General features: G+C 46.4%; 53 protein-coding genes and 1 pseudogene (2 of these 54 running past the window's edge). 14 read left to right on the forward strand and 40 right to left on the reverse strand.

The features are described from left to right. On the reverse strand, nucleotides 1-852 hold the 5' end (the start) of the coding sequence (locus BN1938_RS15860) for a hypothetical protein (protein ID WP_050641526.1). Its footprint begins 1,194 nt before the window's first position; only the first 852 of its 2,046 coding nucleotides appear in the window; its start codon is at nucleotides 850-852; its stop codon lies beyond the left edge, outside the window. After that, complete coding sequence (locus tag BN1938_RS15865) at nucleotides 849-2,909, reverse strand: efflux RND transporter permease subunit (RefSeq protein WP_197278222.1); 2,061 nt, start codon at nucleotides 2,907-2,909, stop codon at nucleotides 849-851. Before BN1938_RS15865 ends, BN1938_RS15860 begins: the two co-directional genes overlap by 4 nt. 235 nt (nucleotides 2,910-3,144) lie before the next feature. On the opposite strand from BN1938_RS15865, the gene pepT reads away from it, so the two are divergent. Further along, on the forward strand, nucleotides 3,145-4,365 hold the full coding sequence (gene pepT, locus BN1938_RS15870; protein WP_050641527.1) for a peptidase T: 1,221 nt from the start codon (nucleotides 3,145-3,147) through the stop codon (nucleotides 4,363-4,365). 68 nt (nucleotides 4,366-4,433) lie between these two features. Here pepT and BN1938_RS15875 read toward each other — a convergent pair whose 3' ends face one another. The 7 genes and pseudogenes from BN1938_RS15875 to nudC form a co-directional block, all read right to left on the reverse strand. Further along, nucleotides 4,434-5,288 (reverse strand): YitT family protein, encoded by an 855-nt coding sequence (locus BN1938_RS15875; protein WP_050641528.1) that lies wholly within the window; start codon nucleotides 5,286-5,288, stop codon nucleotides 4,434-4,436. Nucleotides 5,289-5,444: 156 nt separating this feature from the next. Next, entirely contained in the window at nucleotides 5,445-9,128 is a 3,684-nt protein-coding gene (locus tag BN1938_RS15880; RefSeq protein WP_050641529.1) for a multicopper oxidase domain-containing protein, read from the reverse strand. Nucleotides 9,129-9,139: 11 nt separating this feature from the next. Further along, entirely contained in the window at nucleotides 9,140-9,529 is a 390-nt protein-coding gene (locus BN1938_RS24260) for a DUF2935 domain-containing protein (RefSeq protein ID WP_369794804.1), read from the reverse strand. A gap of 15 nt (nucleotides 9,530-9,544) precedes the next feature. Further along, nucleotides 9,545-9,691: pseudogene (locus BN1938_RS24265) on the reverse strand (DUF2935 domain-containing protein); the annotation flags it as partial. Nucleotides 9,692-9,709: 18 nt separating this feature from the next. Next, nucleotides 9,710-10,045 carry a DUF2935 domain-containing protein gene (locus BN1938_RS24270; RefSeq protein WP_330581581.1) on the reverse strand — a complete coding sequence of 112 codons (336 nt, stop codon included), beginning with the start codon at nucleotides 10,043-10,045 and terminating at the stop codon, nucleotides 9,710-9,712. Nucleotides 10,046-10,224: 179 nt separating this feature from the next. Next, nucleotides 10,225-10,647, reverse strand: coding sequence for a bacteriohemerythrin (locus BN1938_RS15890; RefSeq protein WP_050641530.1), 423 nt, complete (start codon nucleotides 10,645-10,647; stop codon nucleotides 10,225-10,227). Nucleotides 10,648-10,659: 12 nt separating this feature from the next. After that, the gene (gene nudC / locus BN1938_RS15895; protein WP_050641531.1) at nucleotides 10,660-11,496 is read right to left on the reverse strand and encodes an NAD(+) diphosphatase; all 837 of its coding nucleotides are present in this window, start codon (nucleotides 11,494-11,496) and stop codon (nucleotides 10,660-10,662) included. 257 nt (nucleotides 11,497-11,753) lie between these two features. Between nudC and BN1938_RS23475 the strand changes: the two genes are divergently transcribed. The 5 genes from BN1938_RS23475 (at nucleotide 11,754) to BN1938_RS15910 (ending at nucleotide 14,911) form a co-directional block, all read left to right on the forward strand. Then, the gene (locus tag BN1938_RS23475) at nucleotides 11,754-11,903 is read left to right on the forward strand and encodes a hypothetical protein (RefSeq protein ID WP_330581582.1); all 150 of its coding nucleotides are present in this window, start codon (nucleotides 11,754-11,756) and stop codon (nucleotides 11,901-11,903) included. Nucleotides 11,904-12,051: 148 nt separating this feature from the next. Next, nucleotides 12,052-12,432, forward strand: a complete 381-nt coding sequence (locus BN1938_RS15900; RefSeq protein WP_050641532.1) for a hypothetical protein — start codon at nucleotides 12,052-12,054, stop codon at nucleotides 12,430-12,432. After that, nucleotides 12,429-12,587, forward strand: coding sequence for a hypothetical protein (locus tag BN1938_RS23480; RefSeq protein ID WP_156320709.1), 159 nt, complete (start codon nucleotides 12,429-12,431; stop codon nucleotides 12,585-12,587). Before BN1938_RS15900 ends, BN1938_RS23480 begins: the two co-directional genes overlap by 4 nt. A 12-nt stretch (nucleotides 12,588-12,599) precedes the next feature. Continuing rightward, nucleotides 12,600-14,003, forward strand: a complete 1,404-nt coding sequence (locus BN1938_RS15905) for an IS66 family transposase (RefSeq protein WP_050641533.1) — start codon at nucleotides 12,600-12,602, stop codon at nucleotides 14,001-14,003. Nucleotides 14,004-14,071: 68 nt separating this feature from the next. Continuing rightward, a complete protein-coding gene (locus BN1938_RS15910) occupies nucleotides 14,072-14,911 on the forward strand; it encodes an NAD(P)-dependent oxidoreductase (protein ID WP_082203034.1) in 840 nt (279 codons plus the stop codon). Here BN1938_RS15910 and BN1938_RS15915 read toward each other — a convergent pair. Then, complete coding sequence (locus tag BN1938_RS15915) at nucleotides 14,892-15,371, reverse strand: signal peptidase II (RefSeq protein WP_050641534.1); 480 nt, start codon at nucleotides 15,369-15,371, stop codon at nucleotides 14,892-14,894. The genes BN1938_RS15910 and BN1938_RS15915 overlap by 20 nt on opposite strands. 11 nt (nucleotides 15,372-15,382) lie before the next feature. Further along, entirely contained in the window at nucleotides 15,383-16,201 is an 819-nt protein-coding gene (locus BN1938_RS15920) for a zinc ribbon domain-containing protein (RefSeq protein WP_050642725.1), read from the reverse strand. A gap of 210 nt (nucleotides 16,202-16,411) precedes the next feature. Between BN1938_RS15920 and BN1938_RS15925 the strand changes: the two genes are divergently transcribed. Continuing rightward, on the forward strand, nucleotides 16,412-18,127 hold the full coding sequence (locus BN1938_RS15925; protein ID WP_050641535.1) for a S8 family peptidase: 1,716 nt from the start codon (nucleotides 16,412-16,414) through the stop codon (nucleotides 18,125-18,127). Nucleotides 18,128-18,183: 56 nt separating this feature from the next. Here the strand turns inward: BN1938_RS15925 and BN1938_RS15930 are convergent, their stop codons facing one another. The 8 genes from BN1938_RS15930 to BN1938_RS15965 form a co-directional block, all read right to left on the reverse strand. After that, a complete protein-coding gene (locus BN1938_RS15930) occupies nucleotides 18,184-19,455 on the reverse strand; it encodes a cation:proton antiporter (protein ID WP_050641536.1) in 1,272 nt (423 codons plus the stop codon). Nucleotides 19,456-19,865: 410 nt separating this feature from the next. After that, the gene (clpX, locus tag BN1938_RS15935) at nucleotides 19,866-21,329 is read right to left on the reverse strand and encodes an ATP-dependent Clp protease ATP-binding subunit ClpX (protein WP_050641537.1); all 1,464 of its coding nucleotides are present in this window, start codon (nucleotides 21,327-21,329) and stop codon (nucleotides 19,866-19,868) included. A 138-nt stretch (nucleotides 21,330-21,467) separates the two neighbouring features. Beyond that, nucleotides 21,468-23,423: an NAD-dependent DNA ligase LigA gene (gene ligA, locus BN1938_RS15940; protein WP_050641538.1), complete on the reverse strand. Its 1,956-nt coding sequence runs from the start codon at nucleotides 23,421-23,423 to the stop codon at nucleotides 21,468-21,470. A 61-nt stretch (nucleotides 23,424-23,484) separates the two neighbouring features. Next, entirely contained in the window at nucleotides 23,485-24,246 is a 762-nt protein-coding gene (locus BN1938_RS15945) for a pseudouridine synthase (protein WP_050641539.1), read from the reverse strand. Further along, nucleotides 24,236-25,399 (reverse strand): DHHW family protein, encoded by a 1,164-nt coding sequence (locus tag BN1938_RS15950; RefSeq protein WP_025655040.1) that lies wholly within the window; start codon nucleotides 25,397-25,399, stop codon nucleotides 24,236-24,238. The genes BN1938_RS15945 and BN1938_RS15950 overlap by 11 nt, the downstream gene beginning before the upstream one ends. 8 nt (nucleotides 25,400-25,407) lie before the next feature. Continuing rightward, nucleotides 25,408-26,820 carry an MBOAT family O-acyltransferase gene (locus BN1938_RS15955; protein WP_050641540.1) on the reverse strand — a complete coding sequence of 471 codons (1,413 nt, stop codon included), beginning with the start codon at nucleotides 26,818-26,820 and terminating at the stop codon, nucleotides 25,408-25,410. Nucleotides 26,821-26,844: 24 nt separating this feature from the next. Continuing rightward, nucleotides 26,845-27,375, reverse strand: a complete 531-nt coding sequence (locus BN1938_RS15960; protein WP_025655038.1) for a DUF4358 domain-containing protein — start codon at nucleotides 27,373-27,375, stop codon at nucleotides 26,845-26,847. Then, entirely contained in the window at nucleotides 27,372-28,130 is a 759-nt protein-coding gene (locus BN1938_RS15965; RefSeq protein ID WP_240285638.1) for a GDSL-type esterase/lipase family protein, read from the reverse strand. Before BN1938_RS15965 ends, BN1938_RS15960 begins: the two co-directional genes overlap by 4 nt. A gap of 211 nt (nucleotides 28,131-28,341) precedes the next feature. Between BN1938_RS15965 and BN1938_RS15970 the strand changes: the two genes are divergently transcribed. Further along, a complete protein-coding gene (locus BN1938_RS15970) occupies nucleotides 28,342-28,830 on the forward strand; it encodes a DUF5721 family protein (protein ID WP_025655036.1) in 489 nt (162 codons plus the stop codon). Nucleotides 28,831-29,342: 512 nt separating this feature from the next. Here the strand turns inward: BN1938_RS15970 and htpG are convergent. Then, entirely contained in the window at nucleotides 29,343-31,397 is a 2,055-nt protein-coding gene (htpG, locus tag BN1938_RS15975) for a molecular chaperone HtpG (RefSeq protein ID WP_050641541.1), read from the reverse strand. 678 nt (nucleotides 31,398-32,075) lie between these two features. On the opposite strand from htpG, the gene BN1938_RS15980 reads away from it, so the two are divergent. The 5 genes from BN1938_RS15980 to BN1938_RS16000 all read left to right on the forward strand — a co-directional run bounded on the left by BN1938_RS15980 (nucleotide 32,076) and on the right by BN1938_RS16000 (nucleotide 35,520). Next, the gene (locus tag BN1938_RS15980; protein WP_050641542.1) at nucleotides 32,076-32,672 is read left to right on the forward strand and encodes a TetR/AcrR family transcriptional regulator; all 597 of its coding nucleotides are present in this window, start codon (nucleotides 32,076-32,078) and stop codon (nucleotides 32,670-32,672) included. Next, nucleotides 32,659-33,519 (forward strand): ABC transporter ATP-binding protein, encoded by an 861-nt coding sequence (locus BN1938_RS15985; RefSeq protein WP_050641543.1) that lies wholly within the window; start codon nucleotides 32,659-32,661, stop codon nucleotides 33,517-33,519. The genes BN1938_RS15980 and BN1938_RS15985 overlap by 14 nt, the downstream gene beginning before the upstream one ends. Next, a complete protein-coding gene (locus tag BN1938_RS15990; RefSeq protein ID WP_025655032.1) occupies nucleotides 33,516-34,217 on the forward strand; it encodes a fluoroquinolone export ABC transporter permease subunit in 702 nt (233 codons plus the stop codon). The genes BN1938_RS15985 and BN1938_RS15990 overlap by 4 nt, the downstream gene beginning before the upstream one ends. After that, on the forward strand, nucleotides 34,214-34,924 hold the full coding sequence (locus tag BN1938_RS15995; RefSeq protein ID WP_050641544.1) for a hypothetical protein: 711 nt from the start codon (nucleotides 34,214-34,216) through the stop codon (nucleotides 34,922-34,924). The genes BN1938_RS15990 and BN1938_RS15995 overlap by 4 nt, the downstream gene beginning before the upstream one ends. A gap of 95 nt (nucleotides 34,925-35,019) precedes the next feature. After that, nucleotides 35,020-35,520: a GNAT family N-acetyltransferase gene (locus BN1938_RS16000; protein ID WP_025655030.1), complete on the forward strand. Its 501-nt coding sequence runs from the start codon at nucleotides 35,020-35,022 to the stop codon at nucleotides 35,518-35,520. A gap of 102 nt (nucleotides 35,521-35,622) precedes the next feature. Here the strand turns inward: BN1938_RS16000 and BN1938_RS16005 are convergent, their stop codons facing one another. The 9 genes from BN1938_RS16005 to aspS all read right to left on the reverse strand — a co-directional run bounded on the left by BN1938_RS16005 (nucleotide 35,623) and on the right by aspS (nucleotide 43,724). Then, on the reverse strand, nucleotides 35,623-35,814 hold the full coding sequence (locus BN1938_RS16005; RefSeq protein ID WP_025655029.1) for a hypothetical protein: 192 nt from the start codon (nucleotides 35,812-35,814) through the stop codon (nucleotides 35,623-35,625). Nucleotides 35,815-35,839: 25 nt separating this feature from the next. Then, on the reverse strand, nucleotides 35,840-36,190 hold the full coding sequence (locus BN1938_RS16010; RefSeq protein ID WP_050641545.1) for a thioredoxin family protein: 351 nt from the start codon (nucleotides 36,188-36,190) through the stop codon (nucleotides 35,840-35,842). A 61-nt stretch (nucleotides 36,191-36,251) separates the two neighbouring features. After that, nucleotides 36,252-37,250: a permease gene (locus tag BN1938_RS16015; protein ID WP_025655027.1), complete on the reverse strand. Its 999-nt coding sequence runs from the start codon at nucleotides 37,248-37,250 to the stop codon at nucleotides 36,252-36,254. A 98-nt stretch (nucleotides 37,251-37,348) separates the two neighbouring features. Beyond that, the gene (locus BN1938_RS16020; protein ID WP_025655026.1) at nucleotides 37,349-37,657 is read right to left on the reverse strand and encodes an ArsR/SmtB family transcription factor; all 309 of its coding nucleotides are present in this window, start codon (nucleotides 37,655-37,657) and stop codon (nucleotides 37,349-37,351) included. 273 nt (nucleotides 37,658-37,930) lie between these two features. Then, entirely contained in the window at nucleotides 37,931-39,364 is a 1,434-nt protein-coding gene (gatB, locus tag BN1938_RS16025) for an Asp-tRNA(Asn)/Glu-tRNA(Gln) amidotransferase subunit GatB (protein ID WP_050641546.1), read from the reverse strand. A gap of 3 nt (nucleotides 39,365-39,367) precedes the next feature. Continuing rightward, nucleotides 39,368-40,843 (reverse strand): Asp-tRNA(Asn)/Glu-tRNA(Gln) amidotransferase subunit GatA, encoded by a 1,476-nt coding sequence (gene gatA, locus BN1938_RS16030; protein ID WP_050641547.1) that lies wholly within the window; start codon nucleotides 40,841-40,843, stop codon nucleotides 39,368-39,370. Between the two features lie 13 nt (nucleotides 40,844-40,856). Next, nucleotides 40,857-41,150: an Asp-tRNA(Asn)/Glu-tRNA(Gln) amidotransferase subunit GatC gene (gene gatC / locus BN1938_RS16035; RefSeq protein WP_050641548.1), complete on the reverse strand. Its 294-nt coding sequence runs from the start codon at nucleotides 41,148-41,150 to the stop codon at nucleotides 40,857-40,859. A gap of 35 nt (nucleotides 41,151-41,185) precedes the next feature. Further along, on the reverse strand, nucleotides 41,186-42,340 hold the full coding sequence (locus tag BN1938_RS16040) for a hypothetical protein (protein WP_050641549.1): 1,155 nt from the start codon (nucleotides 42,338-42,340) through the stop codon (nucleotides 41,186-41,188). A gap of 52 nt (nucleotides 42,341-42,392) precedes the next feature. Then, nucleotides 42,393-43,724, reverse strand: a complete 1,332-nt coding sequence (gene aspS / locus BN1938_RS16045; RefSeq protein ID WP_050641550.1) for an aspartate--tRNA(Asn) ligase — start codon at nucleotides 43,722-43,724, stop codon at nucleotides 42,393-42,395. A 974-nt stretch (nucleotides 43,725-44,698) separates the two neighbouring features. Here aspS and BN1938_RS16055 point away from each other — a divergent pair. Beyond that, the gene (locus BN1938_RS16055) at nucleotides 44,699-45,844 is read left to right on the forward strand and encodes a DDE-type integrase/transposase/recombinase (RefSeq protein WP_050639763.1); all 1,146 of its coding nucleotides are present in this window, start codon (nucleotides 44,699-44,701) and stop codon (nucleotides 45,842-45,844) included. A gap of 123 nt (nucleotides 45,845-45,967) precedes the next feature. Here the strand turns inward: BN1938_RS16055 and BN1938_RS16060 are convergent, their stop codons facing one another. The 11 genes from BN1938_RS16060 to BN1938_RS16110 form a co-directional block, all read right to left on the reverse strand. Continuing rightward, complete coding sequence (locus tag BN1938_RS16060) at nucleotides 45,968-47,176, reverse strand: S41 family peptidase (protein ID WP_050641552.1); 1,209 nt, start codon at nucleotides 47,174-47,176, stop codon at nucleotides 45,968-45,970. A 35-nt stretch (nucleotides 47,177-47,211) separates the two neighbouring features. Further along, nucleotides 47,212-48,354 (reverse strand): murein hydrolase activator EnvC family protein, encoded by a 1,143-nt coding sequence (locus tag BN1938_RS16065; protein ID WP_050641553.1) that lies wholly within the window; start codon nucleotides 48,352-48,354, stop codon nucleotides 47,212-47,214. Nucleotides 48,355-48,362: 8 nt separating this feature from the next. Continuing rightward, nucleotides 48,363-49,316 carry a permease-like cell division protein FtsX gene (ftsX, locus tag BN1938_RS16070; protein WP_050641554.1) on the reverse strand — a complete coding sequence of 318 codons (954 nt, stop codon included), beginning with the start codon at nucleotides 49,314-49,316 and terminating at the stop codon, nucleotides 48,363-48,365. After that, nucleotides 49,306-49,992 (reverse strand): cell division ATP-binding protein FtsE, encoded by a 687-nt coding sequence (ftsE, locus tag BN1938_RS16075; RefSeq protein WP_050641555.1) that lies wholly within the window; start codon nucleotides 49,990-49,992, stop codon nucleotides 49,306-49,308. The genes ftsX and ftsE overlap by 11 nt, the downstream gene beginning before the upstream one ends. A gap of 26 nt (nucleotides 49,993-50,018) precedes the next feature. Beyond that, on the reverse strand, nucleotides 50,019-51,110 hold the full coding sequence (locus tag BN1938_RS16080) for a PucR family transcriptional regulator (protein ID WP_050641556.1): 1,092 nt from the start codon (nucleotides 51,108-51,110) through the stop codon (nucleotides 50,019-50,021). 204 nt (nucleotides 51,111-51,314) lie between these two features. Further along, nucleotides 51,315-52,184, reverse strand: coding sequence for a YitT family protein (locus BN1938_RS16085; protein ID WP_050641557.1), 870 nt, complete (start codon nucleotides 52,182-52,184; stop codon nucleotides 51,315-51,317). Nucleotides 52,185-52,186: 2 nt separating this feature from the next. Continuing rightward, nucleotides 52,187-52,858, reverse strand: a complete 672-nt coding sequence (locus BN1938_RS16090) for a WecB/TagA/CpsF family glycosyltransferase (protein WP_050641558.1) — start codon at nucleotides 52,856-52,858, stop codon at nucleotides 52,187-52,189. A gap of 60 nt (nucleotides 52,859-52,918) precedes the next feature. Further along, on the reverse strand, nucleotides 52,919-53,104 hold the full coding sequence (locus tag BN1938_RS16095; RefSeq protein ID WP_025655017.1) for an alpha/beta-type small acid-soluble spore protein: 186 nt from the start codon (nucleotides 53,102-53,104) through the stop codon (nucleotides 52,919-52,921). A gap of 120 nt (nucleotides 53,105-53,224) precedes the next feature. Beyond that, nucleotides 53,225-55,144 (reverse strand): glycoside hydrolase family 127 protein, encoded by a 1,920-nt coding sequence (locus tag BN1938_RS16100; RefSeq protein ID WP_050641559.1) that lies wholly within the window; start codon nucleotides 55,142-55,144, stop codon nucleotides 53,225-53,227. Then, complete coding sequence (locus BN1938_RS16105) at nucleotides 55,141-56,688, reverse strand: response regulator transcription factor (RefSeq protein ID WP_148487238.1); 1,548 nt, start codon at nucleotides 56,686-56,688, stop codon at nucleotides 55,141-55,143. Before BN1938_RS16105 ends, BN1938_RS16100 begins: the two co-directional genes overlap by 4 nt. An 80-nt stretch (nucleotides 56,689-56,768) precedes the next feature. Then, nucleotides 56,769-57,671, reverse strand: partial view of a sensor histidine kinase gene (locus BN1938_RS16110; protein ID WP_050641561.1) — the final stretch only. It continues 918 nt past the right edge of the window; 903 of the gene's 1,821 nt are visible here — the last part of the coding sequence; its start codon lies off the right edge, out of view — the gene reads right to left on this strand; it ends in the stop codon at nucleotides 56,769-56,771.

Below are 57,671 nucleotides of genomic sequence, written 5' to 3' on the forward strand. Positions count from 1 at the left end.
TTCCTTAACTCCTTCCGCCAATTCTCCCAGCCCGTCCGTCAGTTTATCAATCTCTTTCAGATCCAGCATGTCCGCTCCGGCTGAAAACGGCACCGCCGCTATGGAGATTCCTTTCATATAAAAATCAGTGGCGTCGGCATACACTTCCATCTTTCCGGCAGTCTCCGGCATCACGGTAAATGTCACCTGCTTGTCCGTTCCCGCATTTGCGATCGTTGCATTCTCTGCAGTAATAAGATCGCAGACGGAAGTATCAAGTGTTACGGTAACCTGTAACATATATTTTTCATAAAACAATGCCTCTGTCTTTGGATTTTCAGAGGTTAGGATGGTTATGCCCACCCTTCCATCCGCGCCCCCCATCTCAGAAGGCGGAGTCTCTTTTCCATCCAGCCTGTACGTAACCCGGACATTCCAGGGCAGTTCTTTGCTGACCAGATTGCCCTGATAATAGAATCTGCCGCTGTCAGCTTCCGTACTTACCCTGCTGCCTTTATATTCCAGTTCCCTTGTATCCGTCAGATTTTCTACCAGAGAGTACTCGCCATAATCAGCCACCGGCCCTGCCTCCTGAAGATCAAAAGCATTCACAACATAAATGTCACCTACTTTTCCGTCTGCCGCCAAAGATGCATATACAACTTCCTCTTTTGTCATATTCTGTTCTTGGGCGGCCTTCACCTCCTTTGCCCCTGTACACAGCACAAGTGTCAGCACAGCAAATGCAGCTACATATCTCCTGCCGTATGACAGAGATTTCCGTATATTCACAGAAGCTCCCGGCATACAGGCCGTGGCGTTGGTTCCGCAGTAAACTGCAAAATTGTGTATCTGTTCTTTCCATCTTTTCATCGCTTCACCTCCCTGTAAAATGCGGCATGATATGTTGTCGCTTCGATTGCCCTGTCAAATAAGAGCAGAAGCATCGGCAGTATCGCCGCAACCATCGCCAGTGAAAGAAACGTGCCTCTCCCGAGCAGCAGCCCTAACTCCGCAACAATCGGATTGGAGGACGTCAGCTTCAGACAGAAGCCGGCCGATGCAAGAATCAGCGCCGAGGTCATAATCGCGATCAGGTTCCGGTTCAGCACCTCTTTGACGGCTTCCATTTTCCCCATCGTCTTCCGTCTGCCCAGATAATTATTGGTAATAAAAATAGCATAATCTATCGTTGCTCCCAGCTGCACCGTATTGATGACGAGAAATCCGATATACACCAGCGAATTTCCCGCAAAATATGGGACGGACAGGTTGATCCATATCGCCGCTTCTATGATAAAAAGAAGGAGCAGGGGAAGGAGCAGGGACTTGAATGTCAGGAACAGTGTCAGTGCTATTGCAGCTACCGCCAGCCCGTTAACCAGCTTTGTATCGCTGGACACGATTTGTTTCATATCAAAAAGGTTTGCGCTCTGTCCGCAGGAATACGCCTCATCATAGTATGCCGCCGTGGTATCCCGCACTTTTTCCACCAGTGAAAATGCCTCTTCCCCTTCCTCACTTGTATCCGCATTTACAATGATCCGGGCGAAATGCTCAGAATAAAAATTCTCTGTAATTTCACGATCCAGATACCCGGACGGAATTGTATTTCCCACGCTGGAAACATAGGAAACCACACTGTTTACATGTTCCAGTTCCTCAATCTTATTACACAGCAGAAGCTCCCTGGCCGGATCCCCTTTAGGCACCAAAAGAACAATCGAAGCAGTCCTTCCGAACACTTCATTGATCTTTCGGCTGTCCTGCCCCAGCTTCATGGCTGCATTCGCCTCGCCCATTCCATAGATAAAGCTGGACTTAGACTGCGCCTTATAGCAGGGAATGACGAGCAGCAATACCAGGATCAGTGCCGGAACGCGGATCTTCAGCAGCAGCGTTCCTGCTCCTTTCAGTTCCGGAAGCAGTTTCCTGTGCTTCGTCCTGTCGATCAGCCTGCAGCATAACAGCGTCAGCGCGGGCAGAAATACCATGACCGACAGATAGCTGAGCACAATCCCCTTAACCAGGTTCAGCCCCAGGTCTGATCCAATCCGAAACCGCATAAACATCAAGGCCATAAACCCAAACAGCGTCGTGGCCGCACTGGCTGCAACGGAAGGAAAGGCCAGTTTCACGGCTCTCACCATCGCAAGTTCCGCATCCTCTGTATGCCTTCTCTGTTCCTCAAAATTATGCAGCAGAAAGATCGCATAATCCAGAGAGACAGCCATCTGCAGGATCGGGCTGATTGCTTGTGTAATATAGGATACCTCCCCCAGAAATACATTGCTGCCCATATTGACCAGCACCGAAATCCCGATGGCCGCAAGAAACAATACCGGTTCAATCCAGGAGGAAGAAGTAAGCAGAAGAATCACAATAATAATGGGAATCAGAATCAGCATGGCATTCATGGATTCCTTCACCGAAATCTCCTGAGAAAATGCATTCGACGCCGCATCTCCGTCCAACGCATTTTCTTCCCCGATCAGTTCGCGGACGGCAAGAGTGGCATCCATCTCTTTTCCCTTATGAATGGTCACGTTAAAAAGCGCATTCCCCTCTTTATAGTAGGCCTCCACCGTTTCCGGATCCGCCATCTCCAGCGGTTCTTTCAAGTTCACCACATCATCCAGCCACATGACAGAATCTACCCCGTCAATCGCTTCAAGCGCCGCCTTGTACTCCAGCGCCTGCACTGCAGTGACATTTTCCACCATAACCCTCTCATTGGGCACTGCCTCGTGAAACTCATCCTGCATAAGAGTAAGCGCCGTCGTTGACTGCGCATCCTCCGGCAGATAGTCGATCAATGCGTAGTTCACCTTCACCTGCGTCATAAGAACAGCACACAAACAAGCCAGTACAAGAAATATTCCTACCACCAGCTTCCTATGCCCTGTAATCATGCGGGCCATTCTTTCCATGCAGCCACCTCCCGCCAATCATCCCGTGCCTTGCACCAGAACGATTTAACAAAATCTCAGGGGTCCAAATTTGTAATATATCGGAACAGCTTTCACTCCACGCTCCTGTCCGACAAGATCTAATTTCATTCTACCTTCTTTGAATACCGCCGTCAATTCTTTATAGAATGCTTTTATATTCCCTAAGAAAAGTGTTATAATAACCCCCATAAAACAGAAAAGGAGATTTGTTAATATGAGAGCTTATGAAAGACTTTTGAAATATGTTGTGATCCGCACACCGAGCGATGAAAACAGCGAAACCGTGCCTTCAAGTGAATGCCAGTTCACTCTGGCGCGCCTGCTGGTGCAGGAGCTGAAAGACCTGGGGGTGTCTGATGCAAAGGTGGATGAACATGGTTATGTCTATGCGCATCTCCCCGCCTCACCGGGCTATGAAGATAAAACAAAGATCGGGTTTATCGCGCATATGGATACCGTTTCCGACTTCTGCGACCACGATATCATTCCCGTCGTTACTGAGAATTACGATGGAAAAGATTTTGTTCTGGGGACAAGCGGCAGAACGATTCGTACGGAAACGTTCCGCCATCTGCCGGACCTTAAGGGCCGTACTCTGATAACCAGTGACGGGACAACCATACTTGGTGCGGACGATAAAGCCGGAATCGCAGAAATTATGACGGTAGCCGAACTTTTGAATACAGAGAGGATTCCCCACGGTCCTCTCTCCATTGCCTTTACACCCGATGAAGAGATCGGAGCCGGCGCCTCCCACTTTAATGTAGAGGAATTCGGTGCGGATTATGCCTATACACTGGACGGAGATACAGAAGGCGAGATTCAGTTCGAAAATTTCAACGCATGTAAAGCCGATTTTATGATAGAAGGAGTGAATGTCCACCCGGGTTCCAGCAAGGATACCATGGTCAATGCCAGCCTGGTTGCCATGGAGATCAACTCTATGCTTCCATCCGGGGATACGCCCCGGGATACGGAAGATTACGAAGGCTTCTTTCATCTGGTAAGCATATCAGGCGAGGTAGGGCATGCCAAACTTCAATATATTGTTCGCGACCACGATGCAGCCTCCTTTGAGGTGCGTCAGCAGACACTGCGTCATATCGAAAAACTGATGAACGAGAAGTGGGGCCCCAATACGGTCAAACTGACAATCACCCAGCAATACCGCAATATGTCCGAGATTATAGACGGCTGCAGGCACCTCATCGACAATGCCGTAAAAGCCTGCGAAAACGCCGGTGTCACACCCTTAATTCTTCCGATCCGGGGCGGTACGGACGGCGCCCAGCTTAGCTTTAAGGGGCTGCCCTGCCCGAACCTGGGTACAGGCGGACATGGATACCACGGCCCGTATGAGCATATTACTGCAGAGGGGATGGATCTGGCGGCAGATGTCGTTCTTGAACTCGTTAAGATATATGCGGCAATCTGATTTCATTTACCTTAATGCCCTTTTCATAAACAGTGACTGTAAAAAGGGTTTAAGGAAGAGTAAACTGCTTACTCTTCCTTAAACCCTTCCCCGACAACTTCATTCGACTCCATTATAACCGTAAATGCAGTGGGATCCACCTCTCTGATCATTTTCCGGATCGTGTACATCTGCTTATTATTGCAGGCACACATCACAACTTCTTTTTCAATCCCCGAATAGCTCCCCCTGCCCTTCAGCAGTGTAGAACCCCTTCCCGAGTAGTGGTCAATCTTATCCGCAACTTCCTGCCCCTTCTCCGTCACAATCAGGGTCATCTTGCCGGCATCAATGCCGTACATAAACTTATCAATAACAAATGTCAGCAGATAAGTGATAATAAATCCATAAATCGTCCCGTCTACATCCTTAAAAATATACCCGCCGACTGCCACAATGATCGCATCTGTAATAAATACAATTCTCCCCAGAGTCAGATGCGGCCGTTTTACTTTGATCGAAACCGTGATAAAATCCATCCCCCCTGTCGAAGAGTTGTTCATAAATATCATTGCATAACCAAGCCCGGAAAAGATCCCCGTACAGATTGCCGCCAGCATCCGGTCCCCTGAATATACCGGGAAAAGCGGAGCTACATAGTCAATAATCAGGGAAGTAATAATAACCGTCCTCACGGAGCGCACAAAGAATTCCTTCCCCAGGGTTCTGTAGCACCCAATGGCAATCGGCACATTCAGCAGCATAGTCACCCACCCGATCGGCATTCCGAATAAATGATAAAAAATCAGAGCAATACCCGAAATACCCGCCAGCGGGAAAGCGGCATTCGCTGCAAAGTTATAAATTCCGAGCCCAATCAGTATGCCGCCTACAACATCAATCATAATATCGTAAGCCAGCTTTTTAAAATTCATTTTTTTCATAAGCTTCACCTCATTCTCTATAGCATTCCCAAATAAGCACAAAAAAGAACACCTACAAATTATAAAATATAATTCGCATGTGCTCTTCTCTGTTTTTTAGTCTAATCCATCTTCAGCAATTTGTCAACACCACGGCTATCTTATCATACATGTTATCTATCGCCGCACACAATCCACAATTTTCCTGCATACGCTTCTGCATTTACATCCAAAGCCCTGCTTCAGTACTCTTAAGATCCCCCACATGCCGGATTCAACATCCCATTTTAGGCTTCCCGAACGATAAAGGTAATCGCCCGGACAGCACGGAGGATCTATCAGCTCCATATTAAAAGTATTCCCAATGCTGACTGCCCCCTGCACAGGGATAATCCTGGAATAGGGGTCAGCCGGCTGCTCTTTCCATTTACAACCGTGAATAACAAAGCTTGTATTTCGCGGCTTATCTGCCGGCATCATGGTTCTGAAGATAACCCGTTCTCCGGGATAGGCGGTAAAAACAGGGGTTGCCGGGTCACCATGTATCACACTACTGAATATCTTTGAAATTCTCCAGTCTTTTTTCAGCCGGTTTGCGAACCTCTCGGAACGGTAATTAAAGCCCTTCTCTCCCGTGTCCTCCGCATCCGGAGGTTCACCATTGTCTCCTACTGTGGTCTGTACCAGAGTCCCCGTTTTATCCAGCATACGGATTCCGCTCTGAATCATAACCACACATTCCCTGAATGGATCCGTTCCAGGTGCGGTTATAACTGCCTCTTCTTCATGCAGTGCCTGAATCACAGAATCCTTCCTATACCATTTTGCACCCGGAGGCTCGATGATAACAGCGCCAAACAGCCCATGGTATCTGTGGTTTCTCAAATCTCCAAATGATTGGATGATACAGGAGCCGTATTCCTTATTTGCAAACCATAAATATTTTTTGCTCTCGCCCGGCCCTACGGTCTGCTCCCGGTTGTTATAGCCCACGTTAACGCCCGAATCACAGATCGGATCATATTTTAGGAACTGCGGATTTAAGGATACACGCATGGAGGGCTTATGCGGAAAATCAACGGGTACTACCGGATAGTCAAAATACTGGATCGGCCTATGATTGTCAAAAAGATTATGCAGCGTGACCTCTATCCAGTCACCTGCATTTGCGCGTAGTATCAAAGGCTTTGGCTGATAATCCCACTGCATTGCGTCCGCCACCTCTCCCAGCGGTACAAACATCAGACCGTCCGGGTCATGGTCGCCATACCTGTTATAAGAAATTCTTCTTTGAATTGCCGCTATTTCATATTTGCGTACAACCGCGTTCACTCCCGGGCACGGTGGCAGCGGAAGGATGCGGTCTGGACCTTTACACAACGGCTTCAAACATTCTTTTCGTTCTCCATAGGCTCGGATGATTCCCCACAAGCCTAACCACACGTCATCAATACCCCCAAAATAGTAAAGATAATCTCCGGGCGCATATTGATCCGTAATATGGATATTAAATGCTTCTGAAATTCCAATAGCCTGTGCTGCCGCATCCGGGGAAGCAGGATCAGCCACCTCCCTTTTCCAGTTCATGCCGGTAAGGTTAAAAGCATGCTGTTCTTCATGTGCCCCGTCCAAAAGGCGGATCATGATCTCATCCCCAGGATAGGTTTCCAGAATGGGCGTGGATGGATCTCCATGGTATAGCGAACTGAAAATATATGCCGGGTCGCTGTGGCCCTTCAGTCGTTCCCGCATAGGCTCTGAGCGGTAATTAATGCCCATAACGCCCGGATCATCATGGGAACCGGGAACTGCCGGCGGGTTCAGAGGATTCCCAGCCTTATCAAACAGAAGTGCAAAATCATGGACAAACAACCCGAATTCCCGGAAGGATGTTCCGTCTCTTCTTTTTATAACTGCTTTTGTACCGAATCTCAACTCTTCTCCTGTGTGTATATCATGGAATGTAGCGCCTGCCTCTTCCACAAAAAGCGAACCAAATACTCCGTGCTGCTGATGGGAATTAGCAAATAAATGGTCATGGAAAAATACCGCCCTAAGCTCTGCGTTCAGGAAAAACCTTTCTATCAGCGTCTCATATTTTCTTGCCCCTGCGATATTATTCCAGCCATTTGCCGCACCATCTGAAACTATGGTGTCAAATTTAACCAGATGGATATGGAATCCCACAATGTCCGTTATGGTGAACATTTGAAACGGGCTCTCTTCCAGAAATTCCGGGAGCAGATTGGTCATTCGTACTTCCACACAATCGCCTGCATTCGCTCTGATAACAAGAGGCTCCGGACATATCTCCCCGCACGCAATCTTTTCGATATATGCATCCAGTCCTCCGTGCTTTAACAACTCTTCTTTTAATACAAAAAATCTCCCCTGAGGGTCATGCCAGCCAAAATGATTATATATGACATCTGCCTGTATCAGGGCAATCTCGAATACCTTTACATTTTCTTCATCCTGCACACATTTACAGATACTGCAGTCCGTATGGCAGGGACAAGTATCTGTAAAAAGTGCGCCCGGTGCAAAGCCCTCTGCAAAATTTGCTTTCTCTAATTCTGTGGGTTCTACTTTATAATTTCCTTCCACGTCCAGAACACCCAGGGGCGGCTGAAGTGGACGCGCTCCAAATGTGCCGTTGATAAAATTCGGGTATCCCGGGTGCAAGGCATCCTTTTTAGGCGGAGCTATACGGTCTTTTAAGGGCAGAAGCGGCGGGATCACCGTTTTGTCCGGCAGCCTGCCAGTTCCGTCCTCCAGCCTGTCGTGTATCCGCCATAGTGTCCACATTCCTTCGTGAAAATGCGGGTAGAGGTGGCAATGAAAGATGACATCTCCTATAGTTCCATTCAGGCTCCCTGCTCCATGGAGAATGTCAAGCGTATAGCATTCCTGAGGGCTTAATGATACAGAATCCAAAATCGTAGAGCTCGGATTATCCCCCTCCAGCTTCCACTGATGGTTGTGCAGATGGAATACATGTGTCTCCTTTACACCGCCGTGAATTAAACGTATTTTAGACGGATCACCTACATAAGCCCTTAATATGGGCGGTGCAGGATCTCCATACACCCAAGAACTCATCGAGATGTCCTCTCCCGTATCTCCGTGCCCACCTGTAAGAGGAAGACGGTTTCTCATAGGTTCGGACCGGTAGCTGATTGCCGTTGTACTTGACGGCAGGCCGGTGTGCGGATCAACAGGCGGATTTCCGTCTTTGTTTTTAATCTCCAGCTCATCGTGGAAAAAGATCGCATATTCCCGGAATGAAGGGTGTACGGGATGGTAAATATCGGCGAACAGCCCGCTTTGCAATTCGTCCCCTGTCTCAGGATCCAGCCATACGGATTCCGGTGCCTCTACTATAATGGCCCCAAATAACCCATGTATATTGGTCCCTTTTTCTCCGCTTCTGGTATCCCCCATATCCTGAAAAGAAAAAACTCCCTCCCTTGTCGCGTACCATGTATATTCAATCCGTCTCACCGTAGTAGAGTCCCTGTTAAATCCCACACTGGCCCCGTCAGATGTCTGTATATCATAGGCAAGCCCCTGCACATGGATAGACAAAGATCGGTTAATCGAGTGAGTAAAAATAATTGTAACCACATCGCCGACATTTGCCCGTATAACTAAGGGTTTCACTTCTTCAAAGGGCTGAGGCGGAACTAATGAGAAATTGCGCAGCGCCCCCTCCCTGATTCTCTCTGCGTCTTTTTTTAATACATATAGCAGACCATCAGGATCATGATCGCCGTATTTGTTGTAAACTATAGGAAGTTGGATTGCTTCTATTTCATAAAACCGGTGTTTCTGTTTATCCGGATAACAACATAATTCCATAACATCCCCTCCTAATGCTCACAGCCAGATTCCAAAAGCCGGATATAATGATTTGCTTCACGCAGTACATGATCTGCTAGAAGAGGAAGAATTATGGATGCGATTTTGCAATCCAGAATCCCCTCGGTCCCAGCTGCTTTAAACTCACGGTATTTCAGTGTCTCGTTTAATGATGCTTTGGCCAGGCTATTCGCCGCCCGGCAATCCTGCTGTCTAGCCCTTTCCAAAAGCTCTTTGTATTCCAGCGCAAACTTATCTGCTGTTACAATTAGTTCCGCTTCCGAAGGATCCAGCAGCCCCCGGATAAATAAAGCGTGCTCCATCATAATCCTGTTCCAGAATTCTTCTGTCTTCTTCAGATTTTTATAGGAGAGCTGACTGTCATTCAATAATTCCACCACTGTAGCCCGGTATAGTTTTGCTTCCCTGAGGATATGCTCGATCAGCAGGGGGTAATTTGCATTGTACAGTGCCCCCCTGCTGACTTCGTCCAATATATTTTCTTTAAATGCAATCAGTCCGTCTAAAAGCTGCAGCGCTCTGTTATTGATAGCATGGACCGCCTTGGTGGCATCCCTGCCCTAATGCAGATTAAAACCCGGGCGGATATTAAATTCCTGCATGGAAATCCTGGTGTCAATAGATATCCCGCTAAGGTGTTCCGTCCGCCTCTCGGCCGGTACTGTAAATTCTGTCACCAGCTCCCCGGACTTCAAAATCATTCGATTGACCCGATTGCTGCTAATACGCACTGTATCTCTTAACAGGTTCTCAAACTGCTGCCTGAACCAGTCTGCTCTCTGAATCCATGTTTTATCCACGCACGGGAAGCCCGCCTCCAGAAAAAGGCTGTGCTCCTTCATAATTCTAGAAAAAAATAAATGTGTCTCAATTGATAATACTGCATAATTTTCCATACTTTGTCATACCTTTTTATTTTAGGGGTTACCCTAATATATGCGGCAGTAAAATATATGGTGTTATAAAACACCTAAATAGCTGCTGTCATACATAGAATTATCTTTCAAAATCCATTCCCCACAGACGCAAAAAGAGTCCTGCATTCCTGCAAGACTTTTTTTAAACAGCTTTTCCCCTAAAGACGCTCACTGTTTCCCGTCATGAATTTATACTCTGCAACCGACCTATCGAACCCTTTGATATGTCTGTAGAGCCACTCAATTACATTCTTATTCACCTGCTCCACAAAAGCATTGGACGGCCCTTCTTCTTCCTCCAGCATCTCATAAAGTTCTTTTACAACTGTTCTGAGCTTCTCATGCTCCTTCTTATGTTCGTTAATCCCCGGATACTCAATCTCTTCCTGGAGTTTCTCCTCCGTTGAAAAGTGGAAATCGGTGTAGTCTGCAAGGTAATCCAGCGTCTTAATCGCCACCAGCTTATCCTTTCCGCTCTCACAGCTTTCCAGAAGTTTATTGATCTTATCAATCAGTTCTTTGTGCTGTGAATCAATCATCTCATTTCCTGTTACTAAGCTGTCATCAAATTCTGCTCTCATCTTGTTCTCCTCCTAAATCTCTCCATTTTTAAACTTCATGATCATTTCATTTGTCAGACTGTCCCTCTGGGGGCCGGCAGGAATCTCCTCCCGCTCAAACCATTCTGCCAGGGCCAGTTCTTCCTCATCCAGCGTAATGGCATCGTCTCCCTCCAGATCACAGTAAAAGCCCATCAGCACAGTGTCGCTGAACGACCATGGCTGGCTCTTATAGTACCTGACATTCTTTACCTTCAGCCCCACTTCTTCCATGACTTCTCTTTTCACGGTTTCCTCCACGGTCTCCCCGATTTCCACAAAGCCTGCAAGAAGTGCGTATTTTTTATATGCCCTACCGGCATATTTGGACATCAGCAGCCGGTTGCCGTCGGTTACACCGATAATCGTTGCCGGGCATATCTTGGGATACTCCATATTATGGCACTCTTCACAATAGAGCATCCGCTCTTTCTTATCTTTTTTCATCGCCGAACCACAGTGCCCGCAATACCTGTGATTCTTGTACCAGCTATACAGCTGATATCCGGTTATCCCCGCAAATGCGCGGTATTGAGGATCTGCCCTGCGGAAAATCTCCGTATTCTCCATCGCAAACGCAGAAAGCCGTTCTCTGTTGATCTCCTCTACCAGATAGTAGCGTTCTTCATCTATGGAAAATAAATATGTATACTCTTCGTATATCTCCTCATTAAGCCGCTCCAGATCCGCAAATCTCGGGAATTCAATTCCCTCCGCCGTATTCTTTATCAATGCGGTATGTTCCTCATAATATAAGGCAATACTGTCCCTGTCCGGGGGGACCGGGTTGTACCCGTTGTCGTATTGATGTGGTGCAATATCCTGTATCATTCGTCTTACCCGCTTTCCCAGTTATCCTATTTATCATAGGTTACTATTCACGGCTTATGGGCCGTGCATAGTAACTATCATAACACATTTTTTTCTTTGCTGCACCCCGGATATTGACTTATCCCAAAAACTGTTAAATAATAGTGTTACGATTCATGCTCTGCGGTACATTCGCCGTACGAACCTGTTTCTTTCCTGTACCAAAATGAGTTTTAGAGTTTAAATACAGACCATCCGCAAAAAGAAAGGAGCTCACTATGAAAATTGTATTTCTGGACGCAAAAACAATCGGGGAGGATATTGACCTCTCACGTTTTGACCAGTTAGGTGAAGTTGTCAAGTACCCCTTTTCCACCTCCGCAGAAGTACCGTTACTATTCACAGTCGATTTAGCGTTCATTCTTTAGGAAGCTCGTAACAGAGCTTCTTTTTCTTTGCCATAATGCACAAACATAGTGGTCATATTTGTATATATTTATAGCCACTATCCATTGACAATTAGTAGTGGTTATAATATAATATATATAGCCATTATTCGTTGAAAGGAGATTCACCATGTCTACTATCGTTCGTCATTATGATAAGAAAACCGGCAAGACCCGAGTTTATGAGTCTACCCCTCACTATGATCCCGTCACAAAGCAATCAAGACCTAAGAGAAAATATCTTGGTACACTTGATCCAGAAACCGGGGGATTAATTCCCTCTTCCGGGCGTCGCGGAAGAACTTCATCTTCAGATAATAAAACCACTAATACTGCTACTGACAGTTCATCTTCAAGGATCAAATCTCTTGAAAAGAGTTTGGCAGATAAAAATGACGAGATATCTGCTCTCCAATCCGAGATAAAAGCTTTGAGAGCCACTATTCGATCCTTCGAGAAAATATGCAGTTCTATATCTGCTATTCTTACAAAGGTGCCTGACAATCTATGATAAAGTTTACCGGTGATCTGCGTTGCGACTTTGCAAAGGCAACCGCAGAAATAGCAAAACTAAAAGATCGTATTCTCGGCTACCAGGAGGAGATTGCCAGTCTCCGCAGGTCTGTTAAGAGTCTCCAAAAATCAAAGGATTCCGATAAAAAATGATATCAAGAATCCTTGTCCGAGAAGGACGCTGTTATCAAGGAACTTCAAAACAGGCTTGCCCATGCGGAGGCTCTTCTTAATCATGATGGCAGCAATACCGGTACTCCGACATCACAAACACCGATAAATAAAAACAAACTCATACCAAACTCCCGACGTAGTTCGGGCAAGCCTAAAGGCGGACAGGTTGGACACGAAAAATCATCTCTGAAAGAGCCGGATGAATCCGAGGTGACCGAAACGATCGAACATCCATTGCAGGATGATGAGTGTTGCCCAAAGTGTGGTCTCTCTGACTGCACGCCTACCGGCGAATCCGAGGTCAAATACGAATACGATATACGCATCAAAGTAGTAAAGATAAGGCATGAATTCTTTTACTACGAATGTAATAATTGCGGAACCGTATTTCGCTCTCAAATACCACCGACGCTCAAGGAAAAGGCTCAGTATGGCAGTGAATTACAGGCACTCGCTTTATCCCTCACTAATACTGTCAATGCGTCCATGAATAAGGTCTCTATGTTTCTCGATGGTATCACAGGCGGAGAATTAACCCCATGTGAGGGATATGTTGCGAAGCTGCAGGTGCGTGCCGCAAAGGGACTGCTTCAATTTCGAGAGGATCTTAAGCTTTTGCTCATCACGCGCAAGATAATCTACTGGGATGATACGGTAATCATGATCCTCACAGAAAGAGCCTGCTTTCGTTTTTATGGCGATGAAACCATTGCTTATTACACCGCTCATGCCCATAAGGATATGGAGAGCCTTGATGATGACAACGTTTTAAATCTCCTGACTTCTGCCACAAAAACAATGCACGACCACAATACCGTAAACTACAACAAGAAATACAGCTTCGAAAACATCGAATGTAACCAGCATCTTCAAAGAGACTGCCAAAAAAACTCTGATAATACCTGTCATAAATGGTCTGACGATTTAAAGGAGCTTATCAGCTCAACCATCAAGGAACGCAATGACGCGATTGCCCGGAACGAGTCTTCTTTTGATGAGTCCTACATCTCACAATTTTACAAGAAAGTGGATGAATATCTTGCAAACGGCTGGTCTGAAAATGAGGCTGATCCCAACAATTATGGTGCGGCATGGGAAAGAACCCTTTTGAACAGAATTGCCACTTATCGCAGACCATACTTTCTATGGGTAGAGGACTTCAGCTTGCCTACCACAAACAACCTCAGCGAACGTGGACTTCGTGGTGTGAAATCCCATATGAAAATATCTGGCCAATTTGAATCTGAAGCCGCAGCGGACAATCATGCACTCATCAGAACATACATAGAAACCTGCCGCCGAAATCACATCAATGAGATCGACGCTCTAAAACGTTTGTGTACCGGAAATCCCTATACAGTTGAAGAAGTTTTTTCCTCATCACCTCCTCTTTGAAAGTCGATTCAAATATGAAAAATCAAGCGGAAATGACACCCGCTCTATTTGTCATGCCCTAATCGACTGTGAATAGTAACGAAGTACCGGAACGTGTGAAGGGTGCAGACGTCCTCATTATAAACAAAATAACCATCAACAAACAGACTATCCACTCCGCAGAACATCTGAAGCTTATCTGTGTGACGGCCACGGGGACGGACGTTCTGGATAAAAAATATCTCGAAAAGAGAGGCATTGCCTGGCGCAACGTTGCAGACTATTCTACGGAATCCGTCGCCCAGCATACCTTTGCCATGCTCTTCTATCTGCTGGAAAAACTGAGTTACTATGACAATTATGTAAAAAGCGGCCGCTATGTGAATGACACCTCATTCTCTCATTTTGCAGAGGCTTTCCATGAACTTCAGGGAATGACCTGGGGTATCATCGGGCTGGGCAATATCGGCCGCAGGGTGGCATCCATTGCGGAGGCTTTCGGCGCCCATGTCATCTATTGTTCCCCGTCCGGCGCGCAGCCGCAGCCCGGTTATTCGCAGGTGGACTTTGAGACACTCCTCGCGTCCTCGGATATCGTCTCCGTACATGCCCCTCTGAACCAGTATACCGAAAGGCTGATGGACGAGGCCGCTTTCCGTAAAATGCGGTCCCATGCGATTTTCCTGAACCTCGGCCGTGGCCAGATTGTGGAGGAATATGCGCTTGCCGCCGCACTAAACCAGAACCAGATCGCTGCCGCCGGCCTGGATGTCCTGGCCAGAGAGCCCATGTCCGAAGACAGTCCTCTGCGTTCCATCCAGGACAGCCGGCGGCTGCTCATCACGCCCCACATTGGCTGGGAGAGCGTGGAATCCCGTACCCGCCTTATGGAAATCATTGCCGGACAGATCAGTTCCTTCTTTTCTTAAAATGAAACACCGAAGACAGCATCATAAGCACGGCCCCCGTAGCCAGGAAAAAGTCACCGAGATTATACGTAATCCTGGTGATTTTTTCCCATTTTGTTTTAAAGCCAACGTAATCAATCACATAGCCGCGTATCCATCTGTCAAAGGTATTGCTCCACGCTCCGGCTGTCATCAGGGACAGACCCGCTTTTTTCAGGTAATGTCTCTTTCTGACCAGTGTAATGCACTGATAGATCGTAAGCAGCATCGTCACGATGGCAAAGGATACCTTCACAAAGTCCTGATGGTCTTCGAACAGGTTCAGGCACATCCCTTTATTATATACCTTCCGGATCAGAACCCTGCCCTTACATGCGGTGCGCTCTTCGCCCTTATTCATATATCCTTCCACATAAGACTTTATCGCAATATCAATCAGCGCAAGGCTCAGCGTCAGACTCATTAAAACCAAAATAATCATGGGGCTCCCCCCTACTCTTCAGTCATGGATTTTATTTTTTCTTCCGCTTCCTTTGCCTTTTCCTTGACGGCCTCGGCCGCATCCTCTGCCTTTTCCTTTAAAGTACCGGCAGCCTCAGCGGTCTTCTCCTTCACTGCATCAGCAGCCTGCGCGGTTCTTTCTTTTACGGTATCCGCCGCATTCTCCGTCTTTTCTTTTATCGTGTCTGCTGCATTTACTGTCTTTTCTTTTATCGTATCTGCTGCATCCTCTGTCTTTTCTTTCGCAGTATCTGCCGCTTTTTCCGTCTTATCTCTCACATTTTCAGCTGTAGTACCTGCTTTTTCTTTTATGGACTCCACAGTGCTCTCTGCCTTTTCCTTCACGGTTTCAGCGGCGGCTTCTGCTTTTTCTTTCACTTTCCCGGCCATATCCACGACTTTTTCCTTCACAGCGTCTGCATAGTCCCCCTCCTTAGCCGGAGCCTGCTCCGGAACTTTTGATCCGCAGTGCGGACAGAACGCCATATCCTTTGCCACTGACTTACCGCATCCTCCGCAGGTAACATCACCTTTCACATCCGAAATCTGCTGCTCATACTTACCGATGCTTTCCTCTCTGTTCTGAATCGCATCACAGATACCGATGGCCTCTGAATCCACTACCTCGCCGTCTTTATAATGGTTATAAACCATCTTCCCAAGTTCAGCATAATCTCTCTCATTGCCACGTTCCAGCGCCCTGATCTGATTGCGCAGCCACTGGACCTCTACTGCCTCCCCCGCTTTATTTGTCACTGTTTCCGCTGTTTCACCGATTTTTCTGCCCAAGTCCTCAAAAAATGATTTCATATCTGTATATCTCCCTTCGTATTTAAATCCTGTCACATACGGATTCATATTTATATACATTATACCCCATAATATGCCAACTTCAACCGATTTCCTTTTATTTAATATTATTTTAAGCACTGATCCTGATTATAGCATCCCTATAAGATCCCCGCATATTCTGCTATCGGATGTTCATATACATATTAAAAAACAGAATGGATATTTGAAATGGATCCTAATATATGCAGAGAACGCATTTTGTCTGAAGATTACCGTGATTTTGTCATATTCGATGCAATTCCTCAGCCTCTGGCAAACGTCCCGCGGGACCAGTTATGCGAGCAGGAAGCCGATTTTGGGTACCGGTGTATTTATGCCTCCACTATACAGGCTGATCCGGTCAACCTGGGAAGATATACATATCTATCCATCCCCAAATGCTATTCCCTTTTGAGTATGGAGGCGCTGAATCAGTCCGGTATTCTGGCAATTCAGAATTATCCCACCCTGCAGCTGAAAGGGAACAATGTCATGATCGGATTCATAGATACGGGAATTGATTACGCAAATTCCATTTTCCGCGGCCTGGACGGCTCAACCAGGGTTGCCGGGATCTGGGACCAGACAGTGCAGTCCGGCGCGCCGCCGGAGAACTTTTCCTACGGAACCGAATACACAAGAGAAATGATCAATGAGGCGCTACAGTCCGACGATCCCCAGTCAGTAGTGCCGTCGGTGGATGAGACAGGACACGGCACCTTCATCGCCAGTATTTCAGCAGGCAGTGGAAACCCTGAGGAGCAATTTATTGGAGCCGCACCGGAATGCACAATCGGCGTTGTCAAATTGAAGCAGGCCAAACAATACTTACGGGATTATTATTTTATTCCTTCTACCGTTCCTTGTTACCAGGATACCGATATCCTGCTTGGCCTGCGTTACTTAAGCGAACTGGCTTCAGCCCAAAACATGCCGCTTGTGCTGTGCATTGCACTGGGCACCAGCCTGGGCGGGCATATCAACCTGACACCGCTTTCTCAGGTTCTGGAGGGATACAGTATTCTTAACAGCCGCATTCCCGTCGTCGGCGGGGGAAATGAGGCCGACCAGAGGCACCATTATTCTTACGAAATACACAATGGGGGGTCTGCTAATTCGGTGGAGATACGGGTTGGAGAAAATGTCCCCGGCTTTGTAATGGAATTATGGGCAGATACTCCCAATGTACTGTCCATCACCCTGACCTCCCCCTCTGGAGAAACAACCACGCCGGTCATCATGGAAACCAACGCCAGCTCCGAGTATAATTTCATATTTGAAAGGACGCAGGTCACTGTCAGTTACCGTCTCATCGTAGAAAGAAGCACGTCTGAACTGGCTTTTTTCAGCTTCAAGTCGCCTGTTCCCGGCATATGGAAGGTAAACGTTACCCCTGTGCAGACCATAGACGGACGGTTCCATATCTGGCTGCCTGTGAAAGAATTTATAGGAGGCGAGGTCTATTTCTTAAACGCAGATCCGTACTATACGCTGACGAATCCCGGCAACACGATCAGCACAATTGTTGTCTCCTATTATGATGGATCCAACAACAGTATCGCACTGAGTTCCGGCAGAGGATACACAAGATACGAACAGATCAACCCGGATCTCACAGCTCCGGGCATCAACATAAAAGGGGCGCTTCCCGGAGGCCGCTATGCCGTCCGCTCTGGTTCAAGCATATCTATAGCCATTTCTGCAGGCGCCATCGCACTGCTTGTGGAATGGGTTATTTACCAGCTGGGCAGCCCGCGGATTGATTCTTACCAGATTAAGAGCATTCTGCTTCTCGGAGCCGTGCGCCCGCCAAATATGACGTTTCCAAACAGGGAATGGGGATACGGGCAGCTGAACCTGTTTAATACATTTGAAGCGATACGCAGATTCAGAAATCTGCCTTAAAACCGGCAGTCTATCTGCCGATTTACAGTCTCCTTAAAAACAGAAAGGACGCTTAATCAGCGTCCTTCTCCACGTATCTCATCAACATTTTCATAATAGCTTGTAACCATCTCATTTTCAGGAACCGAAGGCTCCTGAGCCGCTGCCGCACCCGGCCTGAATACAATCTTCAGCAGTACGGGAGTAATGATCGTCGTAACCACCACAACGATGATCACCGGTCCGAGAAATGCCGAACCAAGCAGCCCCAGGCCAGCGCCCTTACTCGCCACTATCAGTGCAACCTCACCCCTGGATACCATACCCACACCAATCCGCCTGGCCTGGTAATTCTGATATCCGCACAGCTTTGCGCCCAAACCGCACCCCACTACTTTCGTGAGAATTGCCACAATTGTCAAAACAACTGCAAATCCTACAATCGCAGCCGACATATCCGGCAGTACAACTTTAAGTCCAATGCTGGCAAAAAATACCGGCGACAGCAGCAGGTAGGAAATTGTATCAAACTTACTTTCCAGATATGTAGAACGCCTCACATTCGAAATAATCAGACCCGCGATAAACGCACCCGTAATATCTGCAACTCCAAATACCACTTCCGCGATATAAGACATCAGCAGGCAGAACACAAATGCTATGATCGTATGTCGGTGCAATTCCTTCCTGGCCTTGTCCACCCAGTTTTTATACAGGCGGTAAAAGAGGAAGCCAACCACACCAGCAAAGGCGAAGAAACCAAGAATTTTCAGCATAACCGTACCGATCTTTACGGAAGAGTCTGCCAGGCTTGTCACAATAGTCAGCGCAATAATGCCAAGAATATCATCTATAATAGCCGCCCCTAAAATTGCGTTTCCAGAGCGGGTTTTCAGTTTTCCCAACTCCTTCAGCGTCTCGACAGTAATACTTACTGAAGTAGCGGTCAATATTACCCCAATAAAAATGTTCTGCAAAAGAAGACTCGTGTCAACATCCGAAGCAATCATCCCCGGCCTGTTAAAAATATAAGCCGCGCCGAATCCCCCCAGAAGCGGAACAATAACCCCGCACAATGCAATCACCAGAGACGCTTTCCCGCTCGCCCTCAATTCCTTAATGTCAGTCTCCATTCCGGCGCAGAACATCAGTACAATGACCCCAATCTCAGCCAAAGACTGAATAAAAGAAGTCTCCTCAAGAATCCCGATACCTGCCGGCCCAAGCAAAAGCCCGGCCAGAAGCGCCCCCACCACCTGAGGCATCTGGACTTTCTTGGTCAAAAGCCCGAGAACCTTCGTGAATAACAGAATAATAGCCAAATCTAGTAAAAACCTGTAGCCGCTCATATCTTTCTCCTCACATTTCTCACATTAAATTATCCCGAACAGATAAAAGAATACACCCTTCTCATAAGATTTTCAAGCATTTCCATTAAAATTGATCAAATTTCACAGTCATTTTGTGCATTCTTTACTTTACATTTAAATCCAACTGCCGATGGTTTTGGATATATGAAACATCTCGTATTACCGCAGAAAAAACATAGAAAAATCTGATGGACAGGCTTTGCTTCCTCAGGCAAAGTCCAGGACAACAAAAGCCTCAAATCATCAGATTTGAGGCTGTATGTCGTCGGTTCCATCAAATTTTTCTATTGAATCTTTACGGAGAACAGGCCGAACGGCCAGTATCTATCACCACCGGCAGGCATCCCTGCCGGCGTTGTGTGCTCCTTCCGGGACAGACAAATGTCTCCCTAACTCAGCAGCAGTGTTTCCTGTCCCCTGAGCTGTATAATCGGCCCTCCCGTTCCTTCTATGTATTCTCTCGTTATAGTTACCTGCCCGATATTATCATCCTTCGGTATCTCATACATAATATCCAGCATAAACTCTTCTATAATTGCACGAAGGGCCCTTGCACCAGTCTTCTTTTTCATCGCTTTTTCGGCAATCGCTTCCAGTGCCCCTTCGTCGAATTCCAGGTTAACCTCATCCAGTGCCAGCAGCTTTTTGTACTGCTTGAGGATCGCATTTTTTGGTTCCTTCAGTATCTTAACAAGCATCCCCCGATCCAGGCCCTTCAGTGTAAAGATGATAGGCAGACGCCCTATAAACTCGGGGATCATTCCAAATGTCCGCAGATCCTCCATCGTAACCTTGGACAGGATATCCTCGTCATGCTCATATTTGTCTTTCAGTTCAGCGTTGAATCCCATGGATGTCTTGTGGGACAATCGCTCCTTAATAATATCTTCCAGATCCGGGAACGCCCCTCCGCAGATAAATAAGATATTCTTTGTATTTACGGTGGTAAGCGGCACCATGGCATTCTTGCTGTTTGCCCCCACCGGCACTTCGACCTCACTGCCTTCAAGAAGCTTGAGCAGTCCCTGTTGTACAGACTCACCGCTCACATCTCTCTGGCTGGAGTTTCTCTTTTTTGCGATCTTATCGATCTCATCGATGAAAATGATCCCCTGTTCCGCCCGCTCCACTTCATTGTCTGCGGCCGCCAGCAGTTTGGATACGACGCTTTCAATATCGTCGCCTATGTAGCCTGCCTCCGTCAAAGAGGTGGCATCCGTAATCGCCAGCGGCACATTCAGAAGCTTGGCAAGCGTCTTCACAAGATAGGTCTTACCACTTCCGGTAGGCCCGATCATCAGCATATTGGACTTCTCGATCTCGATGTCGTCCATGCTGTCCGTTGCAACTCTTTTATAATGGTTATAAACAGCCACAGACATTGCTTTCTTCGCATATTCCTGGCCTACCACATACTCGTCCAGCTGCGCTTTGATCTTGTGCGGAGCCGGAATATCTTTGATATTGATCTTTGGCGTTTCTTTTGGTTTATCCTTTTTCTTTTTGACCTTCTGGTTCTTCGGAATCTTGTCCTCCAGGTCTGACATCTTCATAAACTGTACGCCCGGCACATTCATAAACTTACTGTAATCAATGGCGCCATTGGTCATTGCGTCAAAGCTCTTCTGCATACAGTCCTGGCATACCGTGATGTGGTTGGGAAGTTCGATCATCTTCCCGGCAACGCTCTCCGGACGGTGGCACATCAGGCAGTACTTTTCATACTCATCATCCCCGCTGTCCTCTCCCTGGGCAGTCACGGATGTCTCCTTCTGCTCCTCCACAATGGTGCTGTCTTTTCCATCCTCCTTGTGGTCCTCTTCATCTATAATGACAAAATCTTTATCTGACATAGCTCTCCCTTCTTTCACTTACGCATTTCTCCCTCGTACAGGGTCTCTGGGGGCTCTGTACCTTCTCACATTCCTTCTAAATGATTATAACGCAGTTCTATGTGATTTACAAATGAACTTTTTCTAAACCATCCCTTATTATTCAAGCATTTTTAAGAATTCTTCCTCTGATATGATCGGAATTCCCAGCTCCCTTGCTTTTTTGTTTTTGGAGGAGGCAGATTGCACGTCGTTGTTAATCAAATAGTTTGTTTTTGAGGTAACGGATCCGGTTACTTTCCCGCCCCGGGACTCAATCACCTCTTTCACCTCATTCCGGTTGGCAAAATGTTCCACGCTGCCTGTTATTACAAAATTCAGATTCTCAAAAACCTGTGCTCCCGCCTGTACCTCTTCCTTTGGAATCTTTACTTCTTTGAGAAGCCTTTCAAAGAGTTCTCTGTGTACAGGATCTGCAAAATAGTCCACAAAAGCCTTTGCTATGACACCACCCACTCCTGAAATCCCGCTTAATTCCTCGACCGTAGCCTCTGTCAGCCTTCCGGGATCATAGTCCAGCGCCTTGCAGATCATTTTTGCATTCGCCACTCCGATATTGGCAATTCCCAGGCTGTATACCAGCCTGGGCAGCGTTGTATTCCTGGAGTTTTCCACACTGTTGATCAGATTGACATAGGATTTTTCACCAAATCCATCCATTGTTTTGATATCTTCTTCGTATCTGTCCAGATGGAAAATGTCTGTATAATCCTTTATGAACCCCCTTGCTATAAACTTTTCCAGCGTCGCTTCTGAGAGCCCTTCCATATTCATGGCATCCCTGCTGACAAAAAGAGCAAAGGATTTGATCTGCTTTGCCTGGCAGAGCGGATTTGTGCAGTACAGCGTTTTGGTGTCATTTTCCATAGATATCCTGGTATCATGCCCGCATACGGGACAGGCATCCGGAATGCCCTTCACACCGCTTCGGGTCAGGTTTTCCGCTATTTGCGGGATAATCATGTTGGCTTTATACACCTGGATCCTGTCACCGGCGCCGAGTTCCAGGTCTTCCATGATACTAAGATTATGCACGCTGGCGCGGCTGACCGTAGTCCCCTCCAGTTCTACGGGCTCAAATATGGCAACCGGATTGATCAATCCGGTTCTGGAAGGGCTCCATTCAATCTCCAGCAGCTTCGTCTCACGGATCTCATCCGCCCATTTAAAAGCATAGGAATCTCTTGGGAACTTTGCGGTTGCACCCAGTGACTGCCCATAGGCAATATCATCGTAGACAAGCACGAGCCCGTCCGACGGAAAATCATTTTCCGCAATCTGCCGTGCAAACCACTCTACCTGCTCCTCAATCGTCTCCGCTGTAACCAAATGGTGTTCCACCACTTCAAACCCCTGTGTCTCCAGCCAGTCAAACTGTTCAGCCCGGGAGTTATGAAAATCCACTCCTTCCGCGCTCACAAGACTGAATGCAAAAAACCGGACATTGCGTTTTGCTGTAATCTCGTTATTCAGCTGGCGTACAGAGCCGCTGCAGAGATTCCGGGGATTCTTGTACTTTGCATCCACGTCCTCAATCTCTGCATTGATCTTTTCAAAATCCTGATACCCGATCACGGCCTCTCCTCTCAGGATCAGCTCCCCAGAGTAGGGAATGTTTATGGGAAGATTTTTGAATACTTTCGCATTATTAGTTATCACTTCCCCGACTTCCCCATTGCCTCTTGTGACTGCCTTGACCAGCGTTTTATCCCGATAGGTCAGTACGATTGTCAGGCCGTCCAGTTTCCAGGAGATCACCGCCTCCTTCTCTCCGAGAAATGCCTTCAGCTGCTCCACATCTTTCGTCTTATCCAGCGAAAGCATGGGCCGCTCATGCCTCTCCTTCGGAAGCTCGCTGAGCACTTCATACCCTACATTAATGGTAGGACTGGATGCAAGAGTTGTTCCCAATTCCTGTTCCAGTCCCAGAAGTTCATCATACAATTTATCGTATTCGTAATTGCTCATAATCTCCGTGTCTTCCTGCTCATATGCACGGCGCGCACAGTTCAGGAGCTCTACCAGCTCCTGCATTCTTTTCTTCTTGTCTGCCATAAATACTCTCCTGCCTGTTTTTACATTATAATATACTCCCCCCTATCCCGGGCGGCGTTTTCTAGCTGATCACAGTTTCATTGGAGGAATCCCTGATTTGTTCATAGAGACAGTCCAGTTCCTGATCCGTCAGTTTTCGGTATTCTCCTTCTCTTAGCTTTCCCAATTCTATGTTCATAATTCTGGTTCTCACCAGATCTTTCACTTCATATCCCAGTGCCCCGCACATCCTTCGGATCTGTCTGTTCAGCCCCTGGGTCAGAATAATGGTAAATGTATACTTTCCGATCTTCTGCACCCTGCAGGGCCTTGTAACCGTATCCAAAATCGGCACGCCTGCGGACATCTTTTCCAGGAAGTCCGGCGTGATTGCCTTATCCACTCTCACCTTATATTCCTTTTCATGGCGGTTTCCCGCACGCATCATCTTATTGATGATGTCCCCGTTGTTGGTCATAAGAAGCAGGCCCCTGGAATCCTTATCCAGACGCCCGACATAAGTAACCCTAGCGGGATAATTTAAAAACCTTATAATACTGTTTTGCTCTCTGTGCTCCTCCGTGCAGACGATTCCTGCAGGCTTATTCACTGCCAGCACAACCATCTCCCCGCTGCGGGAAACCACCTTACGGCCGACGCGCACCTCCTGGCCGGGCAATACCTTCATGCCCATGCCGGCTGTTTTCCCGTCGACCATTACCCTGCCGCTCTCAATCAGGCGGTCGGCTTTCCTCCTGGAACAGACCCCGGCCTCACTCAAATATTTATTCAGCCTGACCGGTTCCTTCTTGCTCATAAATTCCTGTTTAATCTTATTGCTCACTGCCCAACGCTCCGCTTATGTTATTATCCTGGAAAAATGTGTTGCCGCTGTAAAGGAACAGCACATCAGTAATCTGATATGTTTCCATAGCATCCTGGATATTTCCGGTATAATACCTTGGGTCAATCATGACAATCTCCCGGAAATAAGGCGTCAGAAACGGTACAAAACAATTGGCGTAAGAATCCTTAACCACCAGCAGCCTGTCCCGGTTCTCCGCCATGGTTTTAATATCGATCACCGAGGTATTGCCGCCCAGAAAAACGGCGTACTTATCTCTTGTATCCAGCTGATCCGCCTCGTACAGGGAGGTGGTCTTCTTTTGTTCGTCTACATAATTCACTGTCACGTCATTATCTGTGTCTTTCGGCACATAGATGTCGATCTCTTCCCTGACATTCATACGGCAGCCGCTTTTTGCCGCCAGAATCCCGTTAAAGTCTGTGGTCACCGGATAGGACGCATACACACTTGAGACATCCGCCGAGATGCCAAGCTTCCCCGCCGCCTCCTGGAAGGCGTAAAATGCCCCCAGTGTTGTCCAGTGATGGTCTGTCTTATAGTATATCTTTTCATCCTTATGCTTATTCAGAACCTTAACCGCATCCACCCACTGTACAGAGTCTCCCAGCTCCTTTTTTACAAGGCCGATGCTGGTACTCTGATCCGCAACCGTGGCAAGGGAAGGCAGGCTGCTGCTGAGTATGTTTGCAGCATCTGGTACCAGCAGCATCGTAACCGGAATATCGCTGTAGCGCTCTGAAAATGCCTTGATGGCCGCCACATTGCTGTGTAACAAATCTTTATCCGGCGCCGCAATATCTTCCAGAAGCTGATTCTTCTTCCCAATAAATACACCATTTTCTTCTTTGCTTCCGCCAAACCGGTTCAGCGTAACCTTCAGCTTCCGCCACATATTCCTTCCGATAAACTGGTCGGACTGGTAGCTTTCATACTGTTCCATATAGCTGCCGGACGTCAGTGCGCCTATTGTCAGTTTTGGTTTTTCCGACAGCATGCGGTTCTCCTCGTCAGACTTTTTCTTATCCGGAACGAGCAGATTACCTAATATTAGTATCAGCAGGCAGATGATAAATGCTTTTCCAATAAAGCCATCAACCCACCGCTTCTTTTTCCTTCTGTTATTCTTCATATTCCCACCTAGAATCTAAAATATAAAAATGGATTAAATGACTCCGTCACCAGATATGCTATGGAGATCAAAAACATTCCGATGTACACGATCCCTGCCGCCGTTTTCTTTGCCCTGTTATTATCAAAAACCCCGACAAACCTCCGAATGAGTGAATATCCAGCTGCGGAGGATCCCAGGACTGCAACAGCATACAGGAGCCAATGGGTCAGTATAAAGTAAAGAGCCTGCTTATCTATAAACGCGCTTGCCCCCGCTCCGAACATCGCGCTCAGGTACCGCACTGCATAGCCGAGGCTCGGACTGAAGAAAAAGACCCACCCAATCAAGACAAGCACAATAGAATAAATGTGTCTCACAACATCGGGCAGCCGCTCCAGCGCCTTTCCCCAGACAAACTTTTCCAGTACAAGCAGGAGCCCATAGTACAGCCCCCAAAACAAAAAATTCCATGCGGATCCGTGCCAGAGACCGGTCAGCATCCATACCACCAGGAGATTCATAATCTGCCTGGACTGCGTACAGCGGTTCCCGCCCAGAGGAATATAAACATACTCCCGGAACCAGGTGCTCAGAGAAATATGCCACCGCCTCCAGAATTCCGTGATACTGGACGAAGTATAGGGATAGTCAAAGTTCCTGCGGAATTCAAATCCAAACATTTTTCCCAGTCCCACCGCCATATCAGAGTATCCGCTGAAATCGAAATATATCTGAAAGGCAAAAGACACACAGCCGACCCAGGCCGTCAACACCGAAAAGCTCCCCATCTGCAGGCCCGATATCTGGTCAAAAACCTGTCCCACGGAGTTTGCCAGTATGACTTTCTTTGCAAGGCCGATGATAAAATATTCGGCCCCCTGCCCAAACTTCCGCATAGTTACCGTGCGGTTTTTCAACTGTTCCTCGATGTCAATATAACGTACGATCGGCCCTGCGATCAGCTGTGGGAACATACTGATGTACATTGCAAAATACAGAATATTCTTCTGCGGCCTGACCTCTTTTCTGTAGACGTCTATAATGTAAGACAACGCCTGGAATGTATAAAATGAGATCCCAATCGGCAGCGGAAGTTCGCGGTAGGGTATATCCACCGGCAGCACGGCATTCAGGCTGTCCAGCACAAATCCATAATATTTAAAAAATCCCAGCAGAAGCAAATTGCATACAACAGCAAAAATGAGACTCCTGCGGGCCTTCTGCGGATCGCCTTCCTTGTGGTATATGTCAAGTCCGCAGATATAATTCAACAGGATGGAAAGAAGCATCAATATAATATAAACCGGCTCCCCCCACGCATAAAAAATCAGGCTGGCAATCAGCATGATTATATTCCGGAACTTGTGCGGCACTATAAAATATAACGCCAGTGTCACCGGCAGAAATATAAACAAAAACGTGATACTGCTAAATAACATTTTCCAGCTTCCTCTCCCCGTATTTTACAGACTTTTTGCAAATGCTTCTTTATACTCCGCCGCTTTGGGTGCTATGGCCAGAAAAAGGAACTTTCCCCTTACAGACAATTCCGACTGTTCCAGCAGCTGGACTTCCTTTGGTGCATAGCCCTCGAAATCATTTTTTCTATTTGCGATTCTCTTTTCGACAGCTTCCTTTACCCGTTTCATCTGTCCTTCGTTCTTCACCTTTATCAAAAGCACTTCTTCCGCAGACATACTGCTCTCGGAAGTATACAGCATCACTCCGTCATAATCCGCACTGTTAAGGCCATAGTAACGCTTCAGGCCCTGTCCTTCCGCTTTTTTCAGATTCCCGGTATCCAGGACAGACTCCACCGCCTTCTGTATGGTTTCAAAAGACTTGGTGCTGCCGCTCGTATAGATCATCAGCAGAACAATATAGACAAGAATCACAGCCATTACCACATACTTGGCGATCTCCGCAACACCAGGACGTTTTGTGCTTCCCGCCCCATTTCTGCTCTCCACATGGTCTAATTCTCTGTTCATCATAGTGAGGCCACCTCCGCCATCCTGTTCAGCCAGAAGGGATAGAAAGACGCTTTAAAATGTACACCATCCTCCTCATAATAACTGTCTGACACAAGTTCCGTATTATCGATGAAGGCGATCTGCCTCTTGTCGCACAGGGAATGCAGAGCTTCATTATACTGATCCAGGTTCTTATAAGCCGGTTCGCGTTCAATCTCCTGTTCCTGCACAGGAAAGATCGAGTTCACAAAAATCTTGGCATCTGGTAGTTTCTCCTGAAGTTTCTTAAACAGCTCATCGTACTGCTTCACAAACTCATCCGTATCCCCTCTGGTTGCAATAATATCATTCATCCCATAGGCAAGGAAAATAACCTGGGGATTAATCTGCGCCACACTTTCGATCTGCTCATCCAGCTGATCCAGTTCCACGCCAATCTTTGCCACAACACTGGAAGCATTTAGAAGATCATATTCCATAAATGCCTCAGAGATGGAATCCCCCATAATTACAGCGTTCGCAAAAACAGCCTTATAATTTCTGTTCTTAATTTCCTCCTGAACTTCCTGATTCTCTCTGTCCTTCTCCTCCAGCTTTTCCATCTTATTCTCAATATTCTTCACATCCGCTGAGGACGCCTGTTTTATAATCTCCAGGCCCTCGGAAGTATCCACCTTATTCCTGGTCAGGCTGTTGATTCCCTCCGCTGCAAGTATAATGACAATCACCAAACCGACCGCCGCACAGCAGTATATAATCGACTTTCGTCTTTTCATTTTCATCATATGTTACTAAGACCTTTCGCTTTATCCTGTTTCCGTACTTTTTATAATACTTTTTTTACCCTTAAAAGTCAATCTTTCCACCTGATTCGCCTCATTTTTCATTACTGTTTTGACAGAGCCATTTTTCTCCTACCCGCCGCCCGGATTTTATGTTACAATAACAAACAGGCTTTATTTGATAATCATCGCGGAGGAAAACAATATGATCGCACTGCGCCTAACCAGTATTAAAGACTTTATGTCACACCTTCTGTTATCCGAAACATTCGACAGCTTCCAATTCATAGAAGGAGAAATCGTCACCTTCAACACATTCACAATAGACGGTTTCGTCCAAAAGCCCTTTTACCCCGAAGAAGAAAACATTCCGGAATACTCCCTCTGGAAAACCCTGAGAGAGTACTGCTTCACCCTGATCAAAGGCAGAAAAACCCCACTCAGTTTCAAATTCATCTTCCGCCTGTCCCCCCAGAACACCGCCCGCCTCATAGCCCAGAACCGCCTGGACTTCACCCCCGACCAAATCCAGGGCCTATACCTCAACATCCGCTATGACGGCACAACCCTCCAATGCATAACAGGCACCTCCCTAAAAACCTTCACCATGGACAAATCCCTCGAAAAATCCTGGGACACCATGGTCCAAAAATTCTTCACCCAAAAACAAATCCCCTACGACCTGGAAGCTTAGGCAAAGCCTAAGCTTCCACTACTTCAGCCTTCCCCCTACGACGCAAGGAGGTACACATCCACAGCCTCCAGCAATAAGAATGCAAACCACCTCTCCATTCGGCCCTTACCTATCTCCTGAAACAAAAGACTTACCTATCTCCTGACTGGTCAACTGGTCAACAGCCCATCCCCGTCCCCCTCTCGTCCCCGAACTGCCTCCCCCCTAAGTAATCCTCTGCCAATTTGATGAACCCAGCCATTCCCGTCCGGCATAAGGGATTTTGCGGGACAATTGGATTTAGAGATTAGATTTACTTAATGAAAAAAGAGCTGTGACTGGGGACAAAACTGTGATTCCGAATCACAGTTTTGCCTGGACCCGTAGTGTGAAATTCATCAGAATTTCACACTGCGTGTCCAGGTTGCCCCAGTCACGGCTCTTTTTTCATTTAGTAAATCAATCTCCAAATCCAGTCCCGCAAAATCCCTTATGCCGGACGGGAATGGCGCCCCTTCTCCAATCCAGCCCCCTTACTTAGTAAGCAGCATCATAATCTCATTACTGCGTTGTACGAATGCCGTCATCTCTGCCGGGCTCAACGGTTTATGAGCCAGCATAGCCAGATCATAAAGCTGTCTGCAGATGATAGGTACGCTCTTACTGCGTTTATGCTCTAAAACAAACTTGACAAGCGGATGGTTTGCATTTAAGATCAAGGTTGCCTGGCTTCCGAACATACCGGCATCCATACCACCCATGCTGTACATCTTCATCATCTCTTCCATACGTCTGGACTGCTCAGAAAGCACTGCCATGGAAGCTACATTATCGTCTTTGAGTTTTTCGACTTTCACATCCAGCTTATCATTGTTCAGCTCTTTTCGGAAGATTTCAATCAGGCTGTCTGTGGTTTTCTTAAACTCTTCCTTTTCTTCCTCTGAAACCTCATCTTTCAGGGAATCATGCACATCCGCATCAATTCTCAGGAATCTCACCTTCGGGTTGCGCTGCTCCAGATAAGTGATAAATGCGGAATCAATGTTGTGTGTCAGCAGAATCGCATCCTGGTCGTGTTCTTTGAACATATTGATATACTGGCTCTGCTGCTGTTCATTTGTTACATAGTAAATGTCGGTCTTGATCTCCTCTACTTCATTCTCGGCCTTGTTCTCTGCTTCATTTTCGTCAGCACTATCTTCTGCCTTTTCCTCCCGATCATTCGGAGTTACGACGGAACCGCCGTTAGCCTCGATTAACTCTTCCAGTGTTAAATATTTATGATCCAGGTTTTTAAATAAAATAGAATCTTTGATTTTCTCACCGAACTTTTCATCCTTCAGGCAGCCAAACTTGATAAATGGACTGATGTCATCCCAGTATTTTTCATAGTTTTCCTTGTCGGTCTTAAACATTCCGTTGAGTTTATCTGCAACTTTCTTGGAAATATAATCCGCCACTTTATTCACAAATCCATCGTTCTGCAGGGCACTTCTGGAAACATTCAGCGGCAGGTCAGGACAGTCAATGACACCTTTTAATATCATCAGGAATTCCGGAATGACTTCTTTGATGTTGTCCGCAATAAATACCTGGTTGTTGTACAGTTTAATGGTTCCCTCGATGGAATCGTATTCTGTATTGATTTTCGGGAAATAAAGAATTCCCTTGAGATTAAACGGATAGTCCATGTTCAAGTGAATCCAGAACAATGGTTCCTTATAATCCATAAATACCTTGCGGTAGAAGTCAATATACTCCTCTTTTGTACATTCACTCGGGTTCTTTGCCCAAAGAGGATGAATATCGCTGATGGATACCGGGCGTTTTACAATCTTGACTTTTTTCTTCGGTTCGCCTTCTTCGCCCTCTTTTGGCTCTTCCGTGATATGCTCTACGACTTCGTCCGTATCAAGCAGTTCTTCCTCATCAATTGTCTCATAAGACGGCGCTTCATTTTCCTTGGAAAGGAAGATCTCTACCGGCATAAAGGAGCAGTATTTTTCCAGAACTTCCCTTGCCTTGTACTCATTCGCAAACTGTAGGCTCTCCTCATTCAAAAACAGGGTTATCTCGGTACCTACATCGGTTTTATTACCGTCCTGCATCTCATATTCTGTGCCGCCCTCGCTTACCCAGTGTACCGGAACCGCACCTTCCTGGTAGGACAGCGAGTCAATATGAACCTCATCCGCCACCATAAAAGAAGAGTAGAATCCCAGACCGAAATGTCCAATCATCTCATCCTCAGTCGTTTTATCTTTATACTTCTCCAGGAACTGGGTAGCACCGGAGAATGCGATCTGTGTAATATACTCCTCTACTTCACCCGCTGTCATACCCAAGCCATTATCAATAAACTTTAATGTCTTCTCCTCCGGGTTAACAATAACCTGAATCTTTGCCTTGTAATCATCCGGCAGTTCATATTCCCCCATCATGTCCAGCTTTTTCAGCTTTGTGATGGCGTCACAGCCATTAGATACAAGCTCGCGCATAAAAATATCGTGGTCAGAATATACCCATTTCTTAATAATCGGAAATATATTCTCGCTGTCAATGGATAAGTTACCTTTTTTTGTTCCCATATATAACACTCCTTTTCATTATAATAGCTGTTTCGTAAGCCTTTATTACCACCTAGAAGATATTCTAATACACTGGATTTCAAAAGTCAATAAAAAGTTAGCACTCTTTATAGATGAGTGCTAATAAAATAATAAAAAAAATAAAAACTTTATAAATCGGGATTTAGTGACGAGCTTTAGTCTCGGCGCGGATGGGGACGCTCCATAAAGGGATAGCTGAAAGCCTCCCGGAGAACATCCATGTCCTTTCAAAAACGCGGCCGCGGACCTAAGAAATTCTAGGCGGGAAACAGCCCTGAAAATGGAGCACCACTGACACATCACGAGAAATCATCGGATTTCTCGTGATGTGTCAGTGGTGCTCCATTTTCAGGGCTGTTTCCCAAGTTTTTGCTGAACCCAGCGCGGGAAATCATCAGATTTCCCGTAATGTGTTCAGCGTACCCGCCTATCCGGCATCGGGTGTTCTAGAATCACTTAGCAGCACGGGTGCATATCGCAACGGCATATACAGCCCCAGCGCCTTCCCGGCCTCCCTGTCATGAAGCGTCCCCGTCCGTCGACAAGTCTAAAGCTTGCCGACTAAATCCCGATTTTCTCTTGACAAAGTGTAATGCTGGCGTTATGATCAATATGACCAAATAATTTTAATTAGTCATATTGATCGGAGGATTAATTATGCCAAAGTTCAACGATACTGAAAGAAAAATGATTAAGCAAAAATTACTGCAGGAAGGTGAACGTTTATTTACTTCATATGGTATCAAAAAAGTATCCATTGATGAGATTGTACAGGCCGCCGGTATTGCGAAAGGTTCCTTTTATTCTTTTTACTCGAATAAAGAACACCTCTACATGGATATTTCTGCAAATCTGCAGTTAAAAATGTGGGGTGACATGGATGCATTTTTGAATAATCACCGTTCCTTGCCGCCAAGGGATCTTTGTAAACAGTGCTTTCTCTGGATGTTTGGGGAACTGGAGCGCTATCCTATGCTGAGCCAGACGAACAGTGAAATCGCCGAATATCTGTTCCGCAAACTTCCTCCGGAAGTGATTGAAGCACATACCCGGGACGACAGTCATGAACTTATTAAGCTGCAGGAATATGGGGTGCATTTTACATGCGGCATTGAAATTGCAACAAAAACACTGCAGACACTGGCGATTAGTTTTCTCAGCCTGCAGCAGGAGCAGACAGATGATCAGCAGACTATTATGGGAATCATCCTGGATGGTGTCTTAAAGGAGATTGTAAGCGATGAAAGTAATTGATGTCCAGAATGTTTATCTAAAATATCCGGCCTCAAAGGATGATACTATACGAGGGATTAGTTTTGATGTAAAGCAGGGCGAAATATTTGGCTTTCTCGGTCCGTCCGGGGCTGGAAAAAGTACCGTACAGAAAATATTAACAGGAACTCTCCGCGATTATCGCGGGAGTGTCCGTGTTTTTGGTGACGAGATCAGGCACAGAACCAGCGATTATTATGAAAATATCGGTGTGGATTTTGAGTTTCCCAACTTTTATGAAAAATTTACCGCGCTCGAAAATTTAAAGTATTTTGCTTCGATTTATTCCGTCAGAACAACCGATCCATTGGAACTTTTAGAAAAGGTTGGCCTTCGCCCTGATGCCGGCAAAAAAGTCTCCAGCTATTCAAAAGGTATGAAAATGCGGCTTGGTTTTATACGTTCATTGCTGCATGATCCCAAACTGCTCTTTCTGGACGAGCCCACCAGCGGCCTTGATCCTGCAAATGCAAGGGTGCTGAAGGATATGATATTGGAACAGAAAAAGAAGGGAAAGACCATCATATTAACGACCCATAACATGCATGATGCGGAGGAACTCTGCGACCGTGTTGCTTTTATTGTTGACGGTACGGTGAAAACGATAGATTCGCCGCATGCTTTGCGTAAAAGCAGATTTGATACAGAGGTTGAATATTGTTTTTCCGATCATGGAAAAGAAAGACAAAGTGTTTGTACTCTTTCCAGTCTGGCCGATGCCCGGGACTTTCAAACCGCAATGAAAAATGGGACACTGACCAGTATTCATTCAAAAGAACCGACGCTTGAGGATATCTTTATTTCATTGACAGGGAGGGGCTTACAATGAGATTTTTTCACGCCTTAAAGAATGATATCCGGTTTCAAATAAAATATGGTTTTTATTTTCTGTACGCATTCTTCAGTGGGGTTTATATTGCAGTGCTGCTTTTAATCCCCTCCCAATACAAGATAATGGCAGCTTCCCTTATCATATTGACGGATCCTGCCATGCTTGGTGTATTCTTCACAGGCGGCATCTGGCTGCTGGAAAAGGGAGAGGGCTTACATCGTTTTTGGAGTGTTTCCCCTCTTCGTCCCTGCGAGTATATATTGTCAAAATCTATATCACTGGCAATTCTGTCAACGATATCGGCTGATCTTATTGTGTTGATCAGTATGAGAAGTATCGTCCGCTTCGTATCCTTGTCTTTCAGTGTATTCATTGGAGCCGTAGCGTTTAATCTCATTGGGCTGATTGCGGCTTCCTATGCACGTTCCGTAAACCATTATATGATCATTGCCGCCCTCCCCACAGTATTATTATCAATTCCTCCTGTTCTGACTGCATTCGGAATGACTCATCCACTTTTAAAGATATTTCCGGGGACAGCGCTGTGGCATATGATCGTCAGTTCAATTGATGCAGCAGGACATATAAATGTACTGCCGGGAATTGTTCTGGTTCTATGGCTTGTAGTGCTTTTAGTACTAGCATATAAACGGATTCGTAATGCATTACAATCAGAAGGAGGCAAGAATTTATGAAACATACCGTGAAGCTCTTCCAAATTGGCCTGAAACAAATATCAAAAGACGGAATGCTAATTGTCCTGATACCAGCGCCATTTTTAGCAGGCATATTTTTTAAGCTTGCTATTCCTTTTTTCAACACAGTTCTGACATCTGAATTCTCGTTCCCCTTAACAGCCTGGTATGGCCTTGCCGACGGTATGCTGATTTGTCTGGCCCCCTTGTTTACGGCAATGATATCCGCATTTTTATTGCTAGAAGAGAGAGATGAAGGATTAAATGCATTTTATCAGATTACCCCGGCAGAAGGATATTCTTATTTAGCGGCGCGTATTGGTTTACCAATGACAGGGGCATTCATAATCACGATATTCGTCGCTGCAGCTTTCAATCTTTCCTCCCTATCTTTTGGAGTCATTCTCTCAAGCTCTCTGATCAGCAGTTTTACAAGTATATTTTTAGCAATGATGATTGTATCGGTTGCCGGAAACCGTGTTGAGGGACTTGCGCTTTCAAAACTAATGGGGATCAGCTTCCTAGGGCTTATCTTAATATGGTTTATTCCTGCTCCCTATTCTTACTTCATGGCTTTTCTGCCTTCGTTCTGGATTGGAAAAATATTGATGGACGGAGTAAATGTATTTACCTTTGCATTTGGCGTAATATCCTGCTTCTTATGGATTGCTTTTTTCACCCGGAAATTTTTGAAAAGAGTGCAGTAATAAGATGTATGTGCTAAACTATTTTCCTATTTTACGAAAAGTGGTATACTTGATTTTGTAGACACCCAGGAATTACATAAAAAAGGAGTACGATTATGACCGAAACATTTGAAACATTAAAAGTAGACAATGACCGGCAGATTCAGGAAGTTGCTGAACTGGCAGAAATGATCTGGCACGAACATTTTACCCCTATCATCGGAACCAGCCAGGTAGAATATATGATAGACAAGTTCCAGTCTGTTCCCGCACTGAAGACACAGCTGAAAGATGGCTACGAATACTATCAGCTTTTTGACAAGGGGGAATTCTGCGGATATTGCGGCATTCACCCCGAGAATGGCCGGTTATTTCTGAGTAAAATCTATATTAGAAAAGACTGCCGCGGACGCCATCTGGCCACAAAGGCATTCGAATTTCTGAAGAACCTTTGCCGCCAGAGGGGCCTCTCCTCAATCTGGCTGACCTGTAATAAACACAACGATGGCTCTCTGGCCGTATACAGCCATTTCGGGTTTAAAACCATTGATACGCAGGTAGCAGATATCGGCAATGGATTTGTGATGGATGACTATATTATGGAGTATACTCTCTGAGTGGATGGCGGGGAGTCTGGCTTTTGCTTTACCATTTACTGCGGATATTGCTAAATTCCCAACTCCTTGCTAATTCATCCGCTGCCTCACCATGTGGTACTGCTATTCATTTTCAAATCTTGTCTTAAGCATTTTATAAAAATTACTAAGACTTTTATCGCCTTCATTATCAGGGAAGAGACAGTAAGGTAAGCTATCTGTTTCTTTATGCTTAATTACGCAGGCACAACATTTTCCATTATTCGGGCAGGTCTTTTTTGGGCAGGCACATTTTTTGACGTTTGGACACTTCACTTTATATTACCTCCTTTTTGAAGAATTATCCTCTACTCATTTTCAGAATTTTTATTATTTCGTCAACTTTTAGTACTTTTCCATAAGATACCACTTTTCCGTCAATAACGAGGGCAGGTGTAGTCATTACGCCATAAGCTGCAGTCTGTGTAAAATCGGTTACATGGTCGATAGCTGTATCCATATAGAGCTGTTCTAATGCCGCTTTTGTAGCGGCTTCAAGCTGATTGCATTTTGCGCAGCCGCTTCCCAATATTTTAACGCTTGCCCCCTCTTTTTTTGCTTGTTCGGCTTTGGCCATACTTTCTTCATTGCAGTTACCTCCACAGCAGGCGGCAGTTCCTTCTCTTTTATTTTTTCTTCCAAATAATGCCATTATGATAATCTCCTTTTAATGTAATTTTTTTATTTGCTAACAACATATTTTCTAAAACACCCTATATGAGAAAAGAATGGAATATATTAAACAGATAACCAACAATGATAATGCCGCCTGTACAAATACCTATAAACAAGGCAAGCAATCTGGGCTTTACTGCTTTTCGGAGCATAATCATTGAGGGAAGGGATAAAGTAGTAACCGCCATCATAAAAGATAAAATTGCACCAAGTTGGGCCCCTTTGGCAAATAGTGCTTCGGCAACAGGAATTGTTCCGAAAATATCCGCGTACATGGGCACACCTACAAGAGTAGCTAAGATTACAGAGAACGGGTTATTGCTTCCGAGCGCAGTTTCAATCCATGTTTGTGGTATCCAATTATGAATGAAAGCACCTATCCCGACACCTATCAGAATATAAGGAAATACTTTTTTGAAAGTAGCTGCTACTTGTTCCCACGCATATTTGAACCTATCACGTTTTGTCAAATCCGGGGCTTCAATATCTACACTTCCTGCTGTTTTGATATACTGTTCGACGTATTTTTCCATATGTAGTTTTTCAATAATTGTGCCGCCCACAACCGCGATAACCAAACCAACAAGAACATAGACAATCGCAATTTTCAAACCAAATATACTCATTAGCAGAACAAGAGAGCCGAGATCAACCATTGGAGACGATATAAGAAATGAAAATGTTACACCCAAAGGCAGCCCTGCACTAGTAAAGCCGATAAACAGAGGGATAGAGGAACATGAACAAAATGGGGTGACTGTTCCAAGCAGTGCCGCAGCGATATTTGCGCCCACACCATGAAAACGCCCTAAAATCCTCTTGCTTCTTTCGGGTGGAAAATAGCTTTGAATATAGGAAATCAGATAGATTAAAACACAAAGCAGAACTGTGATTTTAATTGTATCGTAAAGGAAAAACTGAATACTGGCACCTATTCTGCTTTCAATGTTAAGCCCTACGGCAGATAAGCCGCCGCCTATTAATTCATTAAGCCACCTCATGCCCAAAATCTGATTTTGAAAAAAGTCCCAAATCATTCGAGTAACTTCCAATAAACTCTCCCCTTTCCATTTATATATTGCAATTTATCGATGTGTTATTTGATATATAAGCCGCCATCTGTTCTGGCGGCTCATTAGTCTGTGCAGCTAGATTTTTTTGTATTGCCCGTTACTGTTGTAATCTGATTCAGAAGTTCCCGTGCCCGGATGACGCCCTCTGGATTGAAAGAATAGTACGTCCATTTCCCTTCTTTACGTCCAACAACAATTTCCGCATCGCATAATATTTTCATATGATGTGATAAAGTCGGCTGGCCAATATTAAGTTCTTCCAGCAACTTACACGCACACTTTTCACCACTTTGCAGCAAACCTAAAATTGTCAGTCTATTTGCATCGCAAAAAGCTTTGAATATCCTTGCGTTTTTTTCATTCTCGTTCACTCATCAACACCCCTTTTTATTGCTCAATTTATACTATACATAACACATCGATTAATGTCAATATGTATTTTAAATTTTCCAGCACTACCCATTCATTTGGCATATCTATCCTAAAAAACCGCAAAGCCATCTCCCATCCGTCTCCCCCGTCAGTTGCCCCACCGATCTTATACTTCCGATCGGATGAACGCAACCTGCCCGGGATATCGTGTACGGCACCTGCAGACATTCCCGCCGCTGCCGTACACGATATCCCGGGCAGGCGCCCCCCATCTAATCTAAACTCCCCCTCAACAACTCATGAATCAAACCCGGATCAGCCTTCCCCTTCATAGCTTTCATTGTCTGCCCGACCAGAAACCCAATTGCTTTTTCTTTCCCGTTCTTATAATCTTCCGCAGATTTCGGATTTGCTTCTATTACTTTATCTATCACTGCTTTTAATGCGCCCTCATCATTAACTGTTTTTAAACCATTTTCCTCCACATAGACCTCAGGATCGATGTTTTCCTCAAATATTTTCCCAAAAACTTCTTTCGCCACAGAACTGTTGATTGTCCCGGCTTCTGTCAGATTTACCAGCTTTGCAAGGTTTTCGGGGGAGAATCTGATATCCTCCGGCTCCATATTATTTTCTTTGAGCAGGCGGAGCGTCTCCACCATCAGCCAGTTGGAAACTTTTTTAGGCTTTCCACAGACTGCAGCTGCTGCTTCAAAGATATCCGCCATTTTCTTGGACTCTGTGATAATTTCCGCATCATACTGCGGAATATCGAATTCTTTTTGATAGCGTTCCAGCTTTTCTGTGCGAAGCTCTGGCTGCTTCGCTTTAATCCCGGCAATCCACTCATCGCTGATGACGATCGGTACCAGATCCGGCTCCGGAAAGTACCTGTAATCCTGTGCATCTTCTTTGGAGCGCATTGCATAAGAATGTTCTTTGTTATCATCCCAGCGCCGGGTCTCCTGAACCACCTGTTTTCCGGCCTCCAGAAGCTCGATCTGGCGTGTACGTTCTCCCTCTATTGCTCTTGCAATGGCCTTGAAGGAGTTCAGGTTTTTCATCTCGGTTCTGGTTCCCAGCTTATCCGCCCCCGTTTCCCTCACAGACAGGTTCACATCTGCCCTCATGGAGCCTTCCTGCAGCTTACAGTCGGAAGCACCCAGGTACTGAATGATCATACGCAGCTTTTCCAGGTAACTGATCACCTCGTCTGCTGAACGCATATCCGGCTCAGATACAATTTCCACCAGAGGAACGCCGCTTCTGTTATAGTCTACCAGTGAGGTGTCGTCCCATTCATCGTGAATCAGTTTACCGGCATCCTCCTCCATATGCATCTCGTGAATACGGACCTTCTTTTTTCCGCTGCCGCTTTCGATCACGATGCAGCCATTTCTTGCGATTGGAAGATAAAGCTGAGAGATCTGGTAGTTCTGCGGATTATCGGGATAGAAATAGTTTTTACGGTCAAACTTAAACAGTCTCGTTATTTCGCAGTTTAAAGCCAGTCCGATTGCCATGGCATACTCCACGACCTGCTTATTCAGCACGGGGAGGGAGCCCGGCATGCCGGTACAGACGGGACAGATGTGCGTATTGGGGGCCCCGCCGAATTCTGTGCTGCAGCCGCAAAAGATTTTTGTCTTTGTCGCCAGCTCTACATGGACTTCAAGTCCGATCACGGTCTCATACTGCTTTGCCATCCTTTACGCCTCCTTTCCGGTCACAGCCGGCGCTTCGTGCCGTTTGCCTGTTGCACATTCATATGTGTATGCGGTGCGCAGCAGTGTTTTCTCCTGAAAACAGCTGCCGATGAGCTGCATTCCGATTGGAAGGCCTCTGCTGTCTTTGCCCACCGGTACGGACATCCCCGGCAGGCCGGCCAAATTGACTGCAACCGTATAAATATCTCCCAGATACATTTTCATCGGATCACTCAGGGATTTGCCAAGTTCCGGCGCCGTCGTGGGCGCGGCAGGCCCGAGTATTACATCGTATGTTTCAAAGGCACGGTCGAAGGCTTGTTTTATTAATGCTTTTGTGCGCAGTGCCTTCAGATAATAGGCATCGTAATAACCCGAACTCAAAACGAAAGACCCCAGCATGATTCTGCGTTTTACTTCTGCGCCAAAACCTTCGGACCTCGTCTTTTTATACATGTTGTGAAGCCCGTCATAATCCGGCGTGCGGTAACCGTATTTTACGCCGTCGAAGCGTTCCAGGTTGGAGCTGGCTTCTGCAGAAGCTATCACGTAATAAGCGGGAATTGTATACTGTACAAGACTCAGATCAAAGGTTTCTACCAGGGCGCCTCTTTCTTTCAGCACACCTGCTGCTTCCAAGACTGCAGACTCTACTTCCTTGTCCAGCCCCTCTCTTAAATAATCTGCCGGAATACCGATTTTTAATCCTTTCACATCATTCACAAGAGCACTTGTAAAGTCATAGTCCTGCCGTTTTACTGACGTACTGTCTTTTGGATCGTATGATGCGATTGCCTCCAGTGCGGCCGCACAGTCGGAGGCATCCTTTGCCACCGGTCCGATCTGGTCGAGGGAAGAACCATACGCAATCAGTCCATAGCGTGAAACAGTGCCATAGGTAGGCTTTAATCCCACCACCCCACAAAAAGAGCTGGGCTGGCGGATAGAACCGCCGGTATCTGATCCCATTGAAAACCAACACTCTTGTGCCGCTACCGCAGCACAGGATCCACCCGAGGATCCGCCCGGTACATGTGCCGGATTATGTGGATTTTTAGTTGGACCATAATAAGAAGTCTCTGTGGTGCTGCCCATTGCAAACTCATCCATATTCGTTTTTCCGATTACCACCGCACCAGCCTTCATCAGATTCGACACCGCTTCCGCCGTGTATACCGGTTTAAAATCGGACAATATTTTGGAACTGCAGGTTGTAAGCTGGCCTTCTATGCACAGATTGTCTTTCACCGCCACCGGCACACCTGCCAGCGGGCCCGTTAGCGTACCATTCTCAATCTGCTTCTGCACCTCAGCCGCCTGCCTCATTGCCCCCTCTTCATCCAGTGTCACATAGCTGTGGATCTCCGGTTCCATCAATTTTGCACGCTCAATTGCGGCTCTCACCGCCTCGCCAGCGGTCACTTTCCTATCTTTTATCATTTTCCCCAGCTCAAGAGCTGTAAGGCTTAATATATCCATTCACTGTGTCCTCCTATCCGATAGTCTTAGGCACCTCAAAGCTGTCATTTTTCCTCTGGGGAGCATTTGCCAGGATCTCTTCTTTATGGTCTTCGTTGGTTACAACATCCTCACGAAACACATTATTCAAAGGGAACACATGGGACATCGGTTCAATACCGCTCGTATCCAGGTCGTTCAATGTATCTATATAATCCAGCATCTTCTCCATATCCGTCCGGGCCGTTTCCTTCTCCTCCTCAGACAGTTCAAGCTTGGCAAGAATACTGACATACTCAATCGTTTCTTTAGAAATTTTATTAGACATCATATCCTCCTTTTCCGCAAAGGGGTCTGACCCCTTTAATATCTATACGCATCGTAATATGAATCATAGTCCTCTGATTCAATCAGCTTGCTTGGAACCATTCTGGCATCCGCCTCATCCGCACATACGGTTGAGCCTTCGGGCAGAACCACGTTTCGGAAGACAGTATCTATGGCATCGCTATTCAGCCATTTGCTTTTGTTCAAATAGTTTAACTCCGGATCCTCATAGTTCGTATTCAGCGGAATCCTATAACTGATCATCGTCCAGTCTGAAACAGCCTGGAAATCGTATACACCTGCCGGGAAATCTTTCCCAGCGGTCAGTTCTCTTCCCTGAGTGAGTGCAACTTCTTCCTTCAGTGGATTGCTAATTCCTTTCATATCAGCTGTCTGCCCGTTTTCTGTGACGATGAAAAGCCTGACATCCCCCGATACTTCCAGGACGGCGCCCTCATAAATTCTGACGTCATTCCATTCTTTTAATTCTCCGTTTGACTCTTCCTCCCCGAAAAACTGCCATATATAAATAGAATTTTCATAGTCATCGACGCATGCTTCCCCCTGTCCTTCTTCCAGATATATATCATATCTGCCCTCAGGTATATGGACTCCGCCTCTATACATCCCTGATTCCAGAACGTTTTCAAAATGTTCACCGGTGTCAGGCAATTCACGGCTTACAAATTCATAGGGATCTGACGGCCCGGGTTCCTCAGTTACCTGGACACTTCCCGTTTCAACGTCGTTGAATTTATCTTTAGAAAAATCACCGATAAACGCAATAAAAAGAAAAACAATTATGATGATCACAAAAAATGATTTACCCTGTTTTTTAGATATTGCGGTTGATTTCCCCGTTCTCGGCCCCTTTACAGGCTTTGTATAGCTGTATTTGTACTCATCCGGATGTGCGGTCCTCTGAGCGGATGGTCCGGACTCATTTGTCTGATATGCCTTTCTTTCCGGTTTATCTTTCGATTTCTTTGCCGCCCGTTTCATAACTTCCTCATCCCGGTTATCAAAATCCCATGTATTATTTACTTCTCCGCGGCTTTTTATTCTGTTTTCCGTCCGGCTGTAGTTCAGCCGGTAGGTTTTCCTCTCACTTCTTGCATTGTCCAGACCACAATCCTGACAACGTCCTTCTGCTAGTTTTCCTCCACATAGATAACATCTTTTCCTTGACATAGGCCCCTCTCATTTCTCATCTGTACTCAAAGGGGTCAGACCCCTTTTCGGTTTATGGTTCCAGCCTGCTCAAGTCCCGTGGGAATAGTGCTGCCTCACACACATTATCCTCGCCCAGTATCTTCATAGTCAGCCGCTCCAGCCCGATTCCCAGGCCTCCGTGGGGCGGCATACCGTGTTTGAATGCACTCAGATATTGTTCCATTCCTTCCTCTGCCATATCCCTTGCTTCCATCTTTTTCTTCAGTTCATGGTAGTCGTGGATCCGCTGGCCCCCGGTTGTGATTTCCATTCCCCGAAACAACAGATCAAAGCTCAGTGTAAAGGTTGGATCCGCCGGATCATCCATCGCGTAAAACGGCCGCTTTCTGGATGGATAGTGGGTGACAAAAACGAAATCTGCATCCCATTCCTCTTTTGCATATTGGCTGATCAGCTGCTCCTCCTCGGGCTCCAGATCATAGGGGTTCTTTATGCCCCGCCCGTACTTTTCAGATACTTTTCTTTTGATATCATCGAATCTGACAGCCGGTATCTTCTCCGCCCCCGGGAGTTCAATTCCAAGAATGTTTAATTCTCCTGCATAGTCATTCTCAAGTAGCTTAAAAGTGTACTGGAGAAATCCTGTTTCCATCGCCATAATATCTTCAAACCCGTCAATGTAGCCCATCTCAAAATCCAGGCTCGTATACTCGTTCAGATGGCGTTTTGTATTGTGCTTCTCGGCCCGGAAGACCGGCGCCGTCTCAAACACCCTGTCAAACACCCCTACCATCATCTGCTTATAGAACTGCGGGCTCTGCTGCAGGATAGCCGGCCTGTGAAAATACTCAAGACGAAACAGGTTCGCCCCGCCCTCCGCACTCTTAGCGCCGATCTTAGGCGTATGGATTTCCGTAAACCCCTCTCCATACAGAAAATCACGGAATCCCCGAACAATGCCTTCCTGTATCCTGAACTTCGCCCGCTCCCTGACATTGCGCAGCGAAATCGGCCGATAGTTCAGTTTTGCTTCCAGGGAAGTATGAAGCTTCCACTTAGAAACAGGAAGAGGCATCGGTTCCGCCGGTTCACTCAGAACTTTTATTTCTTTAATTCTGATCTCAATGCCATGAGGTGCTTTTTCAGACTCTGCAGGTATTCCTGTTACTTCGACTGTATCAGCTTCTTTCAAATCCTTCAAGTTAAATTTTGAAACTCCCTCCTCAAAAACGCACTGGATCAGGCCTTCTCTCTTTCTCAAAATCACAAATGCCACCGTCCCCATATTCCGGATCGCATGGACTGCACCATTCAATCTGACACAATTCCCAGTCATTCCCTCTCTCAGCAGTTCGTTCAATTCCAAAGTGTCCTTCTGTTTCACTCCTGTTACAAATTCCATGTTTCTTCTCCTTTCTGCTCCTTTATGACCGCATCCCGGGTACTAAAACAATTGAAATATACAGGAAGTCCCATATAAACAAAAAGCCCCGGGATGCATCTGCATCCCGGGACGGATTCGTAATATAATCCGCGGTACCACCCGCATTGAACAGACATCATGTTACTTTGCCTGCCCCACTTTTGCGCATGTAACGTATGCCATACGTACCAGCCTACTCATAAGTTCAGCTGATCAGCTCCCAAGTGTTCCCTTGATCTCCTCCACTGTCCGGCGCTCTCAGTCGGTGACGCCAACTTCCTGTCAGTTTCTGAAAATCAGAGTCTTGTTCACAGCCTTTCACCGTTTCACAGTTTACTCTGATAAAACTTGTTAACAATCATAGCACAGCTCTTTTTCGATTGCAAGGAGTTTTTTTCGAAGAATTTTCAGAAAAATTTTAATAGTACGTCACTCCAGCGCTTACCGGCGCTTATACGTCCCCTCAAACGAATTCATACACCGCCCCCGCATAAGGATCCCTCCCAGCAGGCAAGCCTCGCCCTTCCGGTCGGATGTACCAGCTGAAAAACCGGGAAGCCAGCCCCGCGCCGGGAGCATCTATGCCATTTTAAAAACCCTAGAGTTGACGTTAGAGGCCCTTAAGAAAAAAACATAGAAAATGAAGGGCAGAATTTGGCGTATCACGTCAAATTCTGAAGCGGCCTAAGACCCGAAATTATCAAATTTCGGGTTGCATGCCGCTGGACCTACATTTTCTATGTTTTTTTCTTTAGGGCCTCTTACGTCAACGGAGCGGATTTTTAAAATGGCATAGATGCTCCCGGCGCGGGGCTGGCTTCCCGGCTTTTGTCCAGTTTCAGGACATAGGTAAGTAAAAAGTTTCAGGACATAGGTAAGTCCAAATGTTAAACTATACAGAAATAACCAACGAAAGAAGGTGTTTCTGTATGCCATGGAAGGAGACCTCTGTTATGGAACAACGTAAACAATTTATCACAGAATATCTATGTGGAACTGATAGCTTTAAGGCTCTCTGTCAAAAGTTTGGAATCTCAGAAAAAACTGGACATAAGTGGAAAAACCGCTTTCTGGAATTTGGCTTCTCCGGCCTCGCGGATCAGAGCAAGGCCCCTTCTAATTCTCCGAATCAGCTGGATGAAGATACCGTCATTCGTTTAATTAAAATGCGTTCCGCTCATCCGGCCTGGGGGCCTAAGAAACTGGCCGTTCTTTACAAGAGCGCTTATCCAGAGTCGCCAACACCATCTGAGAGTAGTATTTATCGCATTTTGGGAAAAGCTGGGTTGATTCCCAAACGACGCTTTCGGCATCCCGATCCAACTGCTTCCAAGCTGCGTAATAAGTTGGAAGCTCTTCAACCCAATGATGTCTGGACCGTTGATTTTAAAGGCTGGTGGATGTCCCAGGGGGAACGCTGTGTTCCACTGACCGTACGTGATCTGCACAGCCGATACATTCTTACCATCCGCCTGATGGAGAGAACAACTGCTGATGCTGTCAAAGCTGTATTTGAAGAATTATTCTATCACTACGGACTTCCCAAAATCATTCGCAGTGATAATGGTACTCCTTTTGCTTCCTCAAATGGCTTCCTTGGTTTGACAACCTTAAGCGCATGGTGGATGTCTCTTGGCATTCTTCCGGATCGTACCGATCCAGGCTGTCCAACGCAAAATGGTGCCCACGAACGCATGCATGCAGATATAAGCAGGGAGATTCAAGGAAAAATACCTGGTGGCAGAGAGGCCAATCAAGCCGCCATTGATTTGTGGGTGGAAGAATACAACAACATCCGCCCACATGAAGCCTTACAAATGAGTACTCCATCCGATTTTTATAAAAAATCTACTCTGCTATACGAAGAAGCGTTAGCAGAACTGGAATATCCGATTGGTTACCTGCCAAGAAAGATTAACAAACATGGAGAAGTAAAAATCAACAAAACACTGTATTCTGTAAGTTCATCACTTCGAGGCTTACAGGTAGGAGTGCAGCCAAACGGTGATAAAACATATATCATTTGGCTTCACGACTTTCCACTTGGTATGCTTGATACAAAAACCGCTTGTATAACGGCAATGGATGTTTTAAACTGATACTAATTAACAATTCGACTTACCACCTGTTGAATCGACTTACCTATCTCCTGAAACAAAAGACTTACCTATCTCCTGACTGGTCACTTTTCAGCGTCCCCATACCAACCCACACCTTCCCTGCTAAAATCCCCCCTTCACCACTTCAACAGCCTTATCCAGCTGGTTATCCGCATCCTCATTATCAGGATCCGCCTCATACTCGACCTCTACATCCGGCGTAATCCCCTTTTTATTTATACTTCTCCCTGACGCCGTAAAATATTCGGCTATAGTCACCTTGAGGCATGTTCCATCGCCCAGATTCACCAGCTGCTGGACAACTCCCTTGCCGTATGTGGTCATGCCGACGATTTTACCCACGCCATAATCCTGCACCGCTCCTGCAAATATCTCAGAAGCGCTGGCGCTGGCCTGATTTACAAGAACTGCCAGGGGCTTCTTGAATTCATGATCTTCTTCGTTTTTTTCCTCTATAACGTTGCCGTCTTTGTCTTTGGTAGATACAATCGTTCCTTCCGGGAGAATCATCCTTAGCATATCAACCACTGTATCCAGATTGCCGCCCGGATTAGAGCGAAGGTCAATAACCAAGCCCTTCATGCCCTGATTTTCCAGGTCGGTAAGGGCATTCTCAAACTGTTTTAATGTGACCGCATCAAACTCCAGGATCCGCAGATAGCCGATCTGGTCTTCCTTCATCTCATACTCGACAGTCTGTGTCTCGATCTTACGGCGGGTAGCGGTACAGACAACCTTCTCCGCGTTCTCGCCTCTGTAGACGTGCAGATCCACCTCCGTGCCTTCCTCTCCTTTGATCCAGGACACAATCTCGCTCAAATCTTCCTGGTCAATCACATGGTCATCTACCTGATAAAGAATATCTCCGGTTTTAAGTCCGGCCTCCTCCGCAGGAGAATTTTTATAGATGTTGCCGATCGTCACCTGCCTGGTCTGGTAATTCTGCTGCATCATGGCGCCGATCCCACTGTATTCCCCGGTTGTTGAATCCAATAGATCTCGTGTCTGTTCTTCATTGTAGTAGACCGTATAAGGATCCCCCAAACCGCTGGCATAGCCTTTGTATATGCCGTCCTGCATGGCCTTTTCATCAATATCATCTCCATAAAGGTAGTATTGGTCTATGACATTGCTTAACATATTCAGCTTCTTGTCGGTCTCGCTCTCCGCAGATATCTGTGCCGCTTCTGCCTCACCCCCTGCCATCCTGACTGTGGCAGCCTTCCACACTCCGGAACCCAAAATCACAATTAATAGCATAATGAGGGCGCCGGAAAGCGCCCCCTTAATAAAACTCTTTTTATGATCCATATTTCATGTCCAACCTTTGAAATTATTCTGTATGTTTACAGATAGCCCAGGGGATCCACTGCCACGCCGCCGGATTCAACCTGGAAATGAAGGTGGGCGCCGAATGAATTACCGGTATTGCCCACATATCCGATCTGCTGTCCCTTCACTACGGTCTGGCCAGCTGTCACGCAGAGTGCAGAGTGGTGCATATATTTTGTCGTCAGTCCGTTGCCGTGGTTGATGACTACCCAGTTTCCGGCACTGTCGCTCCATCCCGCTATCACAACCGTACCGTCGGCCGCTGCGTATGTAGGTGTTCCCTCTCCTGCCGCAAGATCCAGCCCCTTATGGAAGGCGCCGTCAAAATCCCGGTATCCAAATGTACTGGATATAACCGCCCCCGGACATGGATTAGTAAACTGGCCGCTTCCGCTGACAACAGGCGTGGTACTTGGCGGTGTGTAACTGCCCCCGCCGCCGGATGACTGCTGCTGTTGTGCTGCCTGCTGGGCCGCCAGCTGCTGTTCCTGTTTGATGCGTTCTGCTTCCGCTTCCTCTATCAGCTTCTGCAGAGTCGCTGCATTATCCCCGATCTGCTTCTCCAGATCGGCGAGCTGTATCTTTTTGCTGTCCAGCAGTGTCTGAACTTCACTCTGCTTGGCAACCAGTTCGTCCTGCAAGCCGGAAAGCACTTCATACTCATCCTTGAGAGAAGCCTCTTTCTCTTCTACATCTTTCACTACGTCCTGGAACTCAATAAGCATATCTCTATCATATGCAGAAATCTGCGAAACATACTCCGCTTTATTCAATAAATCCCCAATACTGTCGCTTGAAATCAATATCTCCAAAAGCTGCGAATTTCCATTTTCATACATGAATTTAATCCGCTTCTTCATGCTTTCATATTGGTCATTCTCATCCACTTTTGCCTGAACGAGTTCGTCTTCCGCCTTCTGGATCTCATCCTGTTTCTTTTCCAGCTTTTCTTTTGTGTCGTTCATATCAGCGATAATCGAGTTAAGCTGAGATGCCAGAGAGTCCTTTTCTTTTTCGGCGGCCTTTTTCTGGTTCTCCAATTCCTCCGCCTTTTTCTGTGCTTCATCCACAGTAGCCGCGTTGACATTAAGCACCATCCCTAAGCTTAAAGCAATGACCAAAACTGCACTTATTATACTCCTCTTTCGTCTTCTCATAGGCCCACCTATACTTTCAAATGCTTACGTACAGTGAAGTAGCTTCCGACAAAACCAATTCCCACTCCTAACAGCAGCCCAATCGGGAGCAGCAGGCGGTATACCGTTGTAACCGGCAGGAAATTAATGATATTATTCAAAATCTGGAACTTGGTCAATACATACTCGACTGCCTTGCCATAAAGTCCATACAGCAGGGCCAGCGGTATAATCGCGCCCACAAGTCCCATAAGAAGACCTTCAATTACAAACGGTGACCGGACGACAAAGTCCTTGGCCCCAATATATTTCATAATAGCAATCTCTTCCTTACGCACCGTAATACCCATGGTTACCGTATTGCTGATCAGGAAGATAGATACCCCAAACAGTATGATAATAATGGCGATGGAAACATACCCTACCAGTACATTCACGCTGGAAAGCGTGTTTGCCACAACATCGGACTTGTTCACCTTCCGTACCCCGTCCAGGCCCTTGGCAAACTTGACAAGATCCTGCTGGGTGGAAGCCAGCGACTTACTCCTGACAGAGAGGCTCGCATCATTTTTCTCCACTGTTTTCATATAGACTTCATAGTTATCGGATCCGGCCAGCGGGTTGTCATTTTTAAATCCGTCCGCCAGATCTGCATTGTCTTTAAAATAGTCGCTCTTAAACTTGTCCCATGCGTCATCCGCTGACACAAAGTTAACTTTTGATACATCGTCCCTGCTTCTTAAGGCTTCCCCGATATCATCGATCTGCTGCTGCGTGGCATCCTCGTCAAAAAATACGGTGATAGCCACCCCTTCCTCGGCTGACTTTATGATATACTGAAAGTTCAGCAGGATAGAAAAGAATAACCCAAACAGGAAAATACAAGCTGACATTGTCGCAACCGATGCGAGCGAAAACATCTTGTTTCTCCCGATATTCTTAACCCCTTGTTTTCCTACGTATCCTAATGTACTAATTCTCATCGAAATACCCACCTTTTTGTTCATCACTGACGATAACGCCCTGTTTCATCGTTATGACGCGCTCGTTCATCTCGTTTACGATCTCCTGGTTGTGAGTAACAACCAATACTGTTGTCCCTCTCTCATTCGCCTCTTTCAGCAGACTCATGATCTCCCATGAGTTTGTTGGATCCAGGTTACCAGTCGGCTCGTCGGCCAACAAAATAGCAGGTTCATTTACAATCGCCCTCGCAATCGCAACACGCTGCTGCTCTCCCCCTGACAGCTCTTTTGGGAATGACTTATACTTCTGGGCCAGTCCCACCAGCGACAGCGCCGCCGGCACCTTCCTCTTGATAACTCGTGTCGGTGTCTCGGTCACACGCAGTGCAAAAGCAATATTCTCATAGATATTTCTGTCCTTCAAAAGCCGGAAATCCTGAAAAACAACCCCCAGGCCTCTTCTGTACTTCGCAATGTGACGATGCCTCATTCTGTTCAGGTTCTGCCCGTTCACTATGATCGTCCCGTCTGTCGGATCTAACTCCTTCATAATGAGACGAATCAGAGTAGACTTTCCCGAACCGCTGTCTCCCACGATGAACACGAACTCCCCCTGTTCAATCTTGACGGAAACTCCGTTCAGGGCGGCATTGCCCTTAGAGTACTCCTTCGTTACATTTCTTAATTCAATCATATGCTCCTCCTAATTATTCATACTCATTAGTATTCCAATGACTCCATATACTTCATGTATTTTACCACCATCAGAGCAATCTTGAATGTAATCGCGTCCTCAAAAACGCGCAGGTCAAGCCCTGTGCTCTTCTGTAGCTTATCCAGCCGGTATACCAGAGTATTTCTGTGAATGTACAGCTGTCTGGACGTTTCTGATACATTCAGACTATTTTCAAAGAACTTGTTGATAGTCGTCAATGTCTCCTCATCAAAATCGTCCGGAGATTTCCCCTCGAAGATCTCCTTGATAAACATCTTACATAACGGGATCGGCAGCTGATAGATCAGGCGTCCGATACCCAGCGTGCTGTATGCCACAATGTCCTTTTCGTCAAAAAAGATCTTGCCCACATCCAGTGCGAGCTTTGCTTCCTTGTAGGACTTTGAAACTTCCTTGATATCATTTACGATGGTTCCGTATGCAATGTGGATGTGTTCTTCCCCGCATTCATTGCGCAGAATCTCCAGCATATCCTTCGCCATCTTCTCCAGCTCTTTGCCGCCGTCTTTATCAGTAAGTTCCTTGACCACAATGATATTCTTCTCGTCCACAGCTGTAATAAAGTCTTTTGACTTTCCTCCGAGAAGGTTCCTTACATTGTCCAGCGCTACGCTGTCTTTTTCGTGAGATGTTTCAATAATAAAGATAACACGTTTTATCTCTGTGTCAATATGTAATTTCTTGGCCCTGTTGTAAATATCCACTAACAGGAGATTATCCAGCAAAAGATTTTTGATAAAATTATCCTTATCAAATCTCTCTTTATATGCTACCAGCAGGCTCTGAACCTGAAATGCCGCGATCTTGCCGACCATATACACTTCATCGTTCTCACCGCCGGCCAGCAAAACATATTCCAGCTGCTGTTCATCGAAAATCTTAAAGAAATGATCCCCCTGAATAACCTGGCTGTCAGCCGGAGATTCCACAAAAGACAGGACTGCACTTTCATAATCCTTTGCATCTTCAAATGTGGCTGCAAGCGCTTTGCCTTCCGTATCCAGAACACTGAAATCAATTCTGGAAATTGCTTTAAGGCCCTCAATTGTGTTTTGAAGTATCTGATTTGAAATCATACTTTCTCTCCTCCGCTTTATGACTCTATTCATGTGCATTTTTCACAAATTCCTGCATCAAAAAATGTGAAGAACGTACATATACAAGATATATATTAATGCATAACGTCAAAAAAATAAAGAGGAAATCCACTTTTTTTATGCATTTCCTCATATATTTTACAAAAAATTCATATTTTCGTCATTATACATTGTTCACAAATCTTATTCTACGGGGAAAAATCCTTCGCCCATAACCTCACGGGCATCGCTCACAATCATGAACGCATTTTCATCGATTCTGCCCACCATTTCCTTCAGCTGCACCAGTTCTTTCTTTGTAACCACACAGTAGAGCAGGCATCGGTCCTTCCCTGTATACATGCCTTTTGCGTATATACCGGTAAGTCCGCGGTCCACACCGTGCATGACCGTCTCTGCCACCTCATCGTACCGGTCTGTGATAATATAAGCAGCCTTTGCGAATTTCACACCTTCTATCATCGCATCCGCAATCCGGTTGACCACCACGATGGTAATAATTGCATAAAGCGCGCGTTCAATACCGAACACATATCCACCGGCTATGACAACAACAGCATCTATCACCATCATTATCTTCGCCACGGAAAACTGCCGCAGGTAATTCTGGATAATTGCTCCGACCATATCTGTTCCTCCGGTCGTTGCCTTGGCTGAAAATACCAGTCCCATACCGACCCCCTGCAGCGCCCCGCCGAACACGGCGGCCAGCAGGAGATTGTCCTGAATAAAGGAAAACTCGGGCAGAACTCCCAGCCAGACCGAAACCATGGCGGTTGCAAATAAGGTCCTGCCGATAAATGACCTGCCTTTTACTTTCAGTGCAGCAAGAAATACAGGCACATTGAGGGCGGCATTCGTAAACCAGAGAGGAATACCGCCAGGAAGAATCCCTTCCGTAAGGTTCTTAATGATGATAGCCAGCCCTGAAAATCCGCCGACTACCAGGCTGTTGGGTTCATAAATACATTTGATGGCAAAAGATACGATGCCTGTCCCCACAGCGATGTATGCATACTTCATATACACGGGTTTTTCCCGATATCTATGCATGCTCAGTTCTCCTTCTTCTGTTTTCCCACCCGATAACGGAATACCTTTTTCAAAAAGAAACGGCGTACTCCTTCTCCGCTTTTCTCGCTGAAGCTCTGTTCCAGAGCCCTGCCGCATCCCAGCCATACACGGGCATTGAGCAGCGCGGCATTTCTGACAATAAAATCCTCCTGCTGCGGTGAGGGCAGTACAGAAAGTATACAATCAATCTCCGCACCGTTGATGTTGTTAATGACATCCTCCTCGGACTTTCCTTCCACGTCCAGGGCGCCATAGCCCGCCACCGTAATTCCTCTGTTGTATGTTTCCACAGCCTCCTTGAGGCTTGTCATCTCTTGCTCGGACTGCACCATCAGAAAGATCTTTTTCCGATTTTTCTGGAGGTAACGCAGGAACATTTTAAGAAACACTTTATTTGCTACATCCTTCAGTAAATATCTATCCTGTACTTCCGCCGCTTCCAGTATCTCCTTCTCTCCCGGAAGCACCATATCCATTGCTTTTGTATCTTCCTTCCATGCAGGATTGTCCTTTTCCTGCATGAGCATATCCAGCGTGACAATTTCAATCGTATTGATGGATTCACTCTGCATATACTGCACAGCCGCCTGCATAGCGGCTTTTGCTGTGAAGCCGTCAATCTCCACATCAAAGATATTAATCTTCTCTTTCATCTACACCACCTGTGCTTCTTCTCCCCAGTCGTACAATTGTATCAAAAATCCAAAGATTTTTCAACTCTTTCGTTTTCTTTTCGTAATCAGACCTCCGATCCGTCCTGTTTCTTTTGAGGATAAAGACTTCCATCCCTCTGCCATAACTTTATCTAAAAGGCCCAGTTCCTCTGCAATTTCATATTTCACCTTCTCTTCAGGCTCCAGATTTTTCAAGTCAATTGGTTTTGATTTTTTTTCAGACATATTGATACCTACCTTTCTTTTTGGTAGGAGTATTGCCTAAAAAACGTACGACATTCAAAGTAAGGAAAATTTTAACAGACAGACACATCAAAAAACAAAAAGTACGGATGTGAAAAAAGATTACGTCTCGCGGATCCATACCCGCATTTCACCTTCCGTCCGGTTTCCCCACAGGAAATATGGAACGGCGCAAATCTTTGTCTCAATCGCGCGCGGAGGCGTTTCACTATATAACGCTTCGCTGTCCCCTTCCAGCCTCAAACCAGCAGCTTCCAGCCCTATATAATCCCCCAGAGCCGCATCGGACTTCTGTTTTTCTATTATCTCAGATCCTGCCGGAAGCAGAAGTGCGTTCTGCCCCTTACCATTGTCTGCCTCTTCCATGCAGTACACCAGCGGCCCCCGCATCAGCGCCGTACATCCCGCGTCTTCCCTTACACATAGATGCGCGTAGATCCGTTTCACCTCCATGCACAGCTGCAGGCAGACAGTATCTCCCTTAGTCCATTCCCTCTTTATTGAGACATAACCGTCTGTTGCCCCATATTCCTTCGTGCATTCTATTCCATTTACGAGCAGGCTGTAAGAGGAACACCAACCCGGTATTCTGACGGCCAGGCAGCTCTGCTCTTTTTTTTCATTTTCACAGACTTCATACTGGATTCTGCCCGCCCATGGATAATCCGTGACCGCCTTCCAGCTGATTCCATTCTGCACGGAATGAAAAACACCTCCCAGATAGAGGTGTGAGTAAACACAGCCCCTTGATTCTCCCCATGCATATTTTCCGAGCGATGCGAGCAGACGGGCTATATTGGGCGGACAGCAGGCGCAGGCATACCACTTTGGCCTTACCGGCCGCACATGCTCATACCCGGGCACCTCACCGGATATTCCGGGTACGACCTCCAGAGGATTCACATAGAAGAAATGTCTGCCGTCCCTTCCCATTCCTCCCAATACTCCATTATACAGCGCGCGCTCCATCACATCCGCATATTTTCCGTTCAGTTCCAGCACCAGCATCTTCCTGGCCCAGAACACAAGCCCCACCGCCGCGCAGGTCTCCGCATATGCCCTGTCATTGGGAAGGTCATAATCCACGGTAAAGGTCTCGCCCTTAGCGCCGGAACCGACGCCTCCGGTTATATACATCCTTTTTTCGGTCACATTTTTCCACAGTCTTACGCAGGCTGCTTTCAGTTCTTCATCCGCTGTCCATGCCGCCATATCCGCCATCGCCGTATAGAGATACATGGCACGGACAGCATGCCCTTCGGCCGTATCCTGTTCCCGTATGGGGCGGTGGTTTTGGGTATAATTGCGCTCCGCGGGGTCCATCCAGGCCTTCCTGCTCTTTTCTTCCGCAAAATAATTCGGATCCGTACCCCGTTCCTCAAGAAAATATCCCGCCAGATCAAAGTACCTTTGCTCCTTTGTCACTCTCCATAAGCGCAGAAGCGCCAATTCGATCTCCTCGTGTCCCGGGATGCCGCGCACTTTTCCGGGACCGAAACGGGAATCAATCAGGTCCGCCAGGCGCATGGCCAGATTCAGAAACGTGCGTCTGCCGGACATCTCATAGTCAGCCACAGCGGCCTCGATCAAATGTCCGGCACAGTATAATTCATGGCACTCCAGAAGGTTCTGCCATTTATGATCCGGCTCCTTAAGCTGAAAGTAGGTATTCAGATAACCATCGTCCTCCTGTGCAAGTTCCAGGAGATGAATCACCTGCCGCGCACTTTCTTCCAGTTTTCCGGTTTCTTCCATATTAGAGATGTAGCTGACCGCCTCCAGCCATTTCGATACATCGCTGTCCTGAAATACCTGTCCGTAAAACTCCCCCTCCTCCAGTCCTGCTGCAATGCGAAGGTTCCGTATTGCCCCGCTTTTTTCCGCACCGGGAATCTCGTCCTTCAGAATCTGTTCCTGGTAGGGAAGAACAACATCCCGGATTAGTTCCTGATAAAAAGACCAGAATTTATCTTTTACCTCTATTCCTTTTAACTGTGGTTCTGCTTCGATATAATTCTTCATTCTTTCCTCTCTCTGCCCGCCGCTTCACGGAACTGTTTGGGACTCTGTCCCACATTATCCTTAAAAAAACGGCTGAAATATGATACATCATGAAACCCAATCATTTCCGCAATATCTTTCAGAAGATAATCCGTATTTAACAGCAGTTCCTTCCCTTTCTCCAGCCGGATATTGGTAAGCAGCCTGCTTGGTGAGATGTGCTGCAGATTGGTAAACTGATTCGACAGATACGTAGGATTATAGCCAAACTGGCCGGCAAACTCTTCCAGAGACAGATTGCTGTTATAGTGCAGGTAAATATGCTGTTTCAGCAGCTCAACCACGTCCTCGATTTTTTTATTTGCCTTTCCCTCTTTGAGCCTGCCAAAAACATCCTGAAACAGCTCCCGGATTCCCTCCTCGAACTGCTCAAAAGTCCTGGATTTTCCTATAACTTCCTCGGCCTGGTAAAATAAATCTTCTACCGCAGCCTCCGCCTCCAAAACCGGATTTCTTTGATATATTTCCATAAGAATATATTTCACACTGAATTCGCAGCTGATCTGCGGAATCCTCTTTTTCTTCCACTTTGTACACAAAAGCACAAAAAGGGAGCACAGCCCATCGCCGTCTCCCTGCTCCAGCAAAGAAGCGATCTGGCATTTCTCACTTTCATCCAGCGCCAGTTCACCCTCCTGATTCGATTCTTTCTCCAGAAATACAACATCGCTCTTCCCAATCAGTACCTGCCTCGCAAGGCTTCTGTGCAGTTTTGCATAAGTCCCGGGAAGCAGCCCTGTATGATCCATTTCATCTGACAGAATCATATGGACCGGCATGGAGAATTTCTTCTCATAGGATGAGAGTTTCAGTACCACACGCTGTATGGGGCTGATTTCCCGCTTCTTTACGGAGAGAAGGATCAGTTTTTCGTTCTGCTGTTTCATATCAAACACCAGACACTCCTCCCCCTCCCCAAGCCCCTGGCAGAGCTGTTCCTGCAGTTCTTTTGAAGAAAAGCCGCTGATTCCCACCTGAATCAGATTTTCCGTCCGGTTGGTAAACGGACCGATGCAGAACAGGATCAAATAATAACAGCAGCCCTCTGTCTCCAGCTGCGCGGCATCTTTTTGTACCCCATTGACCAGATAATCGTATACGTTCTGCTTCTTTCCGGCTTTTTTTGAATTCACCACCCTGGTATAGATCTTTTCCAGCGCGCTGCCGACCTCCTCCTTCCTGGGCGGCTTGAGGATATAATCCTGTACACCGTATCTCATCGCCTGCTTCGCATATTCAAACTCAGAATATCCGCTGAGAATCACATATTCCGTTCCCGGATACAGCTCCTTTGCCTTTCCGATTAATTCAAGGCCACTCATCCCCGGCATCCTGATATCCGTAATCAAAACATCCGGCCTCGTGGCTGCCATCAGTTCCAGCGCTTCCATACCGTCCTCTGCGGCGCCCGTGATTTCAACTGACAGCCCCAGGTTTCCGATCAGAGCAATAATCCCCTGTCGGATTGCCGGTTCATCCTCTGCAACCAGTATTTTCATCAACATTGTTTTCTCCTTTTCCCCGTTACAGTTCCGACAGGCCTGAATTGTAACTCCAGCCCCGTCCCTGTACTCCTTTTGGAATGTCACGCTTCCATACTCCCGCGGTCCGTCCGCTGCATCAGGCTTACCCAGGAACCGCCCTCGGGCCTGTTTCCTGCCTCCAGCCCAATCCGGCCCTCTGAATAGATTGCCAGCCGCGCATACGTATTTGCCAGCGCCATTCCACCGATCCCCATCTCGGGAATCGAACTTCCTTCTCTGATATTTGCATCTATTTCTGCGAACTGTTCTTTGAGTTTCGCCAGGGCCTCGCCCGTAAAACCAGTCCCATTATCCAGAATCTGAATCCGCCATTCCTCACTTGTCCCCATGCCCAGAACCTGTATTTCGTATTTTTTCTGCCTGCTGTTGGCAAAGCTGTGCTGAAAACAGTTCTCCGCGATTGGCTGCAGTATGAATTTAGGGACCCGTATCTCCGCCATCTCCTGTTCCACTTTTATGTCCGCCTGCAGGCGGTCCAGATAGCGGTATCCCATTAATTTCAGATAGGTCTCAACATGTGCTATTTCTTCTTTCAGAGGTACCGTCGAATTTCCGGTATCCGTCGTGTACTGCAGCATTCTTGTGAGGTCTGAACAGATGTCCATAATTTCCGGCGCATCTTTCTGATACCCCATCAGCCCGATTACCGACAGTATATTGTGCATAAAATGAGGATTGATCTGTGCCTGAAGCACTTCATACCTGGCCCGTACGGCCCTTGTCTTCGCCTCTACCAGTTCATTTCTGGACTTTTTCATCTTATCGAGCATGTCATAAAAGGCGGAGGTCAGCATCTGGATCTCGTCGTCCGTATCTTCTATGTTCCGGTTTAACGCCAGTTCCCCATAATTCATGTGCTGAATGCTGTCCCTGAGCTGCCGGATCGGCCGGTACAGATTCTCTGTCACGAGGGTCACCAGCAGGATCATAATGCAGAGCAGAAT

Source organism: Eubacterium sp. SB2 (assembly GCF_001244405.1).
GTDB classification, from domain to species: Bacteria; Bacillota; Clostridia; order Lachnospirales; family Lachnospiraceae; genus Faecalicatena; species Faecalicatena contortus_B.

Excerpts from the sequence above, each read along its gene's own strand:
- BN1938_RS15930 (WP_050641536.1), bottom strand. The coding sequence starts at position 19,455 with ATGAGCGGCTACAGGTTTTTACTAGATTTGGCTATTATTCTGTTATTC.
- BN1938_RS15955 (WP_050641540.1), bottom strand. The coding sequence starts at position 26,820 with ATGTTATTTAGCAGTATCACGTTTTTGTTTATATTTCTGCCGGTGACA.
- BN1938_RS16000 (WP_025655030.1), top strand. The coding sequence starts at position 35,020 with ATGACCGAAACATTTGAAACATTAAAAGTAGACAATGACCGGCAGATT.
- BN1938_RS16080 (WP_050641556.1), bottom strand. The coding sequence starts at position 51,110 with ATGATTTCAAATCAGATACTTCAAAACACAATTGAGGGCCTTAAAGCA.
- BN1938_RS16040 (WP_050641549.1), bottom strand. The coding sequence starts at position 42,340 with ATGTCAAGGAAAAGATGTTATCTATGTGGAGGAAAACTAGCAGAAGGA.
- BN1938_RS16105 (WP_148487238.1), bottom strand. The coding sequence starts at position 56,688 with ATGTTGATGAAAATACTGGTTGCAGAGGATGAACCGGCAATCCGACAG.
- BN1938_RS15970 (WP_025655036.1), top strand. The coding sequence starts at position 28,342 with ATGATCGCACTGCGCCTAACCAGTATTAAAGACTTTATGTCACACCTT.
- gatA (WP_050641547.1), bottom strand. The coding sequence starts at position 40,843 with ATGGATATATTAAGCCTTACAGCTCTTGAGCTGGGGAAAATGATAAAA.
- gatB (WP_050641546.1), bottom strand. The coding sequence starts at position 39,364 with ATGGCAAAGCAGTATGAGACCGTGATCGGACTTGAAGTCCATGTAGAG.
- BN1938_RS15985 (WP_050641543.1), top strand. The coding sequence starts at position 32,659 with ATGAAAGTAATTGATGTCCAGAATGTTTATCTAAAATATCCGGCCTCA.
- BN1938_RS16055 (WP_050639763.1), top strand. The coding sequence starts at position 44,699 with ATGGAACAACGTAAACAATTTATCACAGAATATCTATGTGGAACTGAT.
- BN1938_RS16090 (WP_050641558.1), bottom strand. The coding sequence starts at position 52,858 with ATGAAAGAGAAGATTAATATCTTTGATGTGGAGATTGACGGCTTCACA.
- ftsE (WP_050641555.1), bottom strand. The coding sequence starts at position 49,992 with ATGATTGAATTAAGAAATGTAACGAAGGAGTACTCTAAGGGCAATGCC.
- BN1938_RS16065 (WP_050641553.1), bottom strand. The coding sequence starts at position 48,354 with ATGAGAAGACGAAAGAGGAGTATAATAAGTGCAGTTTTGGTCATTGCT.
- BN1938_RS16095 (WP_025655017.1), bottom strand. The coding sequence starts at position 53,104 with ATGTCTGAAAAAAAATCAAAACCAATTGACTTGAAAAATCTGGAGCCT.
- BN1938_RS15965 (WP_240285638.1), bottom strand. The coding sequence starts at position 28,130 with ATGAAAAGACGAAAGTCGATTATATACTGCTGTGCGGCGGTCGGTTTG.
- BN1938_RS15865 (WP_197278222.1), bottom strand. The coding sequence starts at position 2,909 with ATGGAAAGAATGGCCCGCATGATTACAGGGCATAGGAAGCTGGTGGTA.
- BN1938_RS24270 (WP_330581581.1), bottom strand. The coding sequence starts at position 10,045 with ATGGAAAATTATGCAGTATTATCAATTGAGACACATTTATTTTTTTCT.
- nudC (WP_050641531.1), bottom strand. The coding sequence starts at position 11,496 with ATGATACAGGATATTGCACCACATCAATACGACAACGGGTACAACCCG.
- BN1938_RS16015 (WP_025655027.1), bottom strand. The coding sequence starts at position 37,250 with ATGATTTGGGACTTTTTTCAAAATCAGATTTTGGGCATGAGGTGGCTT.
- BN1938_RS15900 (WP_050641532.1), top strand. The coding sequence starts at position 12,052 with ATGTCTACTATCGTTCGTCATTATGATAAGAAAACCGGCAAGACCCGA.
- BN1938_RS15915 (WP_050641534.1), bottom strand. The coding sequence starts at position 15,371 with ATGATTATTTTGGTTTTAATGAGTCTGACGCTGAGCCTTGCGCTGATT.
- BN1938_RS15925 (WP_050641535.1), top strand. The coding sequence starts at position 16,412 with ATGGATCCTAATATATGCAGAGAACGCATTTTGTCTGAAGATTACCGT.
- BN1938_RS15960 (WP_025655038.1), bottom strand. The coding sequence starts at position 27,375 with ATGATGAACAGAGAATTAGACCATGTGGAGAGCAGAAATGGGGCGGGA.
- BN1938_RS15990 (WP_025655032.1), top strand. The coding sequence starts at position 33,516 with ATGAGATTTTTTCACGCCTTAAAGAATGATATCCGGTTTCAAATAAAA.
- BN1938_RS16010 (WP_050641545.1), bottom strand. The coding sequence starts at position 36,190 with ATGGCATTATTTGGAAGAAAAAATAAAAGAGAAGGAACTGCCGCCTGC.
- BN1938_RS15875 (WP_050641528.1), bottom strand. The coding sequence starts at position 5,288 with ATGAAAAAAATGAATTTTAAAAAGCTGGCTTACGATATTATGATTGAT.
- BN1938_RS15950 (WP_025655040.1), bottom strand. The coding sequence starts at position 25,399 with ATGAAGAATAACAGAAGGAAAAAGAAGCGGTGGGTTGATGGCTTTATT.
- aspS (WP_050641550.1), bottom strand. The coding sequence starts at position 43,724 with ATGGAATTTGTAACAGGAGTGAAACAGAAGGACACTTTGGAATTGAAC.
- ligA (WP_050641538.1), bottom strand. The coding sequence starts at position 23,423 with ATGGCAGACAAGAAGAAAAGAATGCAGGAGCTGGTAGAGCTCCTGAAC.
- BN1938_RS15995 (WP_050641544.1), top strand. The coding sequence starts at position 34,214 with ATGAAACATACCGTGAAGCTCTTCCAAATTGGCCTGAAACAAATATCA.
- BN1938_RS15890 (WP_050641530.1), bottom strand. The coding sequence starts at position 10,647 with ATGAGAGCAGAATTTGATGACAGCTTAGTAACAGGAAATGAGATGATT.
- htpG (WP_050641541.1), bottom strand. The coding sequence starts at position 31,397 with ATGGGAACAAAAAAAGGTAACTTATCCATTGACAGCGAGAATATATTT.
- BN1938_RS16100 (WP_050641559.1), bottom strand. The coding sequence starts at position 55,144 with ATGAAGAATTATATCGAAGCAGAACCACAGTTAAAAGGAATAGAGGTA.
- BN1938_RS16060 (WP_050641552.1), bottom strand. The coding sequence starts at position 47,176 with ATGGATCATAAAAAGAGTTTTATTAAGGGGGCGCTTTCCGGCGCCCTC.
- BN1938_RS23480 (WP_156320709.1), top strand. The coding sequence starts at position 12,429 with ATGATAAAGTTTACCGGTGATCTGCGTTGCGACTTTGCAAAGGCAACC.
- BN1938_RS15920 (WP_050642725.1), bottom strand. The coding sequence starts at position 16,201 with ATGAAATCATTTTTTGAGGACTTGGGCAGAAAAATCGGTGAAACAGCG.
- BN1938_RS23475 (WP_330581582.1), top strand. The coding sequence starts at position 11,754 with ATGAAAATTGTATTTCTGGACGCAAAAACAATCGGGGAGGATATTGAC.
- clpX (WP_050641537.1), bottom strand. The coding sequence starts at position 21,329 with ATGTCAGATAAAGATTTTGTCATTATAGATGAAGAGGACCACAAGGAG.
- BN1938_RS15980 (WP_050641542.1), top strand. The coding sequence starts at position 32,076 with ATGCCAAAGTTCAACGATACTGAAAGAAAAATGATTAAGCAAAAATTA.
- pepT (WP_050641527.1), top strand. The coding sequence starts at position 3,145 with ATGAGAGCTTATGAAAGACTTTTGAAATATGTTGTGATCCGCACACCG.
- BN1938_RS16085 (WP_050641557.1), bottom strand. The coding sequence starts at position 52,184 with ATGCATAGATATCGGGAAAAACCCGTGTATATGAAGTATGCATACATC.
- gatC (WP_050641548.1), bottom strand. The coding sequence starts at position 41,150 with ATGTCTAATAAAATTTCTAAAGAAACGATTGAGTATGTCAGTATTCTT.
- ftsX (WP_050641554.1), bottom strand. The coding sequence starts at position 49,316 with ATGAGAATTAGTACATTAGGATACGTAGGAAAACAAGGGGTTAAGAAT.
- BN1938_RS15880 (WP_050641529.1), bottom strand. The coding sequence starts at position 9,128 with ATGGAATTATGTTGTTATCCGGATAAACAGAAACACCGGTTTTATGAA.